This is a genomic window from Collinsella sp. CLA-ER-H10, from assembly GCF_040092475.1.
Lineage (GTDB): Bacteria > Actinomycetota > Coriobacteriia > Coriobacteriales > Coriobacteriaceae > Collinsella.
This window is the reverse complement of record NZ_JBBNLM010000013.1, coordinates 1-57,671: the sequence shown is the minus strand read 5'-3', so window position 1 is coordinate 57,671 and position 57,671 is coordinate 1. Positions and strand designations below refer to the sequence as shown.

At 61.2% G+C, this 57,671-nt stretch carries 44 protein-coding genes, 1 tRNA gene and 1 other RNA gene (1 of these 46 running past the window's edge); 19 read left to right on the top strand and 27 right to left on the bottom strand.

Annotated elements, in window-relative coordinates:
- Positions 1-866 carry the 5' portion of an NUDIX domain-containing protein gene (locus tag AAAX36_RS06795; RefSeq protein WP_349074798.1) on the bottom strand. 82 nt of this gene lie to the left of the window's left edge, so the window shows 866 of its 948 coding nt (coding positions 1-866); its start codon is at positions 864-866; its stop codon lies beyond the left edge, outside the window.
- Positions 867-1,027: 161 nt separating this feature from the next.
- Between AAAX36_RS06795 and AAAX36_RS06790 the strand changes: the two genes are divergently transcribed.
- The 3 genes from AAAX36_RS06790 to AAAX36_RS06780 all read left to right on the top strand — a co-directional run bounded on the left by AAAX36_RS06790 (position 1,028) and on the right by AAAX36_RS06780 (position 4,341).
- Entirely contained in the window at positions 1,028-2,278 is a 1,251-nt protein-coding gene (locus tag AAAX36_RS06790; RefSeq protein WP_229066837.1) for an MFS transporter, read from the top strand.
- Between the two features lie 212 nt (positions 2,279-2,490).
- Positions 2,491-3,861, top strand: coding sequence for an ATP-binding protein (locus tag AAAX36_RS06785; RefSeq protein ID WP_138113493.1), 1,371 nt, complete (start codon positions 2,491-2,493; stop codon positions 3,859-3,861).
- Between the two features lie 33 nt (positions 3,862-3,894).
- On the top strand, positions 3,895-4,341 hold the full coding sequence (locus AAAX36_RS06780) for a low molecular weight protein-tyrosine-phosphatase (RefSeq protein WP_138113495.1): 447 nt from the start codon (positions 3,895-3,897) through the stop codon (positions 4,339-4,341).
- A 132-nt stretch (positions 4,342-4,473) separates the two neighbouring features.
- Here AAAX36_RS06780 and AAAX36_RS06775 read toward each other — a convergent pair whose 3' ends face one another.
- Positions 4,474-4,803, bottom strand: a complete 330-nt coding sequence (locus AAAX36_RS06775) for a TIGR04076 family protein (protein ID WP_217495582.1) — start codon at positions 4,801-4,803, stop codon at positions 4,474-4,476.
- Positions 4,796-5,620 carry a PfkB family carbohydrate kinase gene (locus tag AAAX36_RS06770; protein ID WP_138113497.1) on the bottom strand — a complete coding sequence of 275 codons (825 nt, stop codon included), beginning with the start codon at positions 5,618-5,620 and terminating at the stop codon, positions 4,796-4,798. The genes AAAX36_RS06775 and AAAX36_RS06770 overlap by 8 nt, the downstream gene beginning before the upstream one ends.
- Before the next feature lie 447 nt (positions 5,621-6,067).
- On the opposite strand from AAAX36_RS06770, the gene AAAX36_RS06765 reads away from it, so the two are divergent.
- The 4 genes from AAAX36_RS06765 to AAAX36_RS06750 all read left to right on the top strand — a co-directional run bounded on the left by AAAX36_RS06765 (position 6,068) and on the right by AAAX36_RS06750 (position 11,942).
- A complete protein-coding gene (locus tag AAAX36_RS06765; RefSeq protein WP_349074795.1) occupies positions 6,068-6,574 on the top strand; it encodes a MarR family winged helix-turn-helix transcriptional regulator in 507 nt (168 codons plus the stop codon).
- The gene (locus tag AAAX36_RS06760) at positions 6,567-8,381 is read left to right on the top strand and encodes an ABC transporter ATP-binding protein (RefSeq protein WP_349074793.1); all 1,815 of its coding nucleotides are present in this window, start codon (positions 6,567-6,569) and stop codon (positions 8,379-8,381) included. Before AAAX36_RS06765 ends, AAAX36_RS06760 begins: the two co-directional genes overlap by 8 nt.
- The gene (locus tag AAAX36_RS06755; protein ID WP_349074791.1) at positions 8,374-10,293 is read left to right on the top strand and encodes an ABC transporter ATP-binding protein; all 1,920 of its coding nucleotides are present in this window, start codon (positions 8,374-8,376) and stop codon (positions 10,291-10,293) included. Before AAAX36_RS06760 ends, AAAX36_RS06755 begins: the two co-directional genes overlap by 8 nt.
- Before the next feature lie 557 nt (positions 10,294-10,850).
- A complete protein-coding gene (locus AAAX36_RS06750; RefSeq protein WP_349074789.1) occupies positions 10,851-11,942 on the top strand; it encodes a GGDEF domain-containing protein in 1,092 nt (363 codons plus the stop codon).
- 43 nt (positions 11,943-11,985) lie between these two features.
- Here the strand turns inward: AAAX36_RS06750 and AAAX36_RS06745 are convergent, their stop codons facing one another.
- Positions 11,986-12,864, bottom strand: coding sequence for a LysR family transcriptional regulator (locus AAAX36_RS06745; protein ID WP_349074787.1), 879 nt, complete (start codon positions 12,862-12,864; stop codon positions 11,986-11,988).
- A gap of 233 nt (positions 12,865-13,097) precedes the next feature.
- On the opposite strand from AAAX36_RS06745, the gene AAAX36_RS06740 reads away from it, so the two are divergent.
- The 4 genes from AAAX36_RS06740 (at position 13,098) to AAAX36_RS06725 (ending at position 18,811) form a co-directional block, all read left to right on the top strand.
- The gene (locus AAAX36_RS06740) at positions 13,098-13,979 is read left to right on the top strand and encodes an SDR family oxidoreductase (protein ID WP_271737117.1); all 882 of its coding nucleotides are present in this window, start codon (positions 13,098-13,100) and stop codon (positions 13,977-13,979) included.
- A gap of 66 nt (positions 13,980-14,045) precedes the next feature.
- The gene (locus AAAX36_RS06735; RefSeq protein ID WP_022094926.1) at positions 14,046-15,302 is read left to right on the top strand and encodes an MFS transporter; all 1,257 of its coding nucleotides are present in this window, start codon (positions 14,046-14,048) and stop codon (positions 15,300-15,302) included.
- A 69-nt stretch (positions 15,303-15,371) separates the two neighbouring features.
- Positions 15,372-16,412, top strand: coding sequence for a Gfo/Idh/MocA family oxidoreductase (locus AAAX36_RS06730; RefSeq protein WP_138375132.1), 1,041 nt, complete (start codon positions 15,372-15,374; stop codon positions 16,410-16,412).
- 251 nt (positions 16,413-16,663) lie between these two features.
- Positions 16,664-18,811 (top strand): Tex family protein, encoded by a 2,148-nt coding sequence (locus tag AAAX36_RS06725; protein ID WP_349074784.1) that lies wholly within the window; start codon positions 16,664-16,666, stop codon positions 18,809-18,811.
- Between the two features lie 381 nt (positions 18,812-19,192).
- Here the strand turns inward: AAAX36_RS06725 and AAAX36_RS06720 are convergent, their stop codons facing one another.
- Together AAAX36_RS06720 and AAAX36_RS06715 are read right to left on the bottom strand one after the other, a co-directional pair.
- Positions 19,193-19,897 (bottom strand): transaldolase, encoded by a 705-nt coding sequence (locus tag AAAX36_RS06720; protein ID WP_055286284.1) that lies wholly within the window; start codon positions 19,895-19,897, stop codon positions 19,193-19,195.
- A 193-nt stretch (positions 19,898-20,090) separates the two neighbouring features.
- Positions 20,091-20,918, bottom strand: a complete 828-nt coding sequence (locus tag AAAX36_RS06715; RefSeq protein WP_055286282.1) for an HAD-IIB family hydrolase — start codon at positions 20,916-20,918, stop codon at positions 20,091-20,093.
- A gap of 75 nt (positions 20,919-20,993) precedes the next feature.
- On the opposite strand from AAAX36_RS06715, the gene rlmKL reads away from it, so the two are divergent.
- A complete protein-coding gene (rlmKL, locus tag AAAX36_RS06710; RefSeq protein ID WP_349074781.1) occupies positions 20,994-23,552 on the top strand; it encodes a bifunctional 23S rRNA (guanine(2069)-N(7))-methyltransferase RlmK/23S rRNA (guanine(2445)-N(2))-methyltransferase RlmL in 2,559 nt (852 codons plus the stop codon).
- Positions 23,553-23,646: 94 nt separating this feature from the next.
- Here rlmKL and AAAX36_RS06705 read toward each other — a convergent pair whose 3' ends face one another.
- From AAAX36_RS06705 to AAAX36_RS06685, 5 genes are all read right to left on the bottom strand, one after another.
- Positions 23,647-24,360, bottom strand: coding sequence for a response regulator transcription factor (locus tag AAAX36_RS06705; RefSeq protein ID WP_117648427.1), 714 nt, complete (start codon positions 24,358-24,360; stop codon positions 23,647-23,649).
- 4 nt (positions 24,361-24,364) lie between these two features.
- Positions 24,365-25,990, bottom strand: a complete 1,626-nt coding sequence (locus tag AAAX36_RS06700; protein WP_349074780.1) for an ATP-binding protein — start codon at positions 25,988-25,990, stop codon at positions 24,365-24,367.
- A gap of 111 nt (positions 25,991-26,101) precedes the next feature.
- A complete protein-coding gene (locus AAAX36_RS06695; protein ID WP_349074779.1) occupies positions 26,102-26,326 on the bottom strand; it encodes a hypothetical protein in 225 nt (74 codons plus the stop codon).
- A 31-nt stretch (positions 26,327-26,357) separates the two neighbouring features.
- On the bottom strand, positions 26,358-28,385 hold the full coding sequence (locus AAAX36_RS06690; RefSeq protein ID WP_349074778.1) for a KUP/HAK/KT family potassium transporter: 2,028 nt from the start codon (positions 28,383-28,385) through the stop codon (positions 26,358-26,360).
- A 166-nt stretch (positions 28,386-28,551) separates the two neighbouring features.
- Complete coding sequence (locus tag AAAX36_RS06685) at positions 28,552-29,427, bottom strand: nitroreductase family protein (RefSeq protein WP_349074777.1); 876 nt, start codon at positions 29,425-29,427, stop codon at positions 28,552-28,554.
- Between the two features lie 213 nt (positions 29,428-29,640).
- Between AAAX36_RS06685 and AAAX36_RS06680 the strand changes: the two genes are divergently transcribed.
- Positions 29,641-31,941, top strand: coding sequence for an LTA synthase family protein (locus tag AAAX36_RS06680; protein ID WP_349074776.1), 2,301 nt, complete (start codon positions 29,641-29,643; stop codon positions 31,939-31,941).
- A gap of 559 nt (positions 31,942-32,500) precedes the next feature.
- On the opposite strand, the gene bilS is transcribed toward AAAX36_RS06680, so the two are convergent.
- From bilS to AAAX36_RS06665, 3 genes are all read right to left on the bottom strand, one after another.
- Positions 32,501-33,052: a flavodoxin family protein BilS gene (bilS, locus tag AAAX36_RS06675; RefSeq protein ID WP_215674484.1), complete on the bottom strand. Its 552-nt coding sequence runs from the start codon at positions 33,050-33,052 to the stop codon at positions 32,501-32,503.
- Positions 33,053-33,163: 111 nt separating this feature from the next.
- Positions 33,164-35,023 carry an ABC transporter ATP-binding protein gene (locus tag AAAX36_RS06670; protein WP_349074775.1) on the bottom strand — a complete coding sequence of 620 codons (1,860 nt, stop codon included), beginning with the start codon at positions 35,021-35,023 and terminating at the stop codon, positions 33,164-33,166.
- Complete coding sequence (locus AAAX36_RS06665; protein ID WP_349074773.1) at positions 35,024-36,889, bottom strand: ABC transporter ATP-binding protein; 1,866 nt, start codon at positions 36,887-36,889, stop codon at positions 35,024-35,026.
- Between the two features lie 211 nt (positions 36,890-37,100).
- Here AAAX36_RS06665 and AAAX36_RS06660 point away from each other — a divergent pair, with 211 nt between their 5' ends.
- Positions 37,101-38,090, top strand: coding sequence for an LPXTG cell wall anchor domain-containing protein (locus AAAX36_RS06660; protein WP_195919901.1), 990 nt, complete (start codon positions 37,101-37,103; stop codon positions 38,088-38,090).
- Between the two features lie 348 nt (positions 38,091-38,438).
- On the opposite strand, the gene ffs is transcribed toward AAAX36_RS06660, so the two are convergent.
- Together ffs and tadA are read right to left on the bottom strand one after the other, a co-directional pair.
- An RNA gene (ffs, locus tag AAAX36_RS06655) (signal recognition particle sRNA small type) lies at positions 38,439-38,534 on the bottom strand.
- 455 nt (positions 38,535-38,989) lie between these two features.
- Entirely contained in the window at positions 38,990-40,771 is a 1,782-nt protein-coding gene (gene tadA / locus AAAX36_RS06650; protein ID WP_349074771.1) for a tRNA adenosine(34) deaminase TadA, read from the bottom strand.
- 51 nt (positions 40,772-40,822) lie between these two features.
- Between tadA and AAAX36_RS06645 the strand changes: the two genes are divergently transcribed.
- Positions 40,823-40,912, top strand: a tRNA-Ser gene (locus AAAX36_RS06645).
- A gap of 3 nt (positions 40,913-40,915) precedes the next feature.
- Here AAAX36_RS06645 and AAAX36_RS06640 read toward each other — a convergent pair.
- Entirely contained in the window at positions 40,916-41,500 is a 585-nt protein-coding gene (locus AAAX36_RS06640; protein WP_349074770.1) for a TetR/AcrR family transcriptional regulator, read from the bottom strand.
- A 211-nt stretch (positions 41,501-41,711) separates the two neighbouring features.
- Here AAAX36_RS06640 and AAAX36_RS06635 point away from each other — a divergent pair, with 211 nt between their 5' ends.
- Positions 41,712-42,263, top strand: a complete 552-nt coding sequence (locus AAAX36_RS06635; RefSeq protein WP_171021549.1) for a LemA family protein — start codon at positions 41,712-41,714, stop codon at positions 42,261-42,263.
- Between the two features lie 564 nt (positions 42,264-42,827).
- On the opposite strand, the gene AAAX36_RS06630 is transcribed toward AAAX36_RS06635, so the two are convergent.
- Both AAAX36_RS06630 and AAAX36_RS06625 read right to left on the bottom strand, forming a co-directional pair.
- Positions 42,828-43,880 (bottom strand): branched-chain amino acid aminotransferase, encoded by a 1,053-nt coding sequence (locus AAAX36_RS06630; protein ID WP_215693533.1) that lies wholly within the window; start codon positions 43,878-43,880, stop codon positions 42,828-42,830.
- A 288-nt stretch (positions 43,881-44,168) separates the two neighbouring features.
- A complete protein-coding gene (locus AAAX36_RS06625) occupies positions 44,169-44,816 on the bottom strand; it encodes a VTT domain-containing protein (RefSeq protein WP_055286255.1) in 648 nt (215 codons plus the stop codon).
- A 223-nt stretch (positions 44,817-45,039) separates the two neighbouring features.
- Between AAAX36_RS06625 and cysE the strand changes: the two genes are divergently transcribed.
- Entirely contained in the window at positions 45,040-45,744 is a 705-nt protein-coding gene (gene cysE, locus AAAX36_RS06620) for a serine O-acetyltransferase (RefSeq protein ID WP_349074767.1), read from the top strand.
- Positions 45,745-45,853: 109 nt separating this feature from the next.
- Here cysE and AAAX36_RS06615 read toward each other — a convergent pair whose 3' ends face one another.
- The 4 genes from AAAX36_RS06615 to AAAX36_RS06600 all read right to left on the bottom strand — a co-directional run bounded on the left by AAAX36_RS06615 (position 45,854) and on the right by AAAX36_RS06600 (position 50,558).
- Entirely contained in the window at positions 45,854-47,860 is a 2,007-nt protein-coding gene (locus tag AAAX36_RS06615; RefSeq protein ID WP_349074766.1) for an ABC transporter ATP-binding protein, read from the bottom strand.
- A 1-nt stretch (position 47,861) separates the two neighbouring features.
- Positions 47,862-49,586 (bottom strand): ABC transporter ATP-binding protein, encoded by a 1,725-nt coding sequence (locus AAAX36_RS06610; RefSeq protein ID WP_349074765.1) that lies wholly within the window; start codon positions 49,584-49,586, stop codon positions 47,862-47,864.
- Positions 49,586-50,086 (bottom strand): MarR family winged helix-turn-helix transcriptional regulator, encoded by a 501-nt coding sequence (locus tag AAAX36_RS06605; RefSeq protein ID WP_349074763.1) that lies wholly within the window; start codon positions 50,084-50,086, stop codon positions 49,586-49,588. The genes AAAX36_RS06610 and AAAX36_RS06605 overlap by 1 nt, the downstream gene beginning before the upstream one ends.
- A gap of 181 nt (positions 50,087-50,267) precedes the next feature.
- Positions 50,268-50,558 carry a hypothetical protein gene (locus tag AAAX36_RS06600; RefSeq protein WP_006235631.1) on the bottom strand — a complete coding sequence of 97 codons (291 nt, stop codon included), beginning with the start codon at positions 50,556-50,558 and terminating at the stop codon, positions 50,268-50,270.
- A 294-nt stretch (positions 50,559-50,852) separates the two neighbouring features.
- On the opposite strand from AAAX36_RS06600, the gene AAAX36_RS06595 reads away from it, so the two are divergent.
- Entirely contained in the window at positions 50,853-51,374 is a 522-nt protein-coding gene (locus tag AAAX36_RS06595; protein ID WP_006235630.1) for a nitroreductase family protein, read from the top strand.
- Between the two features lie 63 nt (positions 51,375-51,437).
- On the opposite strand, the gene AAAX36_RS06590 is transcribed toward AAAX36_RS06595, so the two are convergent.
- The 3 genes from AAAX36_RS06590 to AAAX36_RS06580 form a co-directional block, all read right to left on the bottom strand.
- On the bottom strand, positions 51,438-52,013 hold the full coding sequence (locus AAAX36_RS06590; RefSeq protein ID WP_349074761.1) for a hypothetical protein: 576 nt from the start codon (positions 52,011-52,013) through the stop codon (positions 51,438-51,440).
- 84 nt (positions 52,014-52,097) lie between these two features.
- Positions 52,098-53,315: a helix-turn-helix domain-containing protein gene (locus tag AAAX36_RS06585; protein WP_349074760.1), complete on the bottom strand. Its 1,218-nt coding sequence runs from the start codon at positions 53,313-53,315 to the stop codon at positions 52,098-52,100.
- A 265-nt stretch (positions 53,316-53,580) separates the two neighbouring features.
- Positions 53,581-54,615 carry a YeiH family protein gene (locus AAAX36_RS06580; RefSeq protein ID WP_349074758.1) on the bottom strand — a complete coding sequence of 345 codons (1,035 nt, stop codon included), beginning with the start codon at positions 54,613-54,615 and terminating at the stop codon, positions 53,581-53,583.
- A 193-nt stretch (positions 54,616-54,808) separates the two neighbouring features.
- On the opposite strand from AAAX36_RS06580, the gene AAAX36_RS06575 reads away from it, so the two are divergent.
- Positions 54,809-55,510, top strand: coding sequence for a GntR family transcriptional regulator (locus AAAX36_RS06575; RefSeq protein ID WP_349074756.1), 702 nt, complete (start codon positions 54,809-54,811; stop codon positions 55,508-55,510).
- 112 nt (positions 55,511-55,622) lie between these two features.
- Here the strand turns inward: AAAX36_RS06575 and glmS are convergent, their stop codons facing one another.
- The gene (glmS, locus tag AAAX36_RS06570; RefSeq protein WP_161115401.1) at positions 55,623-57,470 is read right to left on the bottom strand and encodes a glutamine--fructose-6-phosphate transaminase (isomerizing); all 1,848 of its coding nucleotides are present in this window, start codon (positions 57,468-57,470) and stop codon (positions 55,623-55,625) included.
- Positions 57,471-57,671 lie beyond the last annotated feature (201 nt).

Below are 57,671 nucleotides of genomic sequence, written 5' to 3'. Positions count from 1 at the left end.
AGATAGCCGTCGAGCTCGGAGAGGGCCACGCGGCGTACTTCCGATATTTCCTCTTGGTTGATGTGCAGCTCGCCCGGCTTAACACGGGCCAGGTAGACCTCGCACCATTCGCACTCACAGCGGCCGTCGCCGTGATCCTCGCGGTACACCACGTGCCCCAGATGCTTGAGCTCGTCCGGCTCGCGCATGATGCCGAGCTCTTCGTTGATGCGACGCGCCGTCGCGGCGGCGACGCCCTCCCCCGGGAGCGGATGGCCGGCGCAGCTATCGGCCAGCACCCCGCCCCACAGGCGCTTGGGCGGGCTGCGGCGACAGAGCAGCAGGCGCATGTTTTCGCCCTGGCCCTCGACCAGAAGCGTCAGGAATGCTTGGTGCAGGATACCCTCGCCGGTATGAGCTTTGATGCGATCGACGGGAGCGAGCGCTTTGCCCGTCGCGGCATCGACCGCCACGACCTCGGCACCCGCACCGCCCTCATCCCAGCCGGCGCGCAAGATGCGGGCCGCGGTTTCTTCGAGCGCGACGATGAGCTCCTTCGTGGTATTGAGCACGCGCTGCAAGTCGTCCTTGCTCGCCTGTTCAACATGAAAACCCATGCTTGCGGTTACCGGCACACCAAAGCGCGTAGCGAGCGCCGCCGCAATGTCGTGCGCCGGGATCTCGTCGCGATGGCACGGAACGGCAAGGATGCTCACAGTCGCCGTGCGTCCGGGCTCGGGACGCGGAATGGCCTGCGCCGTGGCGCCCAGGTGTGCGAACTCCGGCGAGCAGGCGTACACCGCCATGCCTCGCGGCGTCACCGTCAGCTGGGCCTCGAGCGTAAACTTGCCCTCGCCCACTGCAACCTTTGTCGTGTGCATACCCATGGGATCTCCTGTCGCCCGCGATGTACCTGAGACCATCTTCGCCTGTATTGCGACTATACAGGCAAGCGCAGACCGTGACAAAGGCGCTGCTTCTTGTCGTATTCTGCTAGAGTTGCAGAGACTGAATCTAGCTCATATAACGCAACATGGGAGCAACCGCCTTGACCACCGCAACCTCGTCCACAACAGCATCAACCGCTGCCGCGCTTTCCCCCGCGCGCACCAACCTCTGCCTAGCGCTGCTCGTGTTGTTAGGCTTTTCGCTCGGCTGCTCGGAGTTCGTGGTCATCGGCATCGAGAGCGACCTGGCGACGGAGCTCGGCATCTCACTTGCCACCGCAGGCCAACTCATCAGCGTGTTCGCGCTCGTCTACGCCATCGCAACGCCGGCGCTTGCGCTCAGCACGGGACGCTTCCGCCGTTACCAGTTACTCGTGTGCTACAGCATTGTCTTTGTACTCGGTAATCTTGTCATGGCGTTGGCGCCCAACTTCCAAGTGCTGTTTGCCTCGCGCATCATCTTGGGCTCCGTCTCGGGCGCACTGCTCGCCGTGGGCGTGACGTATATCCCCGAGCTGCTGTCCCCGCAGCAGACCTCACTCGCTATCTCGGTGGTGTACGGCGCATTCTCCGTGGCGATGGTCTTTGTGACCTCGATCGGCAAGTTTGTGGCCGACACGCTCGACTGGCACGTTGCCATGTACGGCACGCTGACCTTCGCCGTTCTGATCTGCGCCGCGCTCGTGGCGTTTATGCCGCGCGCCGGACAAACCGACGAGCCTGCCACCTTCCGCGAGCAGGCGGGGCTTCTGCGCGAGCCGAGCATCATCACCGGCATGCTCATCTTCTTGTTTGGCGTGGGCTCGGTCTATGTGTTCTACGGCTACGTGACGCCCTATCTGGAGCAGGTGCTGGGCATGGGCACCGTTCAGGCGAGCACCACCCTTATGGCCTACGGCGTGTTCTGCCTGATCTCGAACATCCTGGGCGGATGGATCGATGCGCGCTTTGGCATGAGGGCGCTGCTCGTGACGTTTGTGCTCCAGGCCGCGGCTCTGTTTGGGCTGTTTGCCGTTGGCGGCACCATGCCCCTCGCGCTTGTCTTTGTCTTTAGCCTGGCGATGCTCATGTACCTGTTTTCGGTCTCGTGCATCACGCACTTTATGGACGTGGCCCGCAGCCGCCATCCCAAATCGATGGTGCTCGCGAGTTCGGTGGAGCCCATGGCATTTAACGTTGGCATTTCGTTTGGCACCGCGGTGGGCGGCGCCGTGGTAAGCGGGATTGGCATTGCCTACGTGGGCGCGGTTGGCGCCGCATTCTCGCTCGTAGCCTGGATACTCACGCTAGTGACGATCAAGCTGGCACGCTGGGAGCGCAAGCGGGCAGCACAATCTTCGATGCAGGCATAGGGGTGGGATCGAGGCAGGCGCAAGTACAGCTCAGCGCGGCGGGCGTCCGATGAAAACCACACCATACGAGCAGTGTTTATCCGCCCGCAGGCTCCAGCGGTTCAATTTCGTGTACTTGAAATACACGTTTTTCCACGATTTCGTGTATTTCAAGTACACGAAATCGTACTAAACTATGTATTTGAAGTACATGAAATTGGAAAGGCAGCCCCATGCGCAGATCAATCGAATCCGTTATCGAATCATGGGCGACAAAGGACGCCTCGCGCCCCCTCCTCATCCGTGGCGCACGACGCGTGGGCAAAACGTACGCTGCCGAGGAAATCGGCAGACGAATCGCCGGCGATGCGTTTGTCAAACTCGACTTTCAGACCGATCTTGAGCTGATTGCCCCGCTGTTCGACTGCCCCACCGACGACGTTGACACCATCGTGGCACGAATCTCAGACTATAAACGCACCCCCATTCGCAAAGAAACCGCATTCATCCTGTTTGACGAGGTTCAGCTCTGTGAACGGGCGCTCAACTCGCTTCGCTTTTTCTCGGGTTCGGGCTGGCGCATATGCGCGACCGGCAGTCAGCTCGGCGTCGCCACGCGCAAGCGCAAGCTGCCTTTTCCCAGTGGCGTCCGCCAAGAGACCATGCATCCCATGTCGTTCGAGGAGTTTCTCTGGGCGCTCGGCGAGGAGCAGATGGCCGATGCCGTTCGTGCCCACGCCGACACGCTCGAGACCTACGCCGCACACCAAGCCGCGCTCAACCTGTTTCATCGATACCAAATCGTGGGCGGCATGCCCGCCGCCGTCAACGCATATCGCAAGACGCTTTCCATCGAAGACGCGCGCGTCGAGCAGCGCGAAATCGACGAGACCTACACCGCCGATATGACCGACCCCGAAAACGGGATCAGCGGCGTAGCAGCGCGCAAGGTCTGGCGCTCCATTCCATCCCAGCTGCTACGATCCTCAACCAAGAAATTCAAGTACTCCGAGGTCGAACGCGGAGGCCGACGCTCAAAGCTCATCGAGCCACTCGACTGGCTCGAGGGCGCCGGCATCATATCGGTCAACAACCTGACCGAAGGCATCGAACCTCCCCTCGTCCCCTTCGACGACGAAGACGGGAGCTTCTTTAAGGTCTATCTTCTCGATACGGGCCTCATGTTCTACAAACTCGGTATCAACCCGCGACTCTGGCTCGACCTCAAAGAGGATTCCGCCATTGCGCTGTCTTCCGACTTTCGAGGTGCCTTGGCGGAGAACTCGGTCATGCAGGCATTTTCGGGCAATGGTTTGCAGACGTATTACTGGATGCCACCGTCGTCTTGGAAGACGAACGGCGAGCTCGATTTTCTACTTCAGACCGACCGTATGGAGATCGTTCCCGTCGAGGTAAAATCCGCACGCAACGTGCGCGCGAGAACGCTCGGGTCGTTTATGGAAAAAGCCCGGTCGCCGTATGCCTACATATTGTCCGAGAACAATTTTGCCCGCAGCGAAACCGATGACGGACGCGAGCTGCGCCATCTCCCCTTGTACGCAGCGGGCTTTATCGGAGCAAACTGCCTCAAGGGCAGTCTGTAACCCCCGCGCGACCGCCCAGAAAGGAACCATCATATGCAGCACGTACTGTTTATTTGCCATGGGAATATCTGTCGCTCGACGATGGCTGAGTCGGTGTTTACCGAGCTCGTGCGCCGCGCTGGGCGCGAGTCGGAGTTTGTCATCGATTCCGCAGCGACCTCAACCGAGGAGATCGGCAACCCGCCGCATCGTGGCACGGTCGCCAAGCTGCGCGAGGTCGGGATTCCCGTCGTCGCACATCGCGCACGTCAGGTGCGTCGCGCGGAGTATGGCGACTGGGATCACATTGTCTATATGGATGCCGAGAACGCGCGTGACCTGCGTCGCATCTTTGGCGACGACCCCGACGGCAAAATTACGCGCCTGCTCGATTGGACCGAGCGCCCCGGCGACGTGGCCGATCCCTGGTACACCGGCAACTTCGACGCCACCTACCGCGACGTGCTCGCCGGTTGTACCGCTATGCTCGAGCAGCTGTAGGTAAGCGAGGTCGCGGGCCACGTCTTCGGCGCAAAATGAGCGTGGATAATCTCCCGCATACAAATTGAGTGTGGACAATCTCCCACTTTGAGCGCTCAAGTACGCTCTAAACGGGAGAAAATCCACGCTCGACTACTCGTCGACGATCTCGGCGAGCCAAATGTTCAGTGTATCGACTTCGGGGCAGCAGAACTTTGCCGTGCCGGGCTCGTTGCCAGGCACGGTTCCGCCATAGCGCAGGATATCGATATAGGGAAAGCCCACATGGCAGGCCATGGCGCACATCTTGCCGCGGTCTCGGTCGAAGTCAAAAACGTCGCCCGGCTTGTGACCATGGTGGCAGCGGCACGCACCCAGCTGGTCCACGCAGCTCACGCGGATGCGCGGACGCTTGCCCCGCGGCGCGCCGAGCGGCTTGTTCTCGCCCGCAGGCTTGGCGCCGCCCTCGCCAGCATTACTCATGGTCAATCACATCCAGGCAGGCCTCGATGGGAAGGCCAGCCGACTTGTCCTCTTGGTCGGCATTGCGCTCGATAAGCCCAGCCACCACGCGCATGGCATCGGACGTCGCGCGCTGCAGGCTCCAACCGGCCATAACGCGGCCGACGAGCACCGCCGAGAACGTGTCGCCCGTGCCCGGGAAATAGACCGGAATGAGCTCAAAGGGAATCGTGAAGTGCTCCCCCGCCACATGGTCGTAACCGATGACGACATTCGCACCGTCGACCACAGCGCTCGTAATGACCACCGACTTGGCGCCCAGGGCACGCACGGCATCCACAAGAGTGCGGCCCTCATCGGGCGTGATTTGCTCGGCAATGGGCGTATCGGTGAGCAGGCACGCCTCGGTGTAGTTTGGCACCGCATAGTCGGCGCACTCGAGCAGGCTGCGCATGAGACCGATCGTGGACTCGGGCACGCCGGCGTAGAGCTTGCCGTTGTCGCCCATGATGGGGTCGACGAACACCTTGGTACCCTTTTGCGCGCGACGGTGGCAGAAGTCCGAAATGATGCGCGTCTCTTCCTCGGTCACGATAAAGCCGGTAGAGATGGCGTCGAACTCAAAGCCGAGCTCCTCCCAGATGGCGAGGCTCTGGCGCACGTACTCGGTGGTGTCGTGGATGTAGAACTTGGGATAGTTGAGCGTATCGGACACAAGTGCCGTCGGCAGGTTGTGGATGCGGTAGCCCATGTGCGACAGCACCGGCAGCATGGCGGAAAGCGCGACCTTGCCGTAGCCGCACATATCGTTGATCAGCAGCAGCTGAGTGTTCTTCATGAGGGTCTCCCTTGGTTCGGGCACGGCGCAGCAGCGCCACAGTGCGACTAAGTGTAGCGCAGGGGACGTTGTGAGCGGAGTCGAGCAGCGCGAAGGGTAAATTGTTGCGGAAAGGTTACGGAAAATGATCCCTTTTCCTCCGTCCCCAAGGGATTGCATGCACCGAAACGGACCGTGGCGGAATCACAGGTTGAGGACGGACAGCGAAAACGTTCCTAAGCGAGCAAGGTGGCGTGAAAGAGGAGGGCATAGGCCTTGTGGCCATGCCCGACGATTGAACGCCAGATTGCCGCTTAGGAGCGTTTGCAGCGTCGAGCGGTTACGGCGTTTGGCAAAACGCCGTAACTTAATAAGTTTGGCACCTTGACATTGATTTCTCACACTCCTAAATTGGTTAGGCACAAAACAATTCCACTACCTAACTAAAGAAAGGAGCAACACTGATTCATGTGCGATGAACCTCTTAACCTTTGTTCGCACGGGCCCGGCGGCGACCCGTCACAGCCGGCGGATGTACCCGAAGCGGTCAGCGCCGAAGACAAACTCGCCAAGCGCATCCTGAGCGGCCTGGGTTTTTGCGGCCATTACATGCATTTTCACGGCGGCGGCATATCTGGCAAGGCGCCCATCATCTGCCTGCTGGCCAAGCAGCCCGGCGGCGAGATGTCTCAGCAGGAACTCGGCATGCACTTTGACCTCAAGCCGGGGTCGCTTTCCGAGATCTTGTCCAAGCTCGAGGTCAACGGCCTCATCGAGCGCAGCCGTAACCCCAAGGATCGACGGCAACTCACCATTCGCCTGACCGAAACCGGCCGGGAAAACGCCCGCATCGACCAGGCGGCCCGCATCCGCTTTAGAGAACGGGCCTTTAATGCCCTCACTCACGACGAGCGCGAACAGCTCGCCGAAATGCTCGAGAAAATCCGTGTAACCTGGGAGGAACTGGATGATTAAAACCCTCATGGGCAGCATCCGCGACTATATGAAAGTCGCTGTTGCCACGCCATTGCTCGTGCTTGGCGAGGTGCTCTGCGAGGTGCTGATCCCATTTATCACCGCCAACCTGATCGACGCCATCAAAGACGGTGCCACCGTAGCCGAGATGCTTCCCACCGCAGGCTTTTTGGCGCTCATCGCGCTGACGTCGCTTGCTTTAGGCGCCGCTGCCGGCGTCACCTGCAGCCATGCGAGCTGCGGCTTCGCCAAGAACCTGCGTCACGACCTGTTCTATAAGATCCAGACGTTCAGCTTTGCCAACATCGATGAGTTCTCGAGCTCCTCGCTCGTCACGCGTCTGACCACTGACATCAACAACGTTCAGCAGGCCTTTATGATGATCATCCGTATCGCCGTGCGCGCGCCGCTGGTCTTGATCTTCGCTTTTACCATGGCATTTATCATGGGCGGCAGCGTCGCCATGGTCTACCTGGTCATCATTCCGCTGCTGGGCTTTGGACTGTTCTTTATCATCTTTAAGGTACGCCCCATCTTCTCGCGCGTGTTCCACAAGTACGACGCCCTTAACGAGTCCGTCGAGGAAAACGTCACCGGCATGCGCGTGGTCAAGAGCTATGTGCGCGAAGACTTTGAGAAGGAGAAGTTCGCCACCGCCGCGCGCGACGTCCAGATGGACTTCACCCGCGCCGAGAAGCTGCTCGCCTTTAACAACCCCATGATGAACATCTGCGTCAACGGCGCATTTGTCGTCATCATCTACCTGGGATCCAAGCTCATCATCACGAGCCAGGGCACGCTGTTCGACGTGGGCCAGCTCTCCTCGATCTTTACCTATGGCTTCACGATCCTCATGAGCCTGATGCAGCTGTCGATGATCTTTGTCATGGTGACCATGGCCGACGAATCGGCGCACCGCATTACCGAGGTGCTGACCGCCGAGCCCACGATCGCCGATCCCGCCGAGCCCGTGCTCGAGGTTGCCGACGGTTCCATCGACTTTGACCACGTGAGCTTTAAGTATTCCGCGCATGCGAAGCGCCAGGCGCTCGACGATATCGACCTGCACATTAAGAGCGGCGAAACCATCGGCATCATCGGCGGTACCGGCTCGGCCAAGTCCACGCTCGTTAACCTCATCGCCCGCCTGTACGACGCCACCGAGGGCACCGTGCGCGTGGGCGGCATGGACGTGCGCGACTACGACTTGGACGCCCTGCGCCACCAGGTGGCCATGGTGCTGCAGAAAAACGTACTGTTTAGCGGCACCATTGCCGAAAACCTGCGCTGGGGCGACCCGAACGCCACCGACGAGGAAGTCCGCGAGGCGGCACATCTGGCCTGCGCCGATGAGTTTGTCGATGGCTTCCCCAAGGGTTATGACACCTGGATCGAGCAGGGCGGCTCCAATGTTTCCGGCGGTCAGAAGCAGCGCCTGTGCATTGCGCGTGCCCTGCTGCGTCGCCCCAAGATTTTGATCCTGGACGACTCCACCAGCGCCGTCGACACCAAGACCGACGCCAAGATCCGCGCAGGGTTGGCAAGCTATCTGCCCAACACGACCAAGCTCATCATCGCCCAGCGCATCAGCTCCGTTCAGGACGCAGACCGCATCATCGTCATGGAGGGCGGTCGCATCGCGCAGATCGGCAACCACGACGAGCTGCTCAAGACGAGCGAGATCTACCGCGAGACCTTTACCTCGCAAAACAAGATGTCTGCCGAGGGCGAAGGGGCCGTCGAGGCCGACACCGAGGCATCCATAACGCAAGCCCAGACCCAGGAAGGAGGCGAGGCACATGAGTAAGGCAACGACCGCCGAGCGCGCGCTCAACCGCAAGGGCGGCACCATGTCGCGCCTCATCAAGACGCTCTTTGGCTTCTACCCCATGCTTTTGCCCCTCGTCGTCGTCGGCGTGGTGCTCTGCGCCATCATCAACTCCATCGGCGCGACCTTCCTTCAGAGCGCCCTGCAGATTATTAGCGACTCGTGGCAGTCGGGCGACTGGACGACCGCGCAGCCCAAGATTCTGCAGCTCGTGACCACCCTCGCCTGCATCTACGGCGTCGGCATCCTGTCCTCACTGTTCTGGAACCGCGCCATGGCCATCGTCACACAGGGCTCGCTCGAGAAGCTGCGCGAGAAGATGTTCAACCGTATGCAGGACCTGCCGATTCGCTACTTCGACACGCACCAGCGCGGCGACATCATGAGCCACTACACCAACGACATCGACACGCTGCGCCAGATGATCAGCCAGTCGCTGCCCAACCTGCTCATGACAACCATCGTCATCGTCACGGTGTTCTTTATCATGCTGTACTACAGCGTGTGGATGTGCCTGGTCATTGTGGCCGGCGTCGCCTTTATGACCTTTATGACCAAGCTGCTCGGCTCCAACTCCGCGCGCTTCTTTATTGCACAGCAGACCGAGCTCGGCGTGGTCGAGGGCCACATCGAGGAAGTCATGAACGGCCAGAAGGTCGTCAAGGCATTCTGCCACGAGTCTGCCGCCGAGGCCGATTTTGACGAGCGCAACGAAAAGCTCTTCGAGGTCTCGCAGAAGGCCAACATGTACGCCAACATCCTCATGCCCATCCTTATGAACCTGGGCAACCTGCTCTACGTGCTGGTCGCACTGGCCGGCGGCATTTTCCTGGCGCTGGGCGTGCCCAACCTGAGCATCTCGGGCATGGCGCTGTCCATCGCCGTCGTGGTGCCGTTCCTCAACATGACCAAGCAGTTCTGCGGGCAGATCGGCCAGATCTCGCAGCAGATCAACGCCGTGGTCATGGGCCTCGCCGGCGCCGACCGCATCTTTGAGCTCATCGACGAGGAGCCCGAAGCCGACGAAGGCTATGTGACGCTCGTCAACGCTCAGGTGAACCCCGATACCTGGCAGCTCGAGGAGGCCGACCACCACACCGGCATGTGGGCGTGGAAACATCCGCACCGCGCAACCGGCGAGATCGAGTACGTGCCGCTGCGCGGCGACCTGGTCATGGACAACGTCGACTTTGGCTACACGCCCGACCACGAGGTGCTGCACGGCGTGTCCGTGTTTGCCAAGCCGGGTCAGAAGGTCGCGTTTGTCGGCGCCACCGGTGCCGGCAAGACGACCATCACCAACCTCATCAACCGCTTCTATGACATCGCCGACGGCAAGATCCGCTACGACGGCATCAACGTCAACAAGATCCGCAAGGCCGATCTGCGCCGCTCGCTGGGCGTCGTGCTACAGGACGTGAACCTGTTCACCGGCACCGTGATGGATAACATCCGCTACGGCAACCTGGATGCCACCGACGAGGAGTGCATCGCGGCGGCAAAGCTCGCGGGCGCGGACGACTTTATCACCCGCCTGCCCGACGGCTACGACACCATGCTCACCGGCAACGGCGCACAGCTGTCGCAGGGCCAGCGCCAGCTGATTTCGATCGCACGCGCTGCCGTCGCCGATCCGCCGGCAATGATTCTGGACGAGGCCACGAGCTCCATCGACACCCGCACCGAGGCTATCGTGCAGGCCGGCATGGACAAGCTCATGGAAGGCCGCACGACGTTTGTCATCGCGCACCGCCTGTCCACCGTGCGCAACTCCGACGCAATCATCTGTCTGGACCACGGCCGCATCATCGAGCGCGGCAACCACGACGAGCTGATCGCCAAGCGCGGATACTACTATCAACTCTATACCGGAGCGTTTGAGCTGGAGTAGTTCGGCTCGCCGAGATGGCCGATTTGCCGCTCATTCGTCGGGCATGACCCTAAGGTCAATGCCCTCCTCTTTCGGGGCAAATCGACTCATCTCAACGACCCAAACACAATGCGCCGCAACGAATAAAGCCTCCGCAGCCACACGAGCTGCGGAGGCTTTTTTCATGCCGGCCGGAAACCGTATCCCACTTTTCGGGCCCAAAATGGGATGCCGTTTCCCGCTGGACCCCCTCCGGGAAACGGCATCCCATTTCAAGGGCATAAACCGGGATGTGGTTTCCCCTAACGGCACCTTTGGGAAGCCGCATCCCACTCTGGACGCACAAAACGGGATGAGCTTTCCCATGGTGATCCAAGACCAGAAACATGTTCGATAGCGCGGCCAGGTCAAGAACAACAAGACAAGCGTCACGCCAATTTGGACGAGCGTCTGCTGCAGTTTGAGGCTGCTGGCCCATATGGTAGAGTTAACCACCCATGAATTTCAGCACACTGCGTGCTACCTGTTCTTTTGTCATTTAGGGGAGTGAACTTGTGAATATTTAGGGGAGTGAACTTGTGAATACTTCTGTCGCCAAGAAGGCCGGCCAGGCGGTGCGCCTGCTCATGATGGTGCTCACGGCAGTTCTCATTTTCTTCTTCATCAATGTTATGCTGCTCGTCTCCGATATCCAGGGCACGGCGCGTGTGGTCAACTACGCCGGTCTGGTGCGCGGTACCACGCAGCGAATCGTTAAGCTCGAGGATGCGGGCCAGCCTCAAGATGACCTGCTCAAAGCCGTGGATTCATACATCAACGGTTTGCGTTACGGAAGTGACGACCTCAACCTCGTCCGTCTCGATGACGATGAGTGCCAGGCAAAGATGACCGAACTCGCGAGCTATTTTGACGAGCTTCGCACCGAGATTACCCGCGTGCGCGAAGTCGGCTATGAGAACACCGACATCATCTCCATGAGCGAGGAGTTCTTTGGCATTTGCGACGATGCTACGCGACTCGCGGAGGACTACTCTCAGGAGAAGGCGTCGGCGCTCAACTATCTCGAGGGCTTGGTGATCATCGACATCGTGGGCTTGGTGGCGACCTTTGCGGTCGAACTTGTTCGCGCGGTGCGAACTGCCGCGCTCAATCGCGAACTGCACAACAAAGTCTATCTCGACGAAGCCACAGGACTGCCCAACAAGAACAAGTGCGAGGAGGTCTTGGGGCAGGAGCAGCCTGTCTCCGCGGAGGCGCCCGTTGCGGTGTGCGTCTTCGACCTTAACAATCTGCATACGGTCAATAACAACTTCGGCCACGAGAAGGGCGACGAATACATCCGTTCTTTTGCCCAGCAGCTGGGGTGCGTGGCGTCCGAGACCTGCTTTGTGGGCCGCGACGGTGGCGATGAGTTTATCGCGGTGCTGCGAGATACCGATCGAGCTGCCGTGGAGTCCTGTCTCGCTCGGGTTCGCGCGAACGTGAACGAGTATTCCGAGACTCATCCCGACATGCCTATCAGCTATGCGGTGGGCTATGCGCTTTCCAGTGATTTTGATGAACCGCCTACGATGCGCGAGCTCTTTTCCCAGGCCGACAAAAACATGTACATCGACAAGAACCGCGTAAAGACAGCCGAGGCAGCCGGGCCGCAACGCGAGGACCGCTAAACCCGTAGCAAAGGGTAGCTAATTTGGGACGGGGCTCTTTTGGCTATTTGAGAAGTTGTGCCATGGCGTTGACGAATTTTTGTACTTGGAGGGTGGGCTCGAGCGGGTAGTGCAGAAAGACTGGCACCTCGCGACCGCATAGGAACGGCACGCCCACAAAGGCCGGGTGCACCCCCGACCACGCCCCGCAGGTGAGCACCGCGTCGCCCTTTTCCTCCGCCTCGTTAAAGAGCGCAAAGTCGAAGCTGTCCACATCGATCACGTCCACGCCGCCGTCTGCCAAAAGATCGATACGCAGGCTGTCCATAGCGTCGTTGCCGTGGCGGAGTACGCGCAGACGCATGCCCTCCAGGTCGGCAACCGTAATGCGATTCTTGCGCGCCAGCGGGCTCGTGCGCGGCACGTCGATATAAAACGGCACGTTGACAATGCGGAGCTTTTGGCAGGCATCGCCCCAGCGTGGGGTCGAAAAACTCGACTGCACCACATCGACCTCGCGGCCCAAGCTGCGCATAACGGTCTCGCGCGCGTCGTAGAGGTCGCTTACCGGCACGATCTCAAATCGCAGCGACGGTTCCAAATCGTGGATGCCCGACCACATCGACAGCGTTTGGCGCCCCGGGCACATCATCGACACGCCCAGGCGCACGGCGCCGCCATCGCCCGCCGCGCGTCGGGCACGGCGCAACGCGTCCTCGGACTGCCGCATGATCGAGCGCGCATCGTCCACCAGCAGAGCACCCGCCGGCGTCACCTTGACGCCCGAGTGCGAGCGTTCGAACAGCGTGATGCCGAACTCGGCCTCGAAGCCCGACACCTGCTTGACGAGCGCCGGAGTCGACACACGCATTTTTGCCGCCGCACGCGAGAAGCTTCCCAGCTCCGCGGCGGCCGATATGGCCTCGAGTCGTCGATCGTACACGTCAATCTCCCGTTTTCGCGCCCGTGACCGCATAGGGCCACAGGGGGCTGTTTTCGCAGGTCACGCGCTCAATTGAGAATAAACTGCATCGCACAGTGTAAACCTACGGTTAACGCTATTCTAACAAATATGCAATTCACCTGCGCAAATGCAAAGCATACGATAACCAGCGAAAACCACGTGGGTCGATTAATGGGAGCGGCCCACCGGGAGGCACAAGAAGGGAAGTTCCTATGAGCAATTGGCTTAAGCTCGAGGGCGATGTCTGCGCCGTGACTGGCGCGCTCGGCGGTATGGGCGCCGAGATCTGCCGCGAGTTCGCCCGCAATGGCGCCAACGTCGTCATGCTCGACCTGGACGAGGAGAAGGTCAAGGCCGCTGCCGCCGACCTCGCTGCCGAATTTGGCATCCACGCCGAGGGCTACAAGATGAACGCCACCGACGAGGCCGAGGTTCAGGCTGCCGTCGACGCAACCATCGCCAACTTCGGCCGCGTCGACGTCCTCGTCAACACCGCCGGTATCCTGCGCTTCGCCGCCATGGAGGACCTGCCGCTGAGCGACTGGGAGCAGGTGCTCAACGTCAACCTCACCGGTTACTTCATCACCTCGCAGCGCTTTGGTCGCGAGATGATCAAGGCCGGCCAGGGTCGCCTGGTGCACATCTCGACCGTCGCCAGCCACTCCCCCGAGACGTTCTCGGGCGTGTACAGCTCCACCAAGGCCGGCGTCAACATGATGTCCAAGATGCTCGCCGCCGAGTGGGGCCCCTACGGCGTCCGCTCCAACTGCGTCGAACCCTGCTTCGTTAAGACCCCGATGTCGGCCAACTTCTACGCCGACCCCGAGGTCGAAAAGAGCCGCAGCCGTCTGATCGCCACGCGCCGCATCGGCGAGGTCAGCGATATCGCCAACGCCGTCATGTTCCTGGCGTCCAAGCGCTCGGACTTTACCACCGGCGACGCCATCAAGGTCGACGGCGGCTTCTCCAACATGATGGGCGACCTCACCGCCAAGCCCGGCGGCCGTCGCGCCTATGCCGACAACTACCTTAAGAACAAGGGTGTCGAGCTCTGGTCCGATGAGTCCGGCGTCGCCAAGCCGACTGACCAGTAAACCAACCTGACAGGGAGGTCCCGCGGACACGCCCGCTCCTCCCCCGTATCGATTAGAAAGAGTCCAATGGCTTCCACCAACTCCAACAAGGGTCGCGCCGTCGTGCTTTCCGCCGCGTGCGTCACCATGTTCTTCATCAGCTCCATCGCGCTGTATTCCGTCGTGAGCAAGAACCTGCTCGCCGTCTACCCCGAGTGGTCGAGCGCCCTTACCTGGGCGTTCCCGGTCTTTCAGACCATCATGGCCGTGACGGGCATCTTCGCCGGCCGCATCTCCGATAAGATCGGCCCGCGCAACGTCGTGATCGCCGCCGCCGCGTGCTACGGCGTGGGCTGGTTCATGTCCGGCACCGTCACCGAGCCGTGGCAGTTCTACCTGTGGTTCTCGCTCGTCGCCGCCATCGGCAACGGCCTGGGCTACAACCCGGCGCTCACCACCGGCCAAAAGTGGTTCATCGACAAGAAGGGCCTTGCCTCCGGCATCACCCTGGCCGCTTCGACCGCCGGCCCCGCCGTGCTGTCCCCGGTGCTCGCCTCGCTGCTCATCCCGAGCCTGGGCATCTTTGGCGCCCTCAAGGCACTCGGCGTCATCTTCTTTGTGACGATCGCCGCCTCCGCCCTGTTCCTGAAGGCCCCCGAGGCCGGTTGGCTGCCCGAGGGCTTCGAGGCCCCCAAGGGTGGCGCACATGCCGGCACCTTCGGTGACCTCACCCCGGGCGAGATGGTCAAGACCCCGCGCTTCTGGGTCCTCATCATCACCTTCGCCTTCGCCGCCACCGCGGGTACCCTGCTCGTGGGCAAGGTTGCCTCCATCGCCGCCGTCCAGCTCTTCGCCGACCCCACGAGCGCCGCGGCCGTCGCCCTCGGCGGTGTGGTGGTCTCCGTCAACACCTGCGCCAACCTGGTCGGCCGCCTGTCCTTTGGCCAGATCATCGACAAGCTCGGCGCCTATAAGTCGCTGCTCATCAGCCTTGTCGTCACCATCGTCGCGCTCGTCATCATGTCGATGAGCTTTACGCAGAGCATGTTCTTTGTGGCACTCGCCCTGCTCGGCTTTAGCTTTGGCGCCCTGCTCGTCATCTACCCGCCGCTCACCGGTGGCGCCTTTGGCACCAGCAACATCGGCGTCAACTACGGCATCATGTTCCTGGGCTATGCCGCTTCCACCTGGATCAGCCAGCCCATCACCGCCGTGCTGTATCACGCCGAGGCCGGCAGCGCCGCCTACCAGCAGTCTTTCTACGGCGCCATTGTGATCGCCGCCATCGCCGTCGTGCTCACCGTCTACATGATGGTCTCCGACAGCAAGAAGAAGTCCGCTTAGTTTTACCGATGCGACAAAGGGACAGCCCCTCTGTCGCATTCCACCGATCACCAGTATTAAGGAGTCGAAATGTCTGAGCTCAACCCCGTCCGCATTGCCGTTATCGGCGCCGGCGCCATGGGCCGCAACCACATCCGCTTTGTCACCGAGGAGCCCGAGGCCGAGCTCGTCGCCATCGCCGACGCCTTTGAGGGCGCCCGCGCCACGGCCGAGGCCGCCGGCGTGCCGTTCTTCACCGATCCCGCCCAGATGATGGACGAGGTCAAGCCCGAGGCCGTCATCATCGCCACCCCCAACGACCTGCACCTGGGCGTTGCCCGCGAGGCCGTGAAGCGCAATATTGTGCCGCTGGTCGAGAAGCCGATCTCCAACGACCTCGAGGATGCCCAGGCCTTTGCCGCCGAGGCCGAGACCGCCGGCGTGCCCGTGCTCGTGGGTCAGCACCGTCGCCACAACCCCTTCGTCAACAAGGCCAAGGAGATCATCGAGTCCGGCGAGCTGGGCAAGCTCACCGTGTCGAGCTTCCACTACATGATCTATAAGAACGACGAGTACTTCGACGTCGAGTGGCGCCGCAAGAAGGGTGCCGGCCCGATCCTGGTCAACCTGGTGCACGACGTCGACCTGCTCCGTTACCTGCTGGGCGAGCCCGTTGCCGTCCAGGGCATGCAGTCCAGCGCCGCCCGCGGTTTTGAGACCGAGGACTCCGCCGTGGTCAACGTCCGTTTTGCCGATGGCGCGCTTGCGAGCATGACCATCTCCGACGCCACCGCCAGCCCCTGGAACTGGGAGGCCACCGCTCGCGAGGACCCGCAGTACCGTCCCTTCGACGCCGACGCCTACTTTATCGGCGGAACTAAGGGCGCCCTTTCGCTGCCCCGCCTGCACCAGTTCTCCTACGACGGCGCCTCCAACTGGCACAAGCCGCTGCAGATGGAGATTCCGGCAGTCGACCCCGCGCTGCCGCACAAGATGCAGCTCAAGCACTTTGTGAAGGTTGTCCGCCGCGAGGTCGAGCCCGTCGTGACGCCCGCCGATAACGTCAAGACGCTCACGCTTCTCAACGCCATCAAGGAGGCCGCCGAGACCGGCCAGCTCGTCGAGCTGTAACGCCTTAGGGCAGACCGCGGCAGAAGCCCCATGCCGAACCCTTCGGTCCGCCACCAACAAGCCCCTCTTCTTTGCCCCGCGAGCAGCCTCCTGCCCGCGGGGCATTTTGCTACCTTTCCGACGATTTTTCTGGGACGGGGCGGCAAAAGTGGCTAAAAGAGCCCCGTCCCAAAATGACTACTTGGGTGGAGTGGCGGGTGGTATCCTTGGTAGCCCTGTGCTGCAAACGCACCTTAAACGCAAGGAGTCCCATGGATCTTATCGCCCAGCTCGCCCGCGAGCTCAACCTTAAGGCTGACAACATCGAGGCAGCCGTCAAGCTCATCGACGAGGGCAACACCATTCCCTTTATCTCGCGCTACCGCAAGGAAGCCACGGGTGGCATGGACGACGTCGCCCTGCGCGCGCTCGACGAGCGCCTGTCCTACCTGCGCAATCTTGAGCAGCGTAAAAAGGACGTCATTCTGCTCATCGACGCCCAGGGCAAGCTCACGCCCGAACTCGAACAGCAGATTCGCGAGGCCACGCAGCTCCAGCGTGTCGAGGACCTCTACAAGCCCTACCGCAAAAAGCGCATGACCCGCGCGCAAAAGGCCCGCGAGGCCGGCCTGGAGCCGCTCGCCAACATGGTCATCATGCAGGCCTCGGCCAAGGGCAGCGCACTCGACGCCGCCGCGGCATACGTCAACGAGGAGGCCGGCTTCGACACGCCCGAGAAGGCGCTCGCCGGCGCCGCCGACATCGTGGCCGAGACGGTAGCCGAGGACCCCGAGAACGTCGCCGACCTGCGCGCCTTTACGCAAAACACCGCCGACATCGTCGTCGAGGCCACCGACCCCGCCGAAAAGACTCCCTACGAGCCGTACTACAGCTATGATGAGCCACTGCGCCGTATACCCAACCACCGCGTGCTGGCTATCGACCGCGGTGAGCGCGAAGGCAAGCTCCGCGTGCGCGTGAACGTCGACGGCGCTGCCGCCACGGCGCGCCTCGGCAGCCGCTGGCCACGTCGCCAGGGCGTCTTCGCGCCCGTCTTTGACGCCGCTATCGCCGACGGCTACAAGCGCCTCATGGCTCCCTCGCTGGAGCGCGAGGCCCGCGCCAAACTCACCGTTCGCGCTCAGACCGAGGCCATCAATGTCTTTGCCAAGAATCTCGAGGGCCTGCTCTCGGCGCGCCCCGTGCGCGGCGCCCGCGTGCTCGCACTCGATCCGGGCTACCGCACCGGTTGCAAGGTCGCCGTCATGGACGAAACCGGCAAGCTGCTCGACCACGGCGTGGTCTACCCCACCAAGCCGCGCCACGACGTCGCCGGCACCAAGCGCGAGCTCGCCCGCCTCGTCAAGAAGGATGGCGTCAACACCATCGTCATCGGCAACGGCACCGCCAGCCGCGAGACCGAGGAAGTCGTCTCGGAGTTCATTGCCGAGCAGGCGCCCAGCCTTCGCTACACCATCGTCAATGAGGCCGGCGCGTCGGTGTACTCCGCCTCCGAGCTCGCCAGTCAGGAATACCCCGACCTGGACGTCACCGTGCGCGGCGCCATGAGCCTGGGCCGCCGCCTGCAGGATCCGTTGGCAGAGCTCGTTAAGATTCCGCCTCAGTCCATCGGCGTGGGCCAGTACCAGCACGACCTTGACCAGGCCGAGCTCTCACGCACCCTGGGCCACGTGGTGGAGGACGTCGTCAACCGCGTGGGCGTCGACGTAAACACCGCGAGCGCAAGTCTGCTGGGATACGTATCGGGCATCACGCCGAGCGTGGCCAAAAACATCGTGGCCTACCGCGAGGAAAACGGCGCCTTTACCGATCGCCGCCAGCTTAAGAAGGTCCCCAAGCTGGGACCCAAGGCATATCTCAACGCCGCGGGCTTTTTGCGCATTAGCGGCGGCAGGAACCCACTCGACGCGACAAGCGTCCACCCCGAGAGCTACGAGGTGGCCACGTCCGTCCTGGAACGCGCCGGCGTTAAAGCCAGCGAGCTCAGCCGCGGCGGCGTGCCCGACATCGAGCGCCGTCTGGGCAGCATCTCAACGCTGGCTAGCGATCTGAACTGCGGCACCCTCACGCTCATCGACATTGTCAACGAGCTCAAGAAGCCCGGCCGCGACCCGCGCGATGACGCGCCCGAGGTGGTCTTTAGCCGCTCGGCGCTTTCCATCGACGACCTGGAGCCCGGCATGGAGCTCAAGGGCACGGTGCGCAACGTCGTCGACTTTGGCGCCTTCGTCGACGTGGGAGTGCACCAGGACGGCCTCGTACATATCTCTAAGCTGGCCAACCGCTTTGTCAAGCACCCCAGCGACGTCGTGCGCGTCGGTGACACGGTCAAGGTGTGGGTCGAAAAGGTCGATCGCGACCGCAAGAAGATCTCGCTCACCATGGTGCAGGGCAAGTAAACCGCCAAAGCAAAGGTACCCCCTGTAGCGATGTGCAAAATCGCGAGTATTCTGCAAATTCCACCGTTCCGGATGCCCCTCAGAGACGAAAAAGCAAAAAAACAGCCCCCGTTTTAGCGTCGTCAGAGCCAAAACGGGGGCCGTTCCGTGCTTTATCTAGCTGGTAAAGCCTTTACCTTGCTGAATACTCTCAATTTTGCACGGCGCAGGCGGGGGTACCTTTGCCCACGGCAGGATATGGAAGCCAAGCGCCAACTTGCTGGCAAGCTCGTGTCGGCAGCCCCGGCCTTTCCTTTGCCTAGCGCGACCCTCGCGAAGCGCGTGAGCGATAGGGAAAGGAAAGGCCGGGGCGAGCAGCCCGCGGCGTAGCCAGTGTTCGCGTTACGGCAGAATATGGAAGCCCAAAGCGGCGATATCCTTGGCAAAGCCGCGGACGGTGTCGAGCGAGACCTCGTACGGGTCGCGACCGATGTTCTTGCGCTTGGCCAGGATGCTGTTGGGCACCGTGATGATCTGGCAACCGCAGGCTTCTGCCTGGTAAATGTTAATGAGCTCGCGCGTGGACGCCCACAGGACCTCGCAGTTGGGCTTTGCGGCGGCCTTCTTGACCGACTCCGTCATAAACGGAATGGGGTCGACGCCGGTATCGGCGATGCGGCCGGCAAAGAGCGAGATGATGGACGGCGTCTCGGTGTCAACGGCCTCGACCATCTCATCGACCTGCGTAGGCGTAAAGATGGTAGTGACGTTGACCTTGATGCCGTCGGCGGAAAGCTTGCGGACCAGCTCGGCGGTGGACTCGCCCTTGGTGGTCACGCACGGAATCTTGACGTAGACGTTCTCGGCCCAGGTAGCGATCTCGCGGGCCTCGACCTCCATGGTCTCGACGTCGTCGGCAAAGACCTCAAACGAGACGGACACATCGGTGATGTGGGCCAGGACCTCCTTGGCAAACGCGCGGTAATCCGTCACGCCGCCCTTCTTCATAAGGGACGGGTTGGTCGTGAAACCCTGAACGTTGCCGTTCTCGTACATGTCGAGCATGCCCTCGAGGTTTGCACCGTCAGCGAACACCTTGATTGCCATCTGCCTGATTCCTTTCGCTTGCACACGGGCGTTAAACTGCTAAACACTTTACCTACGTTTATCAAGGCGTGAGCTGCGGTTTTTTATCTTCTCGGCGAACGGTATAAACACCTCAGTGTTTGGATTGATAAATCGATTGAGCATGCAAAAGCAAAGAGTCGCAGTTTGAGCAAACGTCAGAACGCGGGATTCATTAGATGAGGCCGAAATGCTGCATCGCTGTGACGGTACCGTCGTGTGCGACATCGTCGGTCACGTAGTCGGCGACCGCCTTGACCTCGGGCATGGCATTACCCATGGCCACGGCCGTCTCGACGGCGGCGAGCATGCCCAGGTCGTTGCCCGAATCGCCAAAGCCAAAGGTGCGCGCATTTCCCTCGCGGCCCAGATACGTCAGCGCTCGCGCCACGCCCACGCCCTTGTTGATGCCCTTGGGGCTCAGCTCGCGATTCTGGCCACCGGTGTTGCACAGCTCAAACTCGCGATCGATAAAGCCGTCATCATTGGCTACGCGAGCCAAACTGGGCACATTGAGGCATACCTTGCCCACGCGCAGACTGCCGTCGACGCGCATCTCCTCGGCGCTGTGCACCACAGAAGTGCCGATCAGAGACGACTGCTCAACACCCGCAGGTTCCAAGGCAAAAGTAGCCACGTTGGTCTCGAAAAAGGCCTCAATCCCTGCCGCGGCCATACGGCGTGCAAGCTCCTCGATAACGTGCTCGTCAAAGCAGTCCTCATGCACCACGCGGCCCTCGACCTCGAGCGTCGCTCCCGCCATGGCAACGACGCCCGCGGGGTCGAGCGCGCGCAGGCCATCGGCGATCAGCCACAAGGGACGACCCGTGCAGATAAATGCCTGGTGACCCGCATTGCGCAGGCGATGAAACGCCTCGACGACCGCCTGCGAGGGGCGAACCGCCGAAAAGTCCTTGTCGGTCATGTTGTCGGGATCGAACGACGTCAGCGTGCCGTCCACGTCAAAAAAGAGCACAGCGGGTTCGGGACACGCATCAATCATATGGGTTCCTTTCGAGGATAAGGGCAAACGAAGCATCCATCATATAATGGAGCGACGCAACCAGAGAGGTCACCCATGGAATTTTACGCAAGCTGCCCCGAGGGCTTTGAGTCCGCACTCGCCGATGAGCTTAAACGCCTCGGGCTTTCGCATGTTCGCCGGCTGAAGGGCCGCGCTACATTTGAGGGCGAGCTCGAAGAAGGCTACCGCGCCTGTCTGTGGTCGCGCCTGGCGAGCCGTGTGTTCGTGGTACTCGGGCGCTTTGAGGCGCAGGATGCCGATGAACTGTACGATAGCGTTTACGACATCGCCTGGGAGAGCATCGTCCGCCCCGGCGCCACCATCGCCATCACCGCCCGCGGCGTGACCGAGCAGCTGCGCAACACGCGCTTCTCGGCCCTGCGCGCCAAAGACGCGCTGTGCGACCGCCTGGCCGAGACCACGGGACGTCGTGCCGACGTCGATGCCGCCGACCCCGATGTTCACCTACTGCTTTCGCTGCGTCAGCGTCGCGCGAGCATCAGCCTGGACCTTTCGGGCGACCCGCTGTTCAAGCGTCTGCCGCCCGCTGCGACTCGTGCCGGCGAGGGCGCACACGTGTTGCGCCCCGACTACGCCGCCCTGGTGCTGGCGCAGGTCGGCTGGACCGCACTATGCGAGCGCGAGCTGACGGCCGACGATTACGAAAACGAAGCCCTTCCCACGCTGATCGATGCCTCGTGCGCCGGCGGCGGTCTGCTGCTGGAGGCCGTGAACATTCTGACCGACCGCGCCCCGGGCGCCGCACGCGAGCGCTGGGGCTTTGAGGGCTGGCAGCTGCACGACGCTGTCCTGTGGGAGCAGCTGCTTGCCGAGGCGCGCGAGCGCGAGGCGGCAGCGCGCGAGCGCCAGGCGCGCATCGTGGCCGTAGACATCGACCCCGCCGCCCGCAAGACTGCCGAGCGCATGGTCAAGTGCGCCGGCTACAAGCGTTTTGTCGACTTTTGTGCCGCCAAGCCCGCCACCGTGCTGGACCATGCGGGCGCCGTCGCCGGTGCCGCCCTGGTCGCGGACACGACCGAGACCCCGCTTTCGCTCATGCACGATGCCATGACGCTCATCGGCGAGCTGCGCCGCGCCCCCGAGCTCGCTTCGGCGCCGGTCGCCGCTCTCACCCGCGACGGCTTGCTGGCCCGCGCGCTCCACGCCGAGCCCGAGCGCTCGATCGCCGTCATGCCCAATAACGAGGAGGCGGCTCTTGAGGTTTGGCCCTCGCTCGACCACGCCGCCGCGGCATTCGAAGCTGCGACCAGCGCAGATGCCGAGGAGCAGACCGCAGATGCCCAAGGCGAAGCCGCCGACACCCTCATGCCCGAACCTACCGCCACGCTCGACCTGGGCGACGGCAAGCCGCTGCCCGTGCTCATCCCGGAGTCCGAGCAGTTCGCCAACCGCCTGCGCAAGAACGCCCGTCTGCGTCGAAAGTGGGCAAAGCGCGAGGGCGTGAGCTGCTACCGCGTCTACGATGCCGACCTGCCCGACTACTCCGCTGCCATCGACCTGTACGAGGGTTGCCCGCAGACGCCGGGCCGCTGGCTCGTCATCGCCGAATACGCCGCGCCCAAGACCATCGACCCCGCACTGGCCCAGGCCCGTATGCTCGACATCTTGGCCATCGCGCCGCGCATCCTGGATGTTCCGGCCGAGCATGTGCACGCCAAGGCCCGCATGCGTTCGCGCGGCGGCTCGCAGTACGGCAAGCAGGGCGCCGGCAAGGGCGCATCGGGCGAGCGTGCCAATATCGCACGCCGTCGTCTGCCGCTCATCGAAGAGGGCGGCCTCACCTTTGCCGTCAACTTTGACGACTATCTGGATGTGGGCATCTTCCTGGATCACCGCGTCACCCGCAACCTAGTGCGCGAGCACGCCAAACAGGCGCGCCGCTTCCTCAACCTGTTCGCCTACACCGGCACTGCCACCTGCTACGCGGCCGATGGCGGCGTCGAGGAGACCGTGACGGTCGACCTCTCCAACACCTATCTGGACTGGGCCGAGCGCAACATGCGCCAGAACGGCTTTGTGGGGCCGCAGCATCATTTTGTGCGCGACGACGTGCTTGCCTGGATTCGCGACCAGCGCCAGACGCGCAACCGCTGGGACCTGATCTTTGTCGACCCGCCCACGTTCTCGAACTCGTCAAAGATGGGCCGCCGTACCTGGGATGTCCAGCGCGACCATGTTGAGCTTTTGGCCGGCGTATCTCGCCTGCTCGCGCAGGGCGGCCATGCCATCTTCAGCTGCAACCTGCGCGGCTTCCGCCCCGAAACGCGCAAGCTCGCGCGCGCGGGCGTCGTGCTGGAAGACATTACGGCGCAGACCATTCCCGAGGACTTCGCACGTAACCAGAAGGTGCACCACTGCTATATCGTGCGCCGACTGCCCATCGAGGACGCCATGGCCGAGGTCGGCTTTAGCGCCGAGGAGATTGCCGAGCGAACCGAGGAGCTGCGCAACCCCGAGGCGCGCAAGCCTCGTGCAGCAGCGCCCGCGCCCACGCAGGCCGGCAACGGCAAATCAAACTTTGCCGGCAAACCCTCCCCTGCCGGCAAGTCCAAAAAGAAGAAGTTCTACGCCAGCAAGCCCAAGGGCAAATAACAAAGTTGCGGTGGAATACGGACTGTTTTACCTGGAATTAGGCAAATATAGACCGTATTTCACCGCAACTCATAGTGGGATGGCGGACGCCGTCCTACCCTTGGGTGACCAGGCGATAGCCGATACCCACGTGCGTTTGGATATAGCGCGGATGCGCGGGGTCGGACTCGATCTTCTTGCGCAGCGTGCCCATAAAGACGCGCAGGCTCGCCAGGTCGCTCTTAGTTGCCGTGCCCCAAATCTCGTGCAGGATAAACTGGTGCGTCAGTACCTTGTCGGCGTTATGTGCCAGCAGGCACAGGAGCTTGTACTCAATCGGCGTCAGATGCAGCTCCTCGCCATCCATCGTGGCAATGCCGGCATCAAAGTCGATATGCAGCTCGCCGGTATCGAACGAGCCCTCGGAGGCAACGCCGCCTGTCTGTGCATACGAAAGACGCCTGAGCGTCGTGCGAATGCGCGCGAGCAGTTCCTCGACCGAAAACGGCTTGGTCAGATAGTCGTCGGCACCGGCATCGAGCGCGCGGATTTTGTCCGCATCCTCGCTGCGCGCCGAGACCACGATAATCGGCATGCCCGACCATGCGCGCACCGACTCCACCACCTTGACGCCGTCCATATCGGGCAGGCCCAGATCGAGCAGCACAATGCTCGGTGCCTGCGATGAGGCGGCGGCGATGGCGGCATGGGCGGTCTCCACGGCCATATGACGCAAGCCGTGCGCCTCGAGCGCGGCAACGATAAGATTGCGAACGGCGGGGTCGTCCTCAACGACCAAGATGAGCGGTTTCACGGCAGAGTTCGGCACAGCGCTACTCCTTATCAAACGAAACGTCGGCGGCGGGAAGTTCAATCGTAAAGACCGAACCGTGCGGGTCCGCCGCAGCAACCTCTATGCTACCGCCATGTGCCAACGCAATGGAACGGCAGAGCGAAAGACCCAGGCCAACGCTGCGGTGGCTGTCGGCCAGACCATGGTTGGCGGTATAGAACGACTCAAAGATCCGCTCGCGATCCTCGGGTGCGATGCCCGGACCATCATCGGCCACCGAGCACGCCACGCGTCCATCGTCGACGCTAATCGAAATCATGATATGCGAGCCTGCGGGCGTATAGGTGATGGCGTTGTTCACCAGATTGACCACCAGCTGCACCATCAGGCGCGCATCGACGTTGACGAGCGCCGGCTCATCGCACGCCACCACCTTAAGGTCGTGCTCGCGCACGGCAGGGTTCACGTGGCGCAGCGCCTCCTCGACGATATCGTCCATGAGCTCGAGCGTAGTCGACAGACGCATGCCGCCGCCCTCGAGCTTGGTGATGGCGAGCAGATTCTCGACGGTGGCGTTGAGCCACAGCGCATCCGAGCGAATGGATAGAAGCAGGCCGCGGCGCGTCTGCGCATCGAGCACGGCGGTGCCGGTCGAGCCCTGGTCGAGCAGCACGTCGGCATTACCCGAAATACTGGTAAGCGGTGTGCGCAGATCGTGCGAGATGGAGCGCAGCAGGTTGGCGCGCAGCTGTTCGTTTTTGGCGAGCACCGCCGCCTCCTCGCGGGCCTCCATGGCGCGGGCGCGGTCGAGCGCCAGCTCGCCTTCGCTCACGATGGCATCGGCAAGCGTCCGCTCCTCGTGCGTCAGCACGTCGGGCTCGGCAACGATAGCCAGCACGCCCACCACCGAGGCGGGGTCGCCCGAACGGACGAAGCCGTCGCCCGTGCGAACCGTCAGGTAGATGCCATAAAACGCCGAGCCGCCATAGGTGGCATCGAGCGGCGTTCCCACATAGGCGGACGCCGGGAGCCGCGGCGGCATCTGCGGCGCCAGTTCATGCACCGGCGCGGCATCGCCCACGGCCGTGTATGTCGCACGCGGCAGCAGGTCATCGCCCTCGGCGTCGGCGCTGTACCACACGACCGGACAGCCCGAAAGACGCGCCAGCTGCGTGGCCATGGCATGAACGATCTGCTGCTCGTCGGCGCAGCGCTGCAGCATGCGGTTGGTCTCGAGCACCATATGCGTACGGCGGTCGCTAGCGGCAGCCTGCGCCAAGGCCCGGCGCAGGGCCAACGCAATCGAGCTCGACACAAGCGAGACCACGAACATGATGAAGAACATGCCGGGATAGCCGCGGTCGATAAGCGACAGCGAGTAGCGCGGGTCGACAAACAAGAAGTTGTAGAGCGCCACGGCGGCAGCCGAGCTCAGCAAGCAATACAGGCGACTCCAGGTAAAGAATGCGCACAGCTGAACGGCGAACACATAGACGATCATGATGCTCGGCGCGAGACCCGGATGGTCGAGCAGCGCGCCCGCAATCGTCGCCGCGACCAGCAGCCCCACCGACACGCAGGCGTCATACAGAGGAGTGCGGCGCGTCAGCGTTGTGCGCCGCCACCAAAAGCTATCGGCAATATCGTCGTCCGTACGGACGTCCATCAGCGCCCCGCCCCTCTCTCAAAAACAAAAACCACCACAAAGGGACAGGCACCTTTGTGGTGGTTTCCCTTGTGGTGGTTCCAAGTGTATAGCCTTTGCAACCGGCGGTCGCTAGACAAACAGCACGTGCGCGAGCAGGGCACACACGCACACCGCTCCAAATACCAGTGCCACGATCGAGATCACGCGGTCGGCCATGTCCATGTTGGCACGATTCGTAAAGAACCGATCTTCGGCGGCGTCGACACGCGCCTCACGTACCAGCTCGGCAACCACCTCGCGGCCATCAAGCATCTTTGCATCCATGTTTGCCTCCCCGGTCTCAATCTTGTCCATCGAAAACCAACTCCGTGCAACCCGTCGGCGCCTACGGGCGTTCGTTGGGAGCCAGGCGCTGCATCTTGTTCACGGCCTTGAACTTGGTGAACAGCGGCACGTACTCAAAGCTCACGTTGGAGTTCTCCAGGCCGTACCAGCGTGCGGGCGTGCCGGCGGCGCGGCGGATGATGTACTTGAGCGTGATGGCCGTACGCTCGCTCGGCTCCACATCGCTTTCGGGCGCCAGAAGCTTACGGATCAGGACGAACTTGAACGTGCCGATGTTACCCGGATCCTTGTAGACCGAGTAGTCATGCGTCTGCGGCGGCAGCTCGCCGGTGGCAGCCAGGTCCTGAACGACCTGACGCAGGTAGGCATTGACGCGCTGGTTGATCTTGTAGCCCAGGTACAGATGCACGCGGAACACGTAATCGGTGCCGAACGTCTCGACCGAATAGGCAAAGGTGTGCGGTTCGTCCATGGTCTCGACATTCACAAACCACCAGGCGCGGGCGCGCTTGGGATGCTTGTCCAAGATCGAATAGACGATATCGCGGTCGATGTAGTCGGTATGGGTGTCCTTGGTCAGGTACACGACGTTGTCGCTCATGCGCTCATAGCGATCGTCGTCGCGCAGGCGCTTGAGCTGCGGCAGGTAGCTGCGCAGCGGCAGCAGCGTAAACTGGCGCTGCTCGACCGCCGTGCCGTTGTACCAGCACACCATAATGCCCATGATGAGTGCAGCCATGAGGATGGTGAAGTAGCCGCCGTGGAAGAACTTGGTGAGCGAGCTCACGAAGAAGAAGCCTTCGAGCAAAAGGAAGAAGGCCGCGAAGATCCACGGAGCAACCTTGAGCTTGCGCTCCTCGTGCAGGTAGAAGAAGAGCAGCAGCGTGGTGCACATCATAGTCAGCGTAATGGCAAGGCCGTAGGCGGCTTCCATATGCGCCGAGTTCTGGAACAGCAGCACCACGATGACGCAGCCGACAAGCATGACGTTGTTGACCATGGGGATGTAGAGCTGGCCCTTGGTCTCGGCAGGGTAGAAGACCTGCATGTGCGGCATAAGGTCCAGGCGGCTGGCCTCGGACACCAGCGAAAACGCGCCGGTGATGAGCGCCTGCGAGGCAATGATGGCCGCGACGGTGGAAAGGCCTACGGCAAACGGGCGCAGGCCCGGGGCGAGCATCTGGTAGAACGGGTTGAGGTCGGCAATGCCCATGAGCTCGGGGTTGGCAGCGTTGTTCATAAGCCAAGCGCCCTGACCCATATAGGACAGCAGCAGGCAGCACTTAACGAATGGCCAGGTAGCGTAGATGTTGCCGCGGCCGACGTGGCCCATGTCGGAGTAGAGCGCCTCGGCACCGGTGGTGGCGAGGAAGCAGCTGCCCAGAATCATGATGCCCGCGTGGTTGTTGGGGCTCAGCAAAAAGGCGATGCCGCGCAGCGGGTTGAGGCACAGCAGCACGGCGGGGTGCTGGAATACAAAAAACAGACCCGTGCCGCCCAGGAACAGGAACCACAGCGTCATGATGGGGCCAAAGGCGTGACCGATCTTGGCCGTACCGATGCGCTGCACCAAAAAGAGCGCGATGATGATGGCGAGCGTAATGGCGACGACGCGACCCTGGTCATCGCCCAGCACGGCATGGACCGCCGGGATGGTGCGCAGGCCCTCGATGGCCGTGGTAACGGTAACGGCCGGCGTCAGGATGCCGTCGGCGAGAAGCGCGGCGCCACCCAGCATGGCGGGGATGATAAGCCACTTGCCGCAGCGCTTGACCAGGCTGTACAGGGCAAAGATGCCGCCCTCACCATGGTTATCGGCGCGCAGCGAGATGAGCACATACTTGATGGTGGTCAGCAACGTGACCGTCCACACGACAAGGGAGAGCGCGCCGAGCACGAACTCCTCCGTGACGCTTCCGATGCCGCCGTTGCCGGCGACGAGCGCCTTGGTTACATACATAGGGCTGGTGCCGATATCGCCGTACACCACGCCCAGCGTGACGAGCATCGCCGAGATGCTCACAGGAATCGCAGCGTGCGAGGCTGCCTCCTTGGCCTTTTGTTCCATAAGCCGGTTTCCTCCCAACTTTAATGTTCGAAGGGATTATAGGTAATCGGCCCATGTTTTAATGCACTGTTTTCCCAGCTAGATAAAGATTTATACAGTCTTTAGGCTACCGCGGCGATATGGAATGTGACAAAGGGACTGCCCCTTTGTCACATCGCCGCATTCGTTACTTGCCGAGCCAATTTTTGAACCACCACTCCATGGAGCGGCTCATCTCGGCCATAAAGGGACTCGTGTGCTTGCGGGTATAGATGTCCACGACGCGCTCCCCCACCACGCGGGCATGCGGACGGAACATCGCGTCCATCTCGGCTACCTGCGCGTCCATAGTCGCAGCATCGGCGCGGCAGTAGCGCTCCTCGTGCACCAGGTTCACCACGGGATGCGCAATGGCCGGACGCTCCTTACGGGGCGTGCCGATGATGAGCATCGACAGCGGCATGGTATACGGAGGCAGATCGAGCAGCTCGGCCACTTCCTCGGCATTCTCGACGATATCACCGATGTAGCAGCTCCCCAGGCCCAGGGCCTCGGCGGCGACCACGGCGTTTTGCGCAGCGATCACGGCGTCCTGGGCCGCGATGGCAAAGTCGCCCAAACCCGGCGCGCGGCGGGGCGCCTTACCCGTGCGCTCGACAAACTCGGGCTCAAAGCAGCCCACGTGCTCAAACAGATCGATCCACTTGGCATAATCGACCACAAATATTAGTGCCCAGGGCGCCTTGGCGATCATGGGCTGGTGGTCGCACAGGTCGGCCAGATGGTCCAGCGTAGCCTGTTCGCGGATGCTCACGATGGAATACATCATCATGGCACCTGCCGACGGCGCACGGCTCGCCGCGTGCAGAATCGCTGCCCGCTGCTCGTCGGTCACCGCCACGGGGCGACCGTCGTCATCGCGCGCGAAGGCACGCGTAGACGAGCGATGCTCCAAGATGTCCAGCACCGCATTGCCCGTAGTCTCGACCGGATAACCGTTCGTATCCACGCCCGCAGCTCCGCCGCAGTACTCGGCACCCGTCATACAAACCTGCTCGCCCATAGCTCTATCCTCGCCAATTCTTTAAGAAGCCTTTACGTTTCCGTGTAATTCCCGTCCATTATCGCGCAGGTCGCCACTACATTGCGCCACACCGCCACACGTGCGCGTTAATATGGCTGGTTGTTGTGCGCAGCCACCAATTGCAGCGCATATCTTGGTAACAATCGGGTAAACCCCCGCTTTCGTACGTTTTAGTTTGTGAGGAGTCTCAGCATGTTCGCTGCCGCCATCTCGCTCGTCGGTCTTGCGGCGACCGTCTACCTTGTCTTGCGCGAGGCCAAGGCCATTCGCGCTCAGTCGGGCACCGTTGCCAAAAGCGCTCTTGGGTGGAGTGTCGCCTTCGGCCTGTTCCAGGTCTTTTTGACCATTTGGGGCGCCATTGGCCTCGTCGCCCAAAACGAGCCGCTCGCCTTTGTGATGCTCATCCTGACCAACGCCATCCTCACCGGCTGCGCTTGGGCCAGCATCGCACGCGACCGCATCGCCCCGCGCGTCTTTGCGTTCGCCGCGCCCGACGCCCCCGCCCCCACCGGCAAGCTTGCCCGCCTGCGCGGCGCCTTCGTGGGCAAACCGCTCGTCGCGGCCGTCCTGTGCCTGCTGCTCGCCGGCGTTTTTGCGCTGCTGGGCATGGAGGTCTCGTCCAACCACGACTTTACCTGGGTCTACCCCCTATGCATCCTACTCGAGTGGGCCATCATCACCACGCTCATGGTCGGCCTGTTCTTCCTGTTCCAGCGCCACGGCGCAGCTCCCGCGATCCTGGCCTTTGCCCTCTTTGTCCTGGGCATTGCCGAGTTCTTCGTCATCACGTTTAAATCCATGCCCATCCAGCCGGGCGACCTTTCGGCCATCTCCACCGCCGCTGCGGTCGCCGGCACCGGCTACACCTTCTCCATCTCGCTGTTCTGCGTGCTGTCCATGGGCTTTACCGCCATCGCCATGCTGCTATGCGAGTACGCCGGCCTGGTGGCACCGCACCGTCAGAAGGGCGCCGCCAACGCCAAGCGCATGCTGCTCACCAACCTGCTCGTCGCCGTGCTGTGCCTGGGCGGCGTGACCGCACACGTCACGCTCATCGACTACTACAACACCCTCGGCATCACCGTCTACACCTGGCGCCCGCTCGAGAGCTACTGGCGCGAGGGCTACCTGCCCGCTTTCATTAGCGCAGCGCAGTCCATCAAGCCGCCCAAACCCGCCGACTACTCCGTCGACGATGCCAAGGCCACGCTCAAAAAGTACGCCAAGGCCTATGACAAATCCGACGCGGCTAAGAGCGATGAGCGCGCCGCCGCAAAGGAGCAGTTCGACAGCGAGAAGCCCACGGTCATCGCCATCATGAACGAGACCTTCTCGGATCTGTCGATCTACCAGAACATGCGCGCCGGCTACGAGGGCCCGCAGTACTTTAAGAACCTGTCCAACTGCCTCAGCCGCGGCAAGCTCTACGTGAGCGCCTACGGCGGCGGTACCGCCAATACCGAGTTTGAGTTTATGACCGGCAACTCCATGGCCAACCTGGGCTCGGGCGTGTACCCCTACACCATCTACAACATGGAAACGACCGGGAACCTGGCAGAGCAGTTCAAGTCGCTCGGATATTCCACCACGGCCATGCATCCCAACCACGCGACCAACTGGAACCGTGAGAACGTCTACAAGGACTTTGGCTTTGACCAGTTCCTGTCCATCAACGATTTCCAGGGCGCCGATACCCTGCGCGGCATGGTGACCGACCAGGCTACCTACGACAAGATTCTTGAGCTGCTCGACCAGAACGCCGATCCGCAGTTTATCTTCGACGTGACCATGCAGAACCACTCGGGCTACGATACGGGCCTGCTGCCGGTCGACAAGCAGATGCACCTGAACATCGACACGACCGACCTGGACGCCAAGACCGTCGAGGACGGCACGCTATCCGATGTCGATGAGTACGTCTCGTGCATCGAGCAGTCCGACCAGGCGCTGCGCTACTTCCTCAACGCCCTGAGCAAGCTCGACCGTAAGGTGGTCGTGGTGTTCTGGGGCGATCACCAGCCGTTCTTCCCGTCCAAGTTCAATGACAAGTGGTTTACCAACGAGGATGACGCCACCCACCAGGAGCGCCTGTGGCAGACCGACTACATCATCTGGGCCAACTACGACGTTGCCGGCTGCGACCAGACGAGCGAGGTCGACGACCTGTCCACCAACTACCTGTCCACGCAGCTTATGCAGCTGATCGGCGCACCGCTGACCGACTATCAGAAGGCGCACATGACGCTGCGCGAGTCGCTGCCCGCTATCAACTCCGTGGGCTACGAGGACGCCAGCCTGCGCTGGGCGCTCTCCTCCAACGTCACCGGCGACGACGCCGCCGCAGCAGCCGCCACCAAGGCGCGCGAGGATTACGCCAAGATGCAGTACTACGAGATGTTCCGCGACGGCAAGAACGTGTACACCGAGCACTTCCAGACCGAGGCCAACGAAACCGACCCCAACCTGGCACCGGGTACGACCAAGATCAAGTAGCGGCGCGTCTTAACTGGTTCGTCTGCCCGGCGGCGCGGAACGTAAGGTTCCCTGCTCGGACAGTCCTGCTCGCACGGAGAGCACATTAAGTGCTCTCCGGCTCGTGCGGAACTCGCGATGAACCTTACGTTCCGCGTCGCCGGGCAGACGCCTCGGTGTTGAAACGCGGCTTGTCATGGGGACATCTGCTGAACATATATAAGTTGAAGGCCACGTCATGTGGCCTTTTTGCATCCGGAAACCGTGTCCCAGAATTCACGTCCGGAGCGGGATGCAGTTTCCGCTTACGGCCCCGTTGGGAAACTCCATCCCATTCCAAAGGCAAATTCTGGGACGCACTTTCCGAAACCCCATCCATCAGGAAAGCCCTTCCCACTCTGAATACATCCAGCGAACGTATGCGAGCGTGTTGTCCAGAACGGCCTCGTCATCGAGGTGATGGAAAATGTCACCCCAAACGCTTGCCACGGTTGCGTCCACAAGTGTCAAGAAAAAAGCCTCGAGAATCTCGAGGCTTTCACGTTTGTACGATTGAACGCGCGGCACCGCGAGCGACGGTCTACTCGCCCAAAACGGCCTTCTTGGCGGCTGCGGCCATGTTGTCCAGGTCTTCCTTGGTGGGATGGTCCTTCGCGGCAACCCAGTTGTCGAGCAGCATCTTATAGCGAGCGTTGTCGGGATCTTGCTCGAGCATGGCCTCGTAGCGCTGCTTGACCGCGGGGCCCATCTTGCCCTGGCACATCGCCCAGCCCGCAAGCTCGGCATCCCCAGCCAAATTGGAAGTCACGCGATCAATAATCTGCTGGTAATAGCTCTGGTCGGCGCCAAAACCGCAGGTGCCAAACAGGAAGACGCGCTTGCCGTGCAAGGCGGAGAGCAACGCCGCGACCGAAGGCGTGCACGCGCCCTTGTCGCACCAAAAACCGACGAGCACCGTGTCGGCCGTGCAGGCGCCCTGCGCCTCGAGCGCAACCTGATCTGCATCCGCATCGTCGCTCAACGCCGCGGCATGGACAAACTCAACACCCGCAGCCTGCAGAGCGCGCTTGATCGCGCCCGAAACCATCCTAGTATTACCGCTCTTGCTGTTAACCACCAAAGAGCACGTCATAGTCACGTTGCCTCGTTTCCCCCAAAACTAAAGCCACTAATGCAATTTATTAGATGAATATCTTAGTACTAACGACGCAGATGTAAACCATCTGCCGCCAATCGGTGGCCCCTACTGGGCAAACTGGCTGCGGTAGAGTTCGGCGTAGAAGCCGCCTGTCGCTAGCAGCTTGTCGTGTGTACCGCGCTCGATAATCTGGCCGTCGCGCATCACCAGGATGCAGTCGGCGTTGCGAATCGTGCTCAGGCGATGCGCCACCACAAAGCTCGTACGGCCGGCCATGAGCTCGTCGAATGCCGCCTGCACCTGCAGCTCGGTGCGAGTATCGATGCTCGACGTCGCCTCGTCCAGCAGCAGAATCGCCGGGTCGGTGAGCATGACGCGCGCGATGCACAGCAGCTGCTTTTGACCCTGGCTAAACGTGCCGCCGTCCTCGCCGATCACCGTATCGTAGCCGCCTGGCAGCTGCACGATAAACTTGTGCGCGTGCGCGCGCTTGGCCGCCTCGACAACCTGTTCGCGCGTGGCATCGGGACAACCATAGGCGATATTTTCCGCCACCGTGCCCTCGAACAGCCACGTATCCTGCAGCACCATGCCAAAGGCGCGGCGCAGGCTTGCGCGCGTGTAGTCACGCGAGGAACGGCCATCGACCGCAATGCGACCGGCATCGATATCGTAAAAACGCAGTAGCAAATTGATGAGCGTCGTCTTGCCGCAGCCCGTGGGGCCGACCAGGGCAAAGCGCATGCCGGGCTTAGCCTCGATGCAGATATCCTGCAGCAGTTTGCGGTCGGGCACGTAGCTAAAGTCCACATGCTCAAAGGTCACCTCGCCCTGCGGGACGGCAAGTTCCACGGCATCCTCCGCGTCGGGCTCCTGCTCGCGCGCATCGAGCAGCGCAAACATGCGGCGCGCCGAGGCGTACGCGGTCTGGATCTGCGTAATGACGTTGGTGACCTCGTTGAACGGCTTGGTGTATTGGTTGGCATAAGACAGAAAGATTTGAACGCCGCCCACCGTAAGCGCCGCAGGCACGCCCGTGATCACGCCCACGCAGCCGATCACGGCGACCACGGCATAGATGATGTTGTTGATAAAGCGCGTGCCGGGGTTGGAGAGCGAACCCATAAACTGCGCGCGCTCGCCCGCGGTGTAGAGCTCGGCATTGAGGGCATCGAAGCGTTGCTGAGCGTTCGAGCTATAGGCAAAGGCGTCGACAAGCTTCTGCTCGCCCACGTACTCCTCGATATGGCCGCCAAGCTGACCCTGAATACGCTGCTGCGCCGTAAAGCTCTTGTTGGAGAGTTTGGCGATGGCGCTGGCCGCAAAGATGGAGAGCGGCGTGACGAGCACCACTACGAGCGTCATGGTCAGGTTGATGGAGAGCATAAACGCGAGCGTGCCAACGATGGTGATAACACCGGTAAAGAGCTGGGTAAAGCCCTGCAGCAGACCGTCGCCCACCTGATCGACGTCGTTGACCACGCGGCTCATAAGGTCGCCGTGGGCATGGCTGTCGATAAAGCTGAGCGGCATACGGCTGAGCTTATCGCTCGCCTCCACGCGCATGTCACGCACCGTCTCGTAGGACAGGCGGTTGACGCAGTAGCCCTGCAGCCACTGGAAGGACGCCGCTCCCACCACGACGAGTGCGAGTTTGGTAACGAGCGGCAGCAGCGCATCGAAGTCCACCTGGCCCGCAGCAACGATCAGGTCGATGCCCTCACCAATGAGAATGGGCGTGTAGAGCTGCAGAATCACCGAGACAGCGGCACTCAAAAACGATGCCACAAACGAGACGCGGTGCGGGCGAACATAGCCCAGCAGGCGGCGGGTCACCGCACCCACGGGATAGCGCTCGGGATCGCCGAGCTGGCGCGGACCGTCACCCAGGTCGTTGAGGTTATCGTTGCCGGACACGTTGGCCGTCATCGTGGCGACCGAACCGGAGGAAGTGTACGGATTCATTTAGCAGCCCTCCTTTGCGCAGACGGATGTGGGGACGGTCGGGGCGCCTGGGGCGGGCGCGGGCGCCGTACTCCCCTGCTGACCCTCGAGCTCCTCGCGGCGAAGCTGCGACTGGCAAATCTCGCGGTAGAGCTGGCAGGTCGTGTAGAGCTCATCATGCGCGCCCAGGCCCGCGACCGAACCGTGGTCAAGTACGCAGATCATATCGGCGTCGCGCACGGTCGAAACGCGCTGGCTTACGATCACCGTAGTCAGCGGCAGCCCGCCCTCAGCAGCGCCACACACGCTGCGCTCGCGGATGGCATGGCGAAGCGCCGCATCAGTCTTAAAGTCAAGTGCCGAGGCGGAGTCGTCCATGATCAGGACCTGAGGCGAGCCCACCAGGGCGCGCGCGATGGTCAGGCGCTGGCGTTGGCCACCGCTAAAGTTCTTACCGCCCGCCTCGACCGGGGTATCGAGCCCCTGCGGCTTGTTGCGCACGAACTCGCTCGCCTGCGCCATGTCGAGCGCCGCCCAGAGATCCTCGTCGGTCGCAGCCTCGTCGCGCCAGGTCAGGTTGCTGCGGATGGTGCCGCTCACCAGCGACGCACGCTGTGGAACGGTCGCGACCACACGGCGCAGCTGGTCGAGCGGCCAGGTGCGCACGTCGGCGCCCATCACACTCACGCTGCCGGTGCTCGCATCGTACAGGCGCGGGATAAGCGAGACGAGCGTGGACTTGCCGCTACCCGTACCGCCGATAATGCCAAGCGTCTTGCCCAGCGGGAGCTCCAGGGTCACATCGTTGACGGCATTTGCCGCGCCCGCGCCAAAGGAGAAGCTCGCATGGCTCAAGCTCAGCGCGGGGACCGGAACAGCGCCACCCGCCAGTTCGCTCGGCTTGGGCAGCGCAACCGACTGATCGCCCTCGTCGGTGATGCTCGGCTCGCAGTTGAGCACCTCGTTGATACGCGAAGCACTCGCGCTCGCCTTGGTAAAGACCACGACCAGGTTGGCGACGTATACGATGGAGGTCAGGGTCTGCGTCATGTAGTTCACAAACGCCATGACCTGGCCCTGCGTAAGCTCGCCCACGTTGACCTGGATGCCGCCCACCCACAGGATGGCGCACACGCCCAGGTTCATCACCAAAAACGTGACGGGATTAAGGATTGACGAGAGCTTGCCCACCGCGATGGCGGTATTGGCCTGGTCATCGGCGGCTTGGGCAAAGCGCTCGCGCTCGTGATCTTCGCGTACAAAGGCGCGAACCACGCGGGCGCCCGAAAGCCCCTCGCGGCAAATGAGCGCGATGCGGTCGAGCTTTGCCTGCAGCTGCTTGTAGTACGGAATGCAGCGCGCCATGACAAACCAAAACACCAGGCCAATGGCGGGCGTGCAAATCAAAAAGATCATGCCGAGCTTAAGGTCGATGGCGAGGGCCGCGCACATAGAGCCCACCGCCAAGAAGGGCCAGCGGATGAGCATGCGCACGCCCAGCGCCACGGCAAGCTGCACCTGGTTGACGTCGTTGGTGATGCGGGTGATAAGCGACGGCGTGCCAAAGCGGTCGAGTTCGGCATAGCTCAACTTGTTGATGTGCTGGTAGAGCGCACCGCGGATATCGGTGCCCATGCCCTGCGAGGTGAGCGCCGCCATCTTTTGGCAGACGAGCGTAAACGAGATGCCGATCACAGCCATGGCGCCAAGCAGCATACCGTAGTGGACGACGGCGTTGACATCGTGTGCGCCAATACCCTTATCGATCATCTGGGCAATCACCAGCGGCGTCAGCAGGTCAAAGATCACTTCGATCAGCTTACACGCAGGGCCGATCACCATATACCGGCGAAACTTACCACCAAAACGCCTGAGCAGCTCAATCATGTATAGGCGCTCCCTATCATCATTCACACTCAATCCGAATCATGATAGTACGGTGAGCCCAAAAGAAGCGTAAACAACTCGTCATTTCTAATGGGATTCGGTTTCCAAAGAAGCGGAGAGGCGCGCACCCAGCCAGTGTCGGGTCGACCACTTGGTATACTTGCATTAGTGCTACCAAGTTAGTCGCCGACCCTTGAAATGAGGTGCCGAGATGAACGACATTCTCGCAAGAAGAGCAAGACGAGCAACTGCGGGCATCGCCCTTTCCGCGGCACTTGTCGCGGGAATCGCCCCCGCAACGGCGATAGCGGCAGAAACCAGCTCCCCCACCGCTGCAGTTGCCTTGCAGACGGAAGATGCGGCCGCCGCAAAAGAAAAAGCGTATGCAGCCATGCAGGAAGCGCTCAAAAACCTCGAGGCCGCAAAAGACGCCGCAAGTCCCGAGAAACTTGCGGAAATCGATGATGACATTGCCGCTTCTCAAGAGCTCTACGACAAGATGATGGCGGAAGCCGCCAAATCTAGTGAACCCCTTCCCGCCATGCGAGCGAACGTCGCTGCAGCCCAAGCCGATTACGACAAGGCCAGCAACCGGGTAAGCGAGCTTAAAGCAAAAGTAGAAAAGGCGCTCGCCGACAGGGATTACGAAACTGTTTTGCAGTTGCGTATGGAGGTCAAAATGGCGGATTCGGAAAGAGAATCTTGTGGATATAAGCTTGACCACCACCGACGTACGCTCGAAAGTCAGGAAGAGCAGGTTAAGATTTTCGAAGATGGAGCGGAGAAAGCAAAGGCCAACATCGACGCATGCACAGCCAAGCGAAATGCGCTCCTCAGCGATTTGAATAAGGCGCAAGCGGCCTATGACGACGCCTGCAAGGCATACGAAGAGGCAAAAGCCGCGGCAGACAAGGCCACCTCGCCCGAGGTAACGCAACCGACCGAGACAACGCCTCCCTCCGGCTCGACGCAACCGGCCGAGACGACACAGCCCGCCAGCTCACCCTCGACCGGCAAAGACACCCTACCAAGCTCCACCAAGCAGGCGAACTCGAGCAGCGGCAAGCAAGCAGATACGACCGCCGGCAAGCTCGCGAACACGGGCGATGCAGCGCCGAGCGCAATAGCACTCGCAGGAATCGCCGCCATGGGACTCGGAATAACCGCCACAGCCACACGCCGCATCAAGAACTCAAAATAGCCGACAGAGCATTCTGCCTTCGCCAATTCACAAGCCCAGAGACAAAAAGAGGCCCGTTTCCCCACCTAAGGAAACGGGCCTCTTTAACTGCAAAAATTCAAGCAACAGCACCGCCGCCTCTTGAACCACGTAGCCATCAATGCCCAGACAACGCCAGCAAGCCGCATTCCGCAAGGGATAGATGAATTAGATAAACGCGCCCTTACGGGTGATTTTTGGACGACGGGGGCCGGCCGGCGGCGAGGTGTTTAGTAGTCGAGCGATCCCGCAGGCGAAGCCGAGGACCAGCGAGACACCAAATACCTCGCCGCCGGCCGGGCCGTGTCGCGGCACCAAAAAGCGCCCGTGCGCTCGATGGATTCGGATGCCCGACAGAGGCTCCTTATGGCTGCTTCCTTCCGGACCTGACCAGATTCGGACCATGTCGTCATCCGAACCCATCGAACGCGCTAGGCGCTCGGTATATCTTACCTGCTCCCGCCCGCCAGAGCAAGGTAGCTAATTTGGGACGGAGCTTTTTTGACTACTTTTGCAGCCCGATTGCCAGAGCAGCCAATGAGTAGTCAAAATAGTCCCATCCCAAAATGACCGGCTTGGTGCCGCACCACAGAAAGGACCTATCTACTACGTTTAGGCCGCAAGGGTCAACCATAGCCGGCTTTTTCGAAAATCGGCAAGCTTTCTACCTGCGGTTTTGTTTTTGCAAATTCCGGGATGGTCGAGGGTGGCCGGTTTAACGTAGTAGATGGCCGCATTTCGTGGCAAACGGTCCGACCAAAGACCCAAGGCAGCCAACCTCGAATGGCCATTCTCGAAGTTGCGGTGGAATACGGACTGAATTGGCCCCTTAAAGGCAAAAACGCTCCGTATTTCACCGCGACTTATCGAGGGGATGGGTTTTAGATACGGCCAAGGTCGTAGGATCGAGCGGCCGCTTCGCCGGCGCAGATGAGGTTGGTTGTGGCTTCTTGCGGATCGAGTGCCTGTTCCAGGCCCATGGGTTTGCGGCAAATCGGCAGTACAAGGTCGATGCCTTGCCCATACACCGCATCCAGGTTATCAGCGCGACCGCCCACGACAGCAATCACCGGCTTGCCATATCGCTTCGCACGACGGGCCACACCCACCGGCGCCTTACCGGCGGCGGACTGCTCATCCATATTGCCCTCGCCCGTTATGACCAGGTCGACATCGCGCACGCGCTCGTCAAACCCCACGAGATCGAGCACCGTCTCCACGCCCGAACGCAGCTCCGCCCCGAGCGCCAGCAGCGCGGCACCCAGGCCGCCTGCGGCACCGGCACCGGGCACTCCGAGCACCGAGCCAAATGTCCGAGCACCCTCGGGTGTGCGCAACAACCCCTGGGCTCGAGCTCTGGCAATCGCCGCATCGAGCAAGCGACCGTAGCCGACCATCCAGCCGTCGTATCTGCGCAGCACCTCGACATCATCCGCCGGCAGGCCCTTCTGCCCGCCGAACACCGCCAGTGCGCCTCGACGCCCCACGAGCGGATTCTCGACATCGGAAAGCACAACGATACGAGCATCATCCAAAGCCTGCAGCGCGGGCGCCAGATCAACGCTCGCCACCTGCTCAAGGCCGGCAAGACCGGTGGCGACATCGCATCCCTGATCATCGACCACACGCGCGCCCAGCGCCTGCAGCATGCCGGCGCCACCATCGTTGGTGGCACTGCCGCCCAAACCAATATAGATAGTCTTTGCGCCCGTGCGAACCGCGCGAAGCATGAGCTCGCCCACGCCATAGGTCGAAGCCGCAAGCGCCGCCAATTCTGTACAGGGCGAGTACCCAATACCCGCCGCCTCGGCCATCTCGATGACCGCGGACTCGCGCTCGCCGTCCACCAGCATCCGGGCAGACGCGCGGTCGCCCAAGGGGCCTGCGACATCGCAGGTTGAGAGCTCACCGCCGCACGCGGCAACGGCATCGAGCGTCCCCTCACCGCCATCCGCCAGCGGTAATGTGCACACCTCGGCATCGGGCCAAACGCGGCGCACGCCTTCGGCAACCGCCGCCTCCGCCTGCGCACTCGAAACGCTGCCCTTAAAGGAGTCGATCGCCAGCAGCACACGGCGGGGCCGGCGGCACGCAGGACCAAAGTCAACCACCGTGCCAGCATCCTCACCGACACCTGCAAGCGCTGCGGCGTGAGCGGCGTGTGCTTCAAGATCAGCCCCACAACCGCAATCAGCGCCGCCCGCTCCGCGCAGACCGCCAAAATAGCTACTCAGCAGCTCACGGCATTCATCCGCCAGGACCCCGGCCGTCACGTTAAACCGATGATTCAGGCGCGAGTCGGCATTCAAATCGTATAGGGATCCCAGCGCGCCCGCCTTGGCATCGGCCGCGCCATACGCACAGCGTCCAACGCGCGCGTTGACCATAAGCCCCGCACACATGCAGCAAGGCTCGAGCGTTACATAGACCGTGCAATCGGAAAGGCGCCAGCGGCCAAGCGCCTGGGCGGCAGCGCACAGGGCCGCGAACTCTGCATGAGCCGAAGGATCCTGATCGAGCTCGCGACGATTATGCGCCCGCGCGACAACCTCGCCGTCGCGCACCACTACGGCTCCGATGGGCACCTCGCCCACCGCCGCGGCGGCTCGCGCCTCGGCCAGCGCCTCGCGCATGAACTTCTCGTCGATTTCGGTGATCGTCATCGTTCGCCTTCCCTGTTGCAAATTCAAAACGATGCTATCATTACGACTCACGGAGAGATGGCAGAGCGGTTGAATGCGGCGGTCTTGAAAACCGTTGAGCGCGAGAGTGTTCCGGGGGTTCGAATCCCCCTCTCTCCGCCACTCCTAGTGATGCACCGGTGTCATGGTCCGCTCAAACAGTGCATCGACCACGTCGGCTATCTCAGGTCGACGCTCAAGATCGTGGCCCGATTCCCACCATATCGTGAAAAGTCGAATAATACCGCCGGCGACAAACTCAGACGTCGTCTCGAGTGACACGGGGGCCAGGGCATCCTCGGCAAGCACGTTCATCACACGCTCGCGGATGGAGCGGGCAATGCGGTCGCAAATAACGTTGGTCAACATGCCCGACATGCTGCTTGCCAAAATGTTATCCATGAGCCGCTCGTGCGCCAGAATCAAATCCATGGCATCGTCCAAAATCGCGTGCCGAAGCGCGCGCACGTCCTCGGCAGATACCGCGCCGGCCTCATCGGGCTGTTTTTGCGGCAAGCCCGACATGAGCTCATCGATATAAAAGGCAAAGTAATCGTTCTTGTCGCGAAAGTGCTTGTAGAACGTCGTGCGGCGAATCATGGCGCGGTCGCACAGCATGGCAACCGTCAGGTCCTCAAAACGATGCTCCTCGAGAAGCTCGGTAAAGGCATCGAACAGGGCGCAGTAGGTTTTCTTGATGCGAAGGTCCACTGGTATCGCCATCCTCAGGGCAAAGACAACACTCGTCAATCTGTCGCATATCTTACACCTGTACCTCGCGCGCTTTGCCCCGGTGCCGACCCCGACGAAAACACAACGCTTACCGGAAAGTTCGGCACGGCAAAACGTTGCGGGTATACTAGTAGCGTTATACCAACGGCAGCTGGCGCATGCCGCCGCGGCCATTCGAAACGGAGACATCATGCTTCCCGTCATCATCGGCATCGTTGTTGTCATTGTGATTGCCTGCGCCATCGCCGGCATCTACAACAACATGGTCACCAAGCGTAACCGCATCGATAACGCCTGGCAGAACATCGATACGCAGTTGCAGCGCCGCAACGACCTGATCCCCAACCTGGTCGAGACCGTCAAGGGCTACGCCAAGCACGAGCAGGAGACGCTCTCCGCCGTGATCAGCGCGCGTAACACCGCCGTCAAGGCCACCACGCCCGAAGCCAAGATGGAAGCCGACAACGTGCTGACCGGTGCGCTGCGCCAGCTCTTCGCCGTAGCCGAGGCCTATCCCGATCTTAAGGCAAACACCAACTTTACGCAGCTGCAGGCATCGCTCGAGGATACCGAGAACAAGATTAGCTATGCACGCCAGAGCTACAACGACTGCGTGCTCAGCTACAACAACGCCATTCAAACGTTCCCGGCTGTCATCTTTGCCGGCATCTTCCAGTTTAAGGAGCGCCAGGGCTTCGAGGCCGCCGAAGCAGCCCGCCAGGCCCCGACCGTCAAGTTCTAGTAGTTTGGCAGCGCATCCTTAATCGGCCAAATGCATAAACCGCCCCGTCGAATGCATACTTCGACGGGGCGGTTTCCTTTTTCGCGAAGGTCCCCCTCTAAGCGCCGTGCATTTTTAGGAGTATTCAACATAACCAAGAGCTTCGGGCGCCACGATAAATGCCAAAGACCGCGAATATCCCTGCAAATCAAACACTGTCAGCCCATAACCCCGCCCATCATCCGTAGAAAACATCGAGAAATCCCGATTTTTTGCCCGAGGTCGGTATGCAGGGGCCTTCGATTGCAGAATACTCGCAAAAATGCACGTCGCCACCGCCCCCACATGGCGCGAAGCAAAACACAAGCGCGGCCTAAAAGGCCGCGCACCATCTTTAATTCAAATCTATATTGCCCGTACGACAGCGCCAGGGTGACGCAGGCCCGAGGGCGACCTTCCTTTCCGGCGCACTCCGCAGGACGAAAGAGCCTCCGCCGCACGAAGTGCGCAGCGGAGGCTCTTTCATGTCCGAGGACGCGCCGGAAAGGAAGGTCGCCCTCGGGCCGGACATATCCGTAAGACAAATTACGCGACGGTGTAAACCCAGTTGTGCTTGTCCTCGACAGCACCGGACTGGATGCCAGTCAGGGTCTCGCGGAGCTTCTTCATCACAGGGCCGATCTCGGTATATCCAGCCGGGAAGGTCACGGTCTCGTCGGCGCCGTAAACCTTGTTGTCGATTTCGCCAACCGGAGAGATGACGGCAGCGGTGCCGCACAGGCCGCACTCCACAAAGGTGCCGGCCTTGACCTCGGCCCACTCGACGGGGCGCTGGTCAACGGTCATGCCCAGGTCCTGAGCGACCTGAACGAGCGAACGACGGGTGATGGAGGGCAGGATGGAGTCGGTGTGCGACTGCGGAACGACGAGCGTGCCATCCTCTTTCACGAACAGGACGTTGGCGCCACCGGTCTCCTCGACATAGGTGCGGGACTCGGAGTCGAGATACAGGTTCTCGGCATAACCCTCGCGATGGGCCTCCATCGTGGGCTTAAGGGACATGGCGTAGTTCAGGCCGGCCTTGATGTTGCCGGTACCGTGCGGTGCGGCACGGTCATACTCGGAAACGCGCAGCTTGACGGGCTTGAGGCCACCCTTAAAGTACGGACCGACCGGGGTCACGAGAATACGGAACGTGTACTCAGGAGCGGGAGCCACGCCGATCACGTCACCGGAGCCGATCATAAACGGACGCACGTACAGGGTCGCGCCGGAACCGAAGGGCGGAACCCAGGCGGCGTTGGCAGAAACGACCTGCTTGACGGCCTCAACGAACTTGTCCTTGGGGAACGGGGGCATCTCGAGGCGCTGCGCAGAGTTGTACATACGCTCGGCGTTCATATCGGGACGGAAGCAGACGATGCTGCCGTCCTCGGCGGTGTAGGCCTTCAGGCCCTCAAAGACCTCCTGGCAGTAATGGAAGATGCCACCGCACTCGGAGACATGCAGGGTGTGGTCGGTGGTCAGGCCGCCCTCGTCCCACTCGCCATCCTTCCAATGGGCCTCGTAGCTGTAATCGGTCTTCATGTAGCCAAAGCCGAGGCTACCCCAATCGATACCCTTCTTCTCGACAGTCATATGTCGCTCCTTACATACACAGTTGCATACTCGTGAACCCGTACGCAAGGACCGAGGCCGGCCGCGTCGCAACGTCGCACGCCCAGAGCGTAGAGCCGGACGGGACACGCGAACAGCATCAAAGTCGATGGCACGTCGATTCGCATGCACGAGATTGTACTCCCCGTACGCGTCTGATAAAACGTTTTTCTTTAACTAACTAAAGTATTTTCATTTGACCGAAGCAAAAAGGCCCGCCACCGTAAGCGGTGACGGGCCTCAACGGCACGGCTTGCGCGCTGGCTCGAGCTACGCGTTCTTTTTGCCCAGCTTAGCCTTGACCAGACCGACCACGGTCGGGATGATCGACACGGCAACGATGCCGACAATCAGCAGCTCAAAGTGCTCCTGCACAAAGGGAATGCCGCCAAAGAAGTAGCCCAGCAGCGTAAAGACCGTCGACCAGGTAATGCCGCCCAGCACGTTAAAGACGACAAAGTTGCGCCAGTGCATGCCGCCCATGCCAGCGATAAAGGGCACAAAGGTGCGGATAAACGGGAAGAAGCGACCCAGGAAGATGGCCAGGTGACCCCACTTGTCCAAGAAGTCCTCGGACTTTTTAATGCGCTCGGGCGTCATGGCCTTGACCTTGCCCGAAGCGATGATCTTTTTGCCAAAGAAGTGACCGATCATAAAGTTGCACTGATCGCCCAAAATGGCAGCGGCCCATGCGGTGGCCAGAAGCGCCACAATGTTAAAGCCGCCATTGTGGGCAAAGAAACCCGAGGCGAACAGCAGCGAATCACCGGGAAGGAACGGGAAGAACACCACGCCCGTCTCGATAAAGATGATCAGGAACACGCAGCCGTAGGCCATAAGCGGGCCGGCGGCGATCCAGCTGGCAATCGCGGTGCGCGGGTCCTTAAGCAGCTCGGCAATAAAATTGATGAAACCCATGAAGTAAAACCTCTCAGTTGTGGGCGCGGATACGTCCAAGTTGACCAGTATACGGTTGCGGTGCCCCCTCGTGCGCAACCCCACAAAAGCATGACTCCATTACCAGCAAGTTTGCATAACTGACACCTGTCGCGCAATGCCGCCAAGATTGTCCTTCCTAATCCCTAGCGAATCGCTATACTTTATTGAATCGCATTGCCATGGCGCTAAGGGAGGGCGGCCGGTGAGCTTTATCAGTACCATTCGCGAGGACATCAAGACCGTCCAAGCGCAGGATCCCGCCGCGCAAAACGGTCTAGTCATCTTCCTTTCCTATCCTGGCCTGCACGCCAAGTGGAACCACGTGCCCGAGCATTGGCTCTGGGAGCACGGTCATCGCTCGCTCGCCCGCGTGCTCTCGCAAATCACCCGCCACATCACCGGCGTCGAGATTCATCCCGCCGCGCAGATCGGCAAACACTTCTTTATCGACCACGCCATGGGCGTCGTCATCGGCGAAACCACCGTCGTGGGCGACAACTGTGTGCTTTACCAGGGCGTTACGCTCGGCGGCACCGGCAACGAGACCGGCAAACGCCACCCAACGCTCGGCGATAACGTCACCGTGGGCACGGGCGCCAAGGTGCTCGGCAACATTCGCATCGGCAACAACGTCAAGATCGGCGGCAACTCGGTTGTCGTCAAGGACGTGCCCGACAACTGCACCGTCGTGGGCGTGCCGGGACGCATCATCAAGCGCAACGGCTGCCGCGTGTTCGAGGAGAGCTTCGATGCCAAGCAGCATCGCGAGTACATGCCCGACGACGCCGCCGAGCAGTCCGCGCTCAACCGCCAGGGCATCACCGAGAACGCCCGCCGCGTCAAAGAGCTCGAGCGAGAGGTGGCCGAGCTCAAAGCCCTCATCGCCAAGCTCGCGGACGAACGCTAGAGGCGGACGACCACCGACAACATTGACGCCAACGCAAAGGCGCGCCAGAGGATTCACCCCCGGCGCGCCTTATTTGTGATGTGACATGCGGGACTGTCCCTTTGTCACATTATGCGAACTGGCTCAGATAGAGGTCGGCGTAGGCACCCTCGGCAGCCAGCAGCTCCTTATGCGTGCCCTGCTCGATAATGTTGCCGTGATCCATGACCAAGATCAGGTCGGCATCCACAATCGTCGACAGGCGGTGTGCGATCACAAAGCTCGTGCGCCCGCGCATAAGCGCATCCATGGCACGGCCGATGGCAAGCTCGGTACGCGTGTCCACGCTTGAGGTCGCCTCGTCCAGGATGAGAATCGCCGGGTTGTTGAGCAGCACGCGTGCGATGGTCAGCAGCTGACGCTGGCCCTGGCTGATGCTTTCGGCATCGTTGGCCACGCGCGTGTCGTAGCCCTGCGGCATGGTGCGCACAAAGAAGTCGACCTGCGCGGCACGAGCCGCGGCCACAATTTCGTCGCGCGTTGCCTCGGGGCAGCCGTAGGCGATGTTTTCGGCAATCGTGCCATCGAACAGCCAGGCGTCCTGCAGCACCATGCCAAACTGCTGCCGTAGCTCGCCGCGATCCATGCGGCTCGTATCCACGCCGTCGAGCGTAATACGCCCGCCGTCAATCTCGTAGAAGCGCATGAGCAGGTTGATGAGCGTCGTCTTGCCTGCGCCCGTGGTTCCCACCACGGCAATCTTCTGGCCCGGCTCGGCGGTAAACGACACGTCGCGCATAAGCAGCTTGTCGGGCGAATAACCAAAGCGCACGTGCTCAAAGGAGACGCGGCCCTCCACGCGACCCGGCAGCTTGGCGGCCTTGTCCGGCAGCGGATCGGCCTCCATCTCGGGCTCATCGAGCAGGTCGAACACGCGCTCCGCACTCGCCAACGCGCTCTGCAGCGAGTTGAAGGTAAACGACAGCTGCGTCATGGGTTCGGACGCCTCGTAGATAAACTGGAAGAACGCCTGGAACACGCCGACGGTCATGTGACCGGCAACCAGCATGCTGCAGCCCACCAGCGCAATAACGATCTGCGCCAAACGGCCGATAAAGCGCACCGCGGGGCCGACAGCATTGATCATAAAGTCGGCCTTGGTGCTCACACGAGCCAATTCCTTCGAAGCCTCGTGCACCTCAGCGGAGCTCTGACGTTCGCGGTTAAACGCGCGGATCACCAGACGGCCCGAATAGCCTTCCTCGACCGCACTCGTAATCTTGGACACCCACTCCTGGCGCTCGCCCGTCACATCGTGTGTGCGGCGCGAGACGACCTTCGTCACCAGCAGCGACAGTGCCGTAAAGAACAGAAAGACGAGCGTAAGCTGCACGCTGAACACGAACATCACGCTCACAGCACCAACAACCGTGCCGATCGACACGAGCAGCTGCAGCAATCCGCGCTGCATGCTCTCGGACATCTTGTCCAGGTCGTTGGTCGCGCGGCTGACGACCTCGCCGGGACGATGCGCGTCAAAATAGGCGAGCGGCAGACGGTTGAGCTTTTGCGCGATGCGGTTGCGCAGGCACAGGTTGAGGCGTTCGGCCACGCTCGACATCAAAAAGCTCTGGAGCGCGTAGAACGAAGCGGCGGCCGTCCAAATCAAAAAGTAGATGAAGATAGTCCTGCCACAGTTCTCCCAGGTGATGCTGAAGGTGGCGTTGTTGACAAACGCTACCTGAATGTGGCCCCACAGCTCATCGATCACGCGGGCGCTATATGCCGGCGCGGCAGTGTTAAAGATGACATAGAACACAATGCTCGCGAACACGATATAGAAGCGCCAATGGTCGCCGGCAGCCTCACTCCACAGGCGGCGCACCGTCGCCCAGGTATCCCGAGGCGTCTCGTCCTCGTCTTCGTCGTCCACGTCGCGCATACGCTCTGCCTCGGCGCGGGCGCGCTCGTCCTCGGCACGTTCGTTTTCCTCGTAGAGCGCTTGGCGGCGAGCCTCGCGCTCGGCCGCAGCCTTGGCGGCGTCATCCAGCTCGGTCGACGCGGCAGCCGTTTCCTCGACCAGTCCCGCGGCAGCGGCGTCATCAACGCCGCCCTGCTTCTTGAGCTCCTCGGTCATGCTACTCACCTCCCTTCATCTGCGATTCCGCGATGGCGCGGTACACCTCGCAGGTTTCCATAAGCTCGCCATGCGTGCCCAGACCCACAACCTCGCCATCCTTGAGCACCACGATCTGGTCGGCATGCAGAATGGTCGAGATGCGCTGCGCGATGATGAGCACCGCAGCGTCACGCGTCTCGTCTTGCAACGCATGACGCAGGGCGGCATCGGTCTTAAAGTCCAGGGCCGAAAAACTGTCATCGAAGATATATAGATCGGCATGCTTCATGAGCGCACGGGCGATTGCCAAACGCTGGCGCTGGCCGCCCGAAAAGTTCGTACCGCCCTGCGCCACCGGGGTATCGATCCCCTGCGGCTGATCGAGCACAAAGGTGCTCTGGGCAACCTGGAGCGCATGAAGCATGTCGGCCTCAGTCGCGTCTTCGTTGCCAAAGCGCAGATTGCTTGCCACAGTGCCCGAGAACAGCCACGCCTTCTGCGGCACATAGGCAATGCGCCCGCGGATTTCGTCTTGCATAAGCTCGCGCAGGTCCACACCATTCAGGCGAATGGAGCCCTTGGTGGCATCGTGGAAGCGCAGCAGAAGCTTTGCCACCGTCGATTTGCCCGAGCCTGTCGAGCCAACGATCGCAGTCGTCTGACCGCGACGGCAGGCAAAGCTCAGGTCGCACAGGGTGTCCTCGTCGGCATCGTCAAAGCGAAACGACATGTGGTCGAACACGGCCACCGCATCGGCTTCGTCTTGGGGCTCGCGCGCCCCGTCGTCCAGCGTGCGCTCGCCATCGACGATGCTCGGCTCAATCTCCAACACCTGCTGCGCACGGTTCAGGCACGCGGCAGCACGCGGAAGCGTCAGCACCACCATCTGCGCCATCATCACAAAGAACAGAATCAGGATTGCGTACTCGAGCACCGCAGAGATGCTCGCGATCTGCATCGCATGGGCGCCCACGCGGTTGCCGCCAACCCACAGCACCGCCACCTCGGCGATGTTCATCAAAAAGAAGCTTGAGCTGTCGAGGCCCACAAACAGGTGGTTGACTTTGATGGCGTTGGCGGCGTATTCGCTAAACACCTCGTCCAGGCGCCGTTCCTCGTGGCGCTCCTTGTTAAACGCACGGATGACGCGCACGCCCACAATATTCTCGCGCAGCACCACGTTCATGCGGTCGATAAAGCCCTGTAGGCGCATAAAAATCGGCGCCGCGTTGGCAACCGTAAAGACCGCCGCCACCAGCACAATCGCAACGACTACGCCCAGAAGCGTGCCCATGGCGGGATCGATAAACCAGGCGAAGATGATGCCCGCCACAGCCAAAAACGGCACGGGTAGCACCAGCTGAATCGTCTGCAGAATCGCCTGCTGAATCACGTTGATGTCGTTGAGCGAGCGCGTGATCATCGATCCGGTGCCAAAGCGCTCAAAATCGCTGGCCGCGAGCTCGAGCGATTTGTCGTACACGGCATTGCGGATATCGCAAGCCACGTTGGCGGCCAGGCGCGCCGAAAGATAGCAGCCCAGCACCGTGCCGCCGCTAGCCATGCTGGTCGCGATAAACATGTATAGGCCGTTGCGTAAAATGTAGTCGATATCGCCCGTGGTAATACCGGTGTTGACCATGTTCGCCAGCATCGTGGGAACCAACAGCGTACCGACGTTATCCACCAGCAGCACCAGCAGCGTCACTGCGACAAGCCCTCGATAGGGCTTTAGAAACCTCATTAACAGTCGCACGACTCCCCCTCACCTTGATTCTCGGCTTGGCTCTCGGCAGCGATATGCTGCTTAAAGGCATCGCACTCATCGCCGAGCACCTGAGAGAATTTGCCGATCAAGCGCATAATCTCGCGCTGCTCACATGGCTCAAGCGCGCCAAAGGCTCGCTGCTCGGCCTTGAGTGCCGGCAGCGCATAACGCTCGGCAAATCGCCTGCCCTCTTCGGTCAGGCTCACAACCTTGTTCTTACGACTGCCTTCGGCAAACTCCAACGTTGCGAAGCCCCGCGCCGTCAAGGTTTTAATTGCCGAGTTGATGGTCTGCTTGCTGTAGAACCATTCGCTTGTCAGACGGCTTACGGCAATACTGCCGCCCGCCGTGCTGGTGTCGACGAGCATCCAATAGGCGCAGTCCGAAAGGCCGCAGGCGCGCGAGAACTCCGAATAGATATGGTCGAGTCCATTGAGCAACCGGTCGAAGTCGACCAGTTTAACCGCACCATTCATCTATCCCACCATTCGATTGTCCGATTTTTGACCAATTTTATGTCTCTAGATTAGTCCGAGTTTTGACTATCGTCAACAGCCTCTCCGCAAATGCGTGCACTTTTATGGCCTATCGGCAGAAAAAGACCGCCGGCGCGGGGGCGGCGCCAGCGGTCACGTGAAAATCGGGTTTTATTGCCTGTTAAGCGGCGACGGCCTCATAGACCGTAGCACCCGAGAAGCTGTCATGCAGGCTTTTGCCGGCAATCCACGGCAGCTCGACGACCTCGCAGACCGTGTTGACCAGCTCGGAGCAGTCAGTAAAGTGGCCCTTGTCGTTGAGGGCCTCGCAATCCTGAACACGCCAATAGCCATCGGTGTGCGTGATGTAGTACTCGTGATCGTTGATCGACACGAAAGCGCGCGTCTTGGAACGCAGCAGCTTCAGAAATCCTTCGAAATCGGTCTCGACGACATCTCCAGCCTGGAACATGATGTTACCTCCTGGCCCGGCGCCACCACGGCGCATTGATAAACGTTGGTGCTCCTTTAGTAAAACCTTTATCAGAGGTTATGCGTTCGTCATTTAGGCAAGTGGTAAAAAACCGCAGGGTAGACGGGATAAAACGTTTAACCATCCCATTTGTTTGTCACATTCTGAAGGTACTTTTATGCAAACCTACTTTCCCAATTGGAATCTATCCTTTTGGCCGGGCAATTGACCGTCTATCGTTTAAGCCCGGCGGGTATGAAGGGGGCATCTGCAACGCCACCGCAAGGAGACACCATGGAGACTATCGAAGCACTCATTCACCGCCGCAGCTGCCGCAACTACAGCGATCGTCCCGTCGAGGCCGAAAAGCTTGCACGTATTATCGAAGCCGGCCAATATGCACCGAGCGGCATGGGCCGCCAGCCGGTGACGTTTGTCGCCGTCACCGACCCCGCGACCGTCGAGCGTCTCTCGCAGCTCAACGCGCAAGTCATGGGCAGCAACAGCGACCCCTTCTATGGCGCCAAGACCGTTGTGGTGGTGCTGGTTGACCGCAGCGTGCCCACACATCTGGAAGACGGCTCGCTCGCCATGGGCAACTTGCTCAACGCCGCTTATGCGCTGGGTGTCGATTCGTGCTGGATTCACCGCGCGCATGAGGTCTTTGACTCGCCCGAGGGCCTGGAGCTGCTGGCCAGCTGGGGCCTGCCCGCCGACGGCAGTCTGCGCGGTGTCGGTAACTGCATTCTTGGCTACGCCGAGGACACGCTACCCGAGCCCAAACCCCGCCGCGACAACATCATCTACGTAAGGTAACCCAGGAGCGTCAGCGGGGTGGCTAATTTGGGACGGGGCTATTTTAGCTACCCCACTCGCAACTTATATTGACGTCGCCGTTGTCGTCGTTTCGTTCGTGTGAGTCGTTTCGGCGCCGTCGTCTTGTTCGTCCTCGTCCTTTTGCGCATCGGCAATGGTGGAGGCCGCCGCAACGATACCGCGCTGGGGCGCGACGCCCGTCTGGGTCTGAACGCCCTCGACAACTTCTGTGCCCGCATGCGCGAGCTCGGGCGACTTAAACATTGCGTCCAGATTGGCCCCGCCGCCGGCGTAACCAAGCGCCGCGAGCGCGATGACAATCACCGCAACAACGACCACGATCGGCACGTAACGATACCAGCCTGCGGGATTGAGGCCGCTACGGCGAGCAGCGCCACGGCTAATGTAGCCGAGCGTTCCATCGTGCTTGAGCTTTGACCCCACCACACGCTTACGGCCCCGCAGCGATGATTCGGCCTGCATGGCCAAGCGAGCGCTTGCCGAAGGATAGCCATATTTAGTGCGTTTGAACGAGCCGTCAAAGCCCGAGGCGCTTTTGCCCCACGTCCGCGAAGTCGTACGTCGGCTGACCGGCGCCGCAGGCTTTCGAGCCCGATTTGTTTTTGAAGTCTCCGCCATACGCCCCCGAACGCCGTAACAGAATCGAAACAATACTGCTTTGGACTGTAACACACGTACCGCACGCGGTCACGGGAACCTCGCTTAACGGTCGTCGTCCTTCAGCAGGCGCCACAGGGTCGTACGACTTATGCCTAGCACTTCGGCAGCTCGGGTCCTGTTACCGTGAAGGTGGCCTACGACCAGCCGTGCGATATCGCGCTCAGTATCGACCAGAGGCCGCAAGATATACAAATCGCTTTCGAGCGTCGGGGCACCAAAGGTCGCGGTCTTGATAACGTCCTCCTGGGCAAGTACCTCTTCTGCCACCGCCCGCTCGGCCGTGCCCGTCCCCACTAATATATAAAGTCGTTCCGAAACCTCGCGCAGCTGTAGATAGTTGCGGGGCCATCGATAGGCATCGAGTGTCTTTGCCGCCGCGGACGATAAGGCAGGTGTTGCCGTCTCAAACATATCTGCCAGATACTCCAGATAGCGTGCAACCTTTTCCGACGCGCCGCCCTGCTCGGCAATCGCCGGCGCCACACTCACGGCACAGGCCAGACGCTCGGTTACAAAAGCAGCCTGATCGCTTTCGCCGCCGCCCGGCATATCGTTTGCCGTCAACACCACATGGCAACGAGTTGCGAGCGCCGTGTCGATCATTGCGGAGACGAGCTCGCGCAGGCGCTGGGGACCAACGGCATGCCAGCCGCCCATGCAAAGTGTCAGCCCCGTTTGGAATAGCGGCGATTCGGAACTTTTGAGCAGATGGCGCCAACCGCGATCCGTAAGCTCATCGAGCGCAACGGACACAAAGGGCTGATCGGCATAGGGTCCATCCAGGTACAAACGTTTTGCAATCTGATCCTGCCCCGCGCCCAGCTCGCCCTCGAGCATAAGGGGTATCCCGCGCGCGTAGCTCTCCCGTACGGGGGCAGCGACCGCCGCTGCGTCTTCGATGATGCCGTACGCGCTCGACTCGTAACGAGCCTCGACTTCGTCGGCATTGAGCCACTCGATGCCCGCGTGTGCGGCGGCGGCGCGCACCTCACGCGCCACGACCACCCAAAGCGCCCCGCGCTCCTGGGCCGTCGGGCGCACCGTCAAGCTGAACCGCACGCCCTCGTGGCCCATTACCAGGCGCGCTCCATCGCCCACGCGAGCGAGACGCTTGGAAACAAAAGCGACGACATCCTGCTCGAGTGCAGCGTCAGTCATGGTCGAAATCACAACGCCACCGCGCTCGTCAATTGCCAGCGCCGATGCTCCGGCTGCGGACAACGCCTCGATCAGAATCTGCAGCTTGGCATCGCTGTCCATAGTTCGCCCCGTCTCCAGCCACAGCCCTTATCTGCGGCTTGGCATCTCAAGTGTTTCAAAATTGAACGATAATGTTCACCAAACACTATAGGGCCTGCGGCGCCTTCTTGCGAATATATGAATTGCCCCGCATCGCCATCCTGGCGGGGCGATAAGAGCTCTTCGGGACCTATCAACCTGCGGACAAGCCATACCCGCAAGAGCTCCTATCGCTCCACCGTGAGAATGCGCTCACCGGCAACCAGCACGCAAATAAGCTACTTCTCTACCAGATTCCCAGCACGTGCTGCATTCCCAAACTCATGCACGCAATGCCAATCCAGCAGCAAAAGCCCAATGCGATGGGCTTGCCGCCCTTTTTGACCAGCTCGACGATATCGGTATTAAAACCAATAGCCGCCATGGCCATCACGATAAAGAACTTCGACAGCTCCTTGATGGGAGCCGTAAAGGATGCGGGAAGCTGAAACACCGTGGTGATCACGCTCGCCAGCACAAAGAACAGCACAAACATGGGAAACGCGCGTTTAAGCGAGAACGTGCTTTTGGCGTCGCCGCCGGCCTTGCGCGCCAGATGCATCTGCCAGCATGCGAGGACCAACGTGATGGGAATGATGGCCAGCGTCCTGGTGAGCTTGACCACTGTGGCGCTTTCGAGCACATTGGCGCCGGGATGCATGCTGTCCCAAGCGCTCGCCGCAGCCGTTACGGACGAGGTGTCGTTGATGGCGGTGCCGGCAAACAGGCCAAAGCCCTCGTTGGTCAGCCCAAGCATGCCGCCGAGCGTCGGAAACACGAGCGCCGCGATAACGTTAAACAGGAAGATGACCGAAATAGCCTGGGCAATCTCGCGATCGTCGGCATCGATGACGGGCGCGGTCGCGGCGATGGCAGAACCGCCGCAAATCGACGAACCCACACCCACAAGCGTCGCGATCTTGCCCGGTACGTTCATGACGCGGCAGAGCACAAAGGCGATGACAAGCGAGGTCGAGATTGTCGCCACGATAATCGGCAGCGACTGGGCGCCCTTGGACAGAATCTGGGAGAGGTTCATGCCAAAGCCAAGCAGGATAACCGCGTACTGCAAGACTTTTTTGGACGTATAGGTAACGCCGGCAGCGAGCTGTTCGCGACGATTCTTGGGAAAGACGAGCGCCAGGACCATGCCAAAGAGGATGGCAAACACCGGCCCGCCGACCACCTCAATTTGTTTGCCGAGCAGCGTCGCGGGGATAGCGATAATCAGGCAGAACAAGACGCCCTTCCAGCGCTCGCGTACGATATTCGCCAGTTGCATATGGGATTCCTTCTTTCTGTTTCATGTTTGCGACGGCTTATGATACGGCAGCATTGGGCGCAGCCTTGCGTAAACAACGACTAAGATGCCGCGATAGTTCTCAGGCAACAGCCGAATTACCCACCGCGGAAAGATGATTCGCGGCATAATTAACAACTGACATATGAGTGTGATAGAACAGTTGCGAGGCGCTATGGAAGAATCGATGCACGTTGGCGAGCAGGAAACGAGCCTGCAGGACCAGTCCTACCACACCATTCGACGCAAAATCGTGTACCTAGACTACAAGCCGGGCGAAAAACTGGGCGTCAAGCAGCTTTGCGACGACCTGGATATGGGGCGCACTCCTGTGCGCGAAGCACTGGTGCGCCTGGCGCAAGAGGGCCTGGTGCGCACCGTGCCCCAAAGCGGTACCTATGTCTCGCCCATCAACCTCACCCTTGCCGAGAGTGCCTGCTACATTCGTGAGCACTTGGAAAAGCAGGTGATTGTGGAGTGCTGCGCCCGTGCCACCTCGGCAGGTATCGAGCAACTCGACCGGGCCATCGCGCTGCAGGAAAAGGCCATGACCGAAGAGGATCGCATCGGATTCTTTTTAAGCGACAACCTCATGCACCGTATGATCTTTAGCATCGCGTGCCGCAGCACCGTGTGGTCATGGCTCGAGGAGACCAATGCCGACCTGGAGCGATTCCGCTGGCTGCGTGCCGCCACGCAGACGCTCGACAATCAGGAGACTGTTAACGAGCACAAGCAAATCCGCCGCGCCATCGCCGGTCGCGATCCTATCGAGGCGAGCTTTTTGGTCAGCAAGCACCTGCATATGATGTTTCGCAACCAGACCGAGGTCCTGGACCAGTTCCCCGAGTACTTCGAGACCAGCAAGCTCCGCTAACCTGCCAAATAGGGACAGGTTTATTTTGGCAGGTTTTATCTGGGCAAATGCAACAAAGCCCGGCTCCGCCTGATGTGGAGCCGGGCCTTGGTCGCTAGAACGACAGAACCAACTACTCTACCGTGACGCTCTTGGCGAGGTTGCGGGGCTGGTCAACATCGCAACCGCGCAGGATGGCTACCTCACGAGCAAGCAGCTGCAGCGGGACGCTCGCCGTGATGGGGCTGAACACGTCGCGGACGGCCGGCACGCGAATGATGCAGTCGGCAATCTTGTTGATTTCCTCGTCGCCCTCGGTAGCAACGACGATGACCTTGGCGCCGCGCGCCTTGCACTCCATGAGGTTCGACACGGTCTTGTCGTAGGTGGCACTCTTGGTGGCCACAGCGATGACAGGGAAGCCCAGGTCGATCAGGGCAATGGGGCCGTGCTTCATCTCACCGGCGGCATATGCCTCGGCGTGCAGGTAGCTGACCTCTTTGAGCTTGAGCGCGCCCTCGTAGGAAATAGCGGCACCCATGCCGCGACCCACAAACAGTGCGGACTGCGCGTCCTTGCACAGCAGGGCGGCCTCATGAACGGCCTCGGTTTGGGTATCCAAAATCCACTGGATCTGCTCGGCCGTATCGGAAAGCTCGCGGAACAGCATGCGCGCCTGCTTGGTGGTCAAGCGGTACTTGACCTGCGCCAGCAGCAGGGCCAGCAGCGTCAGGCTCACAACCTGGCCGATGAAGCTCTTGGTCGAGGCGACCGCGATCTCCTTGTTGGCCTTGGTGTAGATGACGCCGTCGCTCTCACGCGCCACGGGGCTGCCCACCACGTTGGTGATGCCGAAGACCTTGGCACCCTTGATGCGCGCATCGCGGATGGCGGCGAGAGTGTCGGCCGTCTCGCCCGACTGGGACACGGCCACGACGAGCGTCGTCGGCGTGATGATGGGGTTGCGATAGCGGAACTCGCTGGCCGCCTCCACCTCGGTGGGGATGCGAGCCCAGCCCTCAATGAGATTCTTGGCAATGAGGCCAGCGTGATAGCTGGTGCCGCAAGCGATCACGTAGACGCGGTCGATATCGTTGAGTTCCTCGAGCGAAAGGCCCAGCTCGTCAATGTCGAGCTCGCCGGCCGGCGTCATACGACCAACCAGCGTGTCGCGCACGACGCGCGGCTGCTCGTGGATTTCCTTGAGCATAAAGTCGGGATAACCGCCCTTTTCTGCCATGTCCAGGTCCCAGTCGATGTGGGTGACCTTGGGCTCGATAACATTGCCGGCCTCGTCGGTGTACTCGACGCCTGCGGGCGTGAGCTTGGCAAACTGACCGTCCTCGAGCACCACGACATCGCGGGTGGCGTCGATGAGCGCGATGACATCGGAAGCAACATAGGAGCCGGTTTCGCCCACACCGACCACGATCGGGGAATCCTTGCGGGCCACGGCGATCACGCCGGGCTCGTCAGCGCACACGGCGGCCAGACCATAGGCACCGACCACGTGGGTGCACGCCTCGCGCACGGAGGCCATCAGGTCGTGCGTCTCGGCATAAGCCTCTTCGATCAGATGCGCGAAGACCTCGGTATCGGTCTCGCTCTTAAAGTGGTGGCCGCGACCCTCCAGCTCTTCGCGCAGCTCGGCGAAGTTCTCGATGATGCCGTTGTGGACGATGGCGATACGACCGTCGCAGCTGGTGTGGGGGTGAGCGTTAACGACGGAGGGCTTGCCGTGGGTGGCCCAACGGGTGTGGCCGATACCGCAGGTAGCGTCGCTGTCGATGTTGGAAAGCTCGCTCTCCAGGCCCGCGACCTTGCCCACGCGGCGGATGACGTCGAGGTGCGCCGCGGCGCCCTCGCCCACCTCGAGCGCGACGCCCGAGGAGTCATAGCCGCGATACTCCATACGCTTGAGGCCCGTGACCAGGATGTTCTTTGCAATATCAGAGCCGGTGTAGCCGACGATTCCGCACATAGGATAAATCCCTTCGTTCGCGTGACTGCAAGACGTCCACGCACAGGGGGCGCTGAGACGTATAACGTTCGAGTATTGTACTCACGCAAACGCAAGCTGATATACCAGAAGTGGTATCTCAACTTAGATACCACCCGATGCACACACGTCCAGCCGGTCCAAACCACCACAAAAGCACCTGTGAACTGCCTCCCATTTCTG

What these genes read in the sequence shown, in the direction of transcription:
- AAAX36_RS06755 (WP_349074791.1), top strand. Translation starts at nt 8,374, where the DNA reads ATGAGTAAGGCAACGACCGCCGAGCGCGCGCTCAACCGCAAGGGCGGC.
- AAAX36_RS06780 (WP_138113495.1), top strand. Translation starts at nt 3,895, where the DNA reads ATGCAGCACGTACTGTTTATTTGCCATGGGAATATCTGTCGCTCGACG.
- AAAX36_RS06690 (WP_349074778.1), bottom strand. Translation starts at nt 28,385, where the DNA reads ATGGAACAAAAGGCCAAGGAGGCAGCCTCGCACGCTGCGATTCCTGTG.
- AAAX36_RS06630 (WP_215693533.1), bottom strand. Translation starts at nt 43,880, where the DNA reads ATGACTGTCGAGAAGAAGGGTATCGATTGGGGTAGCCTCGGCTTTGGC.
- AAAX36_RS06605 (WP_349074763.1), bottom strand. Translation starts at nt 50,086, where the DNA reads ATGAATGGTGCGGTTAAACTGGTCGACTTCGACCGGTTGCTCAATGGA.
- AAAX36_RS06575 (WP_349074756.1), top strand. Translation starts at nt 54,809, where the DNA reads ATGGAAGAATCGATGCACGTTGGCGAGCAGGAAACGAGCCTGCAGGAC.
- AAAX36_RS06785 (WP_138113493.1), top strand. Translation starts at nt 2,491, where the DNA reads ATGCGCAGATCAATCGAATCCGTTATCGAATCATGGGCGACAAAGGAC.
- AAAX36_RS06760 (WP_349074793.1), top strand. Translation starts at nt 6,567, where the DNA reads ATGATTAAAACCCTCATGGGCAGCATCCGCGACTATATGAAAGTCGCT.
- AAAX36_RS06615 (WP_349074766.1), bottom strand. Translation starts at nt 47,860, where the DNA reads ATGACCGAGGAGCTCAAGAAGCAGGGCGGCGTTGATGACGCCGCTGCC.
- AAAX36_RS06725 (WP_349074784.1), top strand. Translation starts at nt 16,664, where the DNA reads ATGGATCTTATCGCCCAGCTCGCCCGCGAGCTCAACCTTAAGGCTGAC.
- AAAX36_RS06635 (WP_171021549.1), top strand. Translation starts at nt 41,712, where the DNA reads ATGCTTCCCGTCATCATCGGCATCGTTGTTGTCATTGTGATTGCCTGC.
- AAAX36_RS06720 (WP_055286284.1), bottom strand. Translation starts at nt 19,897, where the DNA reads ATGGCAATCAAGGTGTTCGCTGACGGTGCAAACCTCGAGGGCATGCTC.
- AAAX36_RS06585 (WP_349074760.1), bottom strand. Translation starts at nt 53,315, where the DNA reads ATGGACAGCGATGCCAAGCTGCAGATTCTGATCGAGGCGTTGTCCGCA.
- AAAX36_RS06685 (WP_349074777.1), bottom strand. Translation starts at nt 29,427, where the DNA reads ATGGGCGAGCAGGTTTGTATGACGGGTGCCGAGTACTGCGGCGGAGCT.
- AAAX36_RS06580 (WP_349074758.1), bottom strand. Translation starts at nt 54,615, where the DNA reads ATGCAACTGGCGAATATCGTACGCGAGCGCTGGAAGGGCGTCTTGTTC.
- rlmKL (WP_349074781.1), top strand. Translation starts at nt 20,994, where the DNA reads ATGGAATTTTACGCAAGCTGCCCCGAGGGCTTTGAGTCCGCACTCGCC.
- AAAX36_RS06700 (WP_349074780.1), bottom strand. Translation starts at nt 25,990, where the DNA reads ATGGACGTCCGTACGGACGACGATATTGCCGATAGCTTTTGGTGGCGG.
- tadA (WP_349074771.1), bottom strand. Translation starts at nt 40,771, where the DNA reads ATGACGATCACCGAAATCGACGAGAAGTTCATGCGCGAGGCGCTGGCC.
- AAAX36_RS06695 (WP_349074779.1), bottom strand. Translation starts at nt 26,326, where the DNA reads ATGGACAAGATTGAGACCGGGGAGGCAAACATGGATGCAAAGATGCTT.
- AAAX36_RS06740 (WP_271737117.1), top strand. Translation starts at nt 13,098, where the DNA reads ATGAGCAATTGGCTTAAGCTCGAGGGCGATGTCTGCGCCGTGACTGGC.
- AAAX36_RS06680 (WP_349074776.1), top strand. Translation starts at nt 29,641, where the DNA reads ATGTTCGCTGCCGCCATCTCGCTCGTCGGTCTTGCGGCGACCGTCTAC.
- AAAX36_RS06770 (WP_138113497.1), bottom strand. Translation starts at nt 5,620, where the DNA reads ATGAAGAACACTCAGCTGCTGCTGATCAACGATATGTGCGGCTACGGC.
- AAAX36_RS06590 (WP_349074761.1), bottom strand. Translation starts at nt 52,013, where the DNA reads ATGGCGGAGACTTCAAAAACAAATCGGGCTCGAAAGCCTGCGGCGCCG.
- glmS (WP_161115401.1), bottom strand. Translation starts at nt 57,470, where the DNA reads ATGTGCGGAATCGTCGGCTACACCGGCTCTGATATTGCAAAGAACATC.
- AAAX36_RS06625 (WP_055286255.1), bottom strand. Translation starts at nt 44,816, where the DNA reads ATGGGTTTCATCAATTTTATTGCCGAGCTGCTTAAGGACCCGCGCACC.
- AAAX36_RS06775 (WP_217495582.1), bottom strand. Translation starts at nt 4,803, where the DNA reads ATGAGTAATGCTGGCGAGGGCGGCGCCAAGCCTGCGGGCGAGAACAAG.
- AAAX36_RS06735 (WP_022094926.1), top strand. Translation starts at nt 14,046, where the DNA reads ATGGCTTCCACCAACTCCAACAAGGGTCGCGCCGTCGTGCTTTCCGCC.
- AAAX36_RS06595 (WP_006235630.1), top strand. Translation starts at nt 50,853, where the DNA reads ATGGAGACTATCGAAGCACTCATTCACCGCCGCAGCTGCCGCAACTAC.
- AAAX36_RS06610 (WP_349074765.1), bottom strand. Translation starts at nt 49,586, where the DNA reads ATGAGGTTTCTAAAGCCCTATCGAGGGCTTGTCGCAGTGACGCTGCTG.
- AAAX36_RS06665 (WP_349074773.1), bottom strand. Translation starts at nt 36,889, where the DNA reads ATGATTGAGCTGCTCAGGCGTTTTGGTGGTAAGTTTCGCCGGTATATG.
- AAAX36_RS06765 (WP_349074795.1), top strand. Translation starts at nt 6,068, where the DNA reads ATGTGCGATGAACCTCTTAACCTTTGTTCGCACGGGCCCGGCGGCGAC.
- AAAX36_RS06600 (WP_006235631.1), bottom strand. Translation starts at nt 50,558, where the DNA reads ATGTTCCAGGCTGGAGATGTCGTCGAGACCGATTTCGAAGGATTTCTG.
- AAAX36_RS06670 (WP_349074775.1), bottom strand. Translation starts at nt 35,023, where the DNA reads ATGAATCCGTACACTTCCTCCGGTTCGGTCGCCACGATGACGGCCAAC.
- AAAX36_RS06660 (WP_195919901.1), top strand. Translation starts at nt 37,101, where the DNA reads ATGAACGACATTCTCGCAAGAAGAGCAAGACGAGCAACTGCGGGCATC.
- AAAX36_RS06730 (WP_138375132.1), top strand. Translation starts at nt 15,372, where the DNA reads ATGTCTGAGCTCAACCCCGTCCGCATTGCCGTTATCGGCGCCGGCGCC.
- bilS (WP_215674484.1), bottom strand. Translation starts at nt 33,052, where the DNA reads ATGACGTGCTCTTTGGTGGTTAACAGCAAGAGCGGTAATACTAGGATG.
- AAAX36_RS06715 (WP_055286282.1), bottom strand. Translation starts at nt 20,918, where the DNA reads ATGATTGATGCGTGTCCCGAACCCGCTGTGCTCTTTTTTGACGTGGAC.